Genomic DNA, 57,671 nt, shown 5'->3' with positions numbered 1-57,671 from the left:
CAGTAAACCCGCTGCCCTGTAGGTACAAAGCTCACCCTGACAAGGGCCCATTCCCAGACGGGTACGACGGCGCAGATCTTCAATGTTTTTAACATCCAGATGCTTAACGGCATACTCCACTTCACCCGCCGTAACCATTTCACATTCACAGATAATCGACTGACTTTTGGCATCATCTTTCAGAAAGGACAAAGCGCGTTCACCGTGGCGGTATACCGCTGACTCGTAAACAGGCTTGGCGATACTGGCATTTTTCTTAGGCTGTTTCGGCTCCTGATTAGAACCGGGCAGAGGACGGCTGGCAGTGATGCAAGGCTCTGTATTGCCGAGCTTTTTCGCCACCATATCCGTTGCCTGCTCGGCCATCAGACGGTAGGTCATCAGCTTTCCGCCGGTAATGGTAGTCAGGCCGTTTAAACCATCTTTTTCAGCGTGATCGAGTAATACGATACCGCGGCTTATATTTCGTCCCGAACTATTACCATCAACAGCAATCAACGGACGCACACCGGCATAGGCTCTTAGCACACGGGTATTTGCCATAACCGGCGCCAGCTTAGTGCCCTCTTCCAGCAGGGTATCAATCTCATCAGGGCGGATTTTCAGATCATCAATCTGGTTATAATCGATCTGTTCAGACGTAGTGCCGATTAGGGAAATGGTATCGCCGGGAACCAGAATGTCGGCATCGGACGGTTTGCGGCAGCGGTTAATCACCAAATTATTGATGCGGTAGTCCAGAATCAGCAGTGAGCCCTTAGCTGGGAACATCTTGATACTCAGGTCAGCATACTCACAGATATTTTGCCCCCAGATTCCGGCGGCGTTGATCACTTCTCTGGCATAGATTTCAAAGCTTTGGCCGGTTTGTCCATTAACACAACGCACACCCAAAACTGTATCTCCGCTGCGGATAAGGGAGATCACTCTAGTATGAGTAAACAGACGGGCACCGTGCTCTTTTGCATCCAGAACATTGGAAGCACACAGGCGGAAGGGATCAAGAGTACCATCCGGTACCTTGACTGCCCCTAACATGGCAGGGTTGGCGTTTGGTTCGATACGAAGCGCTTCTTTAGTGGTCAGTTGCTCGGTTTCGATTCCGGCTTCACTACAAGACGTAATAAACTGTTGCTGAAAATTGATATCGTCCTCAGGAAGAGTAATAAATAAGCCGCTGGTATCTTCTACACAGTTCCGGGCAATCTGCTTTAATATCCGGTTCTCTTTAATACACTCTTTAGCTGAGTGTGAATCTGTTACGGCATAGCGGGCACCTGAGTGCAGCAGGCCGTGGTTGCGTCCTGTTGTGCCGGAAGCAATATCCCCCTGCTCCAACAGAATGCAGTTAATCCCTCTTAATGCGCAGTCGCGCATAATGCCGGTGCCAGTCGCACCGCCACCTATGATGACAACATCTGTCTCGAATCGGGTATGTGAATTCATAACGCGCTCAAAATGGTTAAGAAAAGCTCTAAACGAACATTTTTACTTTCGTTTTATATTCTAGTAAAAGATGAACGAACATTGCAACTTTTCTCACTGTCATATTTATGTAACGATTTTAATAACATTTAACACATGAAAATTAGTCATTAACACTATTTAGACAGAGAAACACTAGTCATTTAATATTTTTTAGCGTGAAATAAATAAAGTGAATCTGGCTCGCAAATTTTTTTTATCAATTCGTCATAATTTGCGCGTTCGAACATATAACGTTCGTTTCATCCAATAACTCTAATATATAGGTCAAATTAAAATGTTTGGTATTTTTAAGCCTAAAGCTCATATTGAGCGCCTGCCTGAAGGTCAGGTTGACGCTACCTACACGCGCCTTAGATGGCAGCTGTTTATGGGGATTTTCTTTGGTTACGCTGGGTATTATCTTGTACGTAAAAACTTTAGCCTGGCAATGCCGTTCCTTATTGAACAAGGATTCACCCGCGGCCAGTTAGGTGTTGCTCTTTCTGCAGTATCTATTGCCTACGGTCTGTCTAAGTTCCTGATGGGTAGTGTGTCTGACCGTTCAAACCCAAGATACTTCCTGAGTTTCGGTCTGTTAATGTCTGCTGCTGTTATGTTCTGCTTCGGCTTTATGCCGTGGGCAACAGGTAGCGTTACTGCTATGTTCATTCTGTTGTTCCTGAACGGTTGGTTCCAGGGTATGGGCTGGCCTGCATGTGGCAGAACCATGGTTCACTGGTGGTCACGTAAAGAGCGTGGTGGTCTGGTTTCCGTATGGAACGTGGCACACAACATCGGTGGTGGTCTGATCGGTCCTATGTTTATTCTGGGTCTGTGGCTGTTTAACGATGACTGGCATACTGCATTCTACGTACCTGCTTTCTTCGCTACTCTGGTTGCTATCTTTATCTGGATCACCCTTCGTGATACTCCTCAGTCTTGCGGTCTGCCTGCAATCGAAGAGTATAAGAACGACTATCCTGATAACTACAGCGAAGCTAACGAAAAAGAGATGACGGCTAAAGAGATCTTCTTTAAGTACGTTTTCAACAATAAGCTACTATGGTCTATTGCTATTGCTAACGCATTTGTTTATCTGATTCGTTACGGCGTACTGGACTGGGCTCCGACTTATCTTTCTGAAGCAAAAGAGTTTACGGTAGATAAATCTTCATGGGCATACTTCCTGTACGAGTGGGCTGGTATTCCGGGTACTCTGCTTTGTGGCTGGATCTCTGATAAGTGGTTTAAAGGCCGCCGTGCTCCTGCCGGTATCCTGTTTATGGTTCTTGTAACAATCGCAGTATTTGTTTACTGGTTCAACCCAGCAGGTAACCCGGGCGTAGATATGGCTGCACTGGTTGCTATCGGCTTCCTGATTTACGGCCCTGTTATGCTGATTGGTCTGTACGCTCTTGAGCTTGCACCTAAGAAAGCAGCGGGTACTGCTGCCGGTCTGACTGGTCTGTTTGGTTACCTTGGTGGTGCCGTGGCAGCAAACGCCGTTCTTGGTTACACAGTTGACCACTTTGGCTGGAATGGCGGCTTTATCCTGCTGACAGCATCATGTGGTATCTCTATCCTGTGCCTTGCTTATGCATACTTCGGTGAGAAAAAATTCCATAAAGAAAAAGAAGCGAAAGAAAGACTAGAAGCCGCTGAAGCTTCAGCTTAATTTCCCTTTACTCTACTAAGACAAAGACCGCTGATTTTCAGCGGTCTTTTTTAATCAATAGCCCTTACGAATATGCATCAAATAAAAAACTCCGCCTGATTTAACAAACGGAGTTTCTTTTAAATAACAAACCAAATTACAGCTCGATCACTTCTACCTGTGTTTCGCTCTCTTGCAGAATAGAAGCTAAAGGCTCCGGAGGCATCTGATCGGTAATAATCAGATTGATTTCGCTGACATTACCCAGTTTAACCATGGCATTACGGCCAAACTTAGAGTGGTCTACGCCGAGAATAGTCTGACGGCTGTTTTCGATAATGGCTTTCTTTACCCTGACTTCGTGGTAATCAAAATCCAGTAACGAACCATCAAAATCGATACCACTAATACCAAGTACACCAAAATCAAGACGGAACTGAGAGATAAAGTCCAGAGTCGCCTCTCCTGTCACCCCGCCATCTATGTTACGCACTTCACCACCAGCCAGAATCACCTTAAAGTCACTTCTCTCCATCAGGATGGTGGCAACATTTATATTGTTAGTAACAACGCGAAGGTCGCTATGGCTGACAGTAAGTGCCCTTGCCACGGCTTCAGGTGTGGTGCCGATATCAATAAACAGGGTTGAACCATTGGGGATATGACGGGTTAGTGTTGTGGCAATCTGCTCTTTCTGCCGCGGATGCATCACCTTACGGTTGCTGTAGCTGGAGTTCTCAGAGCTTGAAGAGTTAGTTGCACCACCATGGGTACGGCGAAGTTTGTTCTCTTCTGCCAGTTCGTTTAGATCTCTGCGAATGGTCTGCGGGCTGACATTAAATATCTCAACCAGTTCGTCCGTGTTTACTTCACCATTTAGTTCAACGAGCCGAACTATCTCGTTGTGCCGCTGCTCTGCTTTCACTCTTATTCCTTCACTATGAAATATTCCGGACTTTATTTTCATGCCCCGGTAAAGCAATACTCAGGAATAATAACCTTCCTGAGTATATAAGGTGCTGAAATATTACACCTGTGATTATGGCAATGCCAATTTAATCCATAGAAATGTGCAGGCAATTAATGATTGTTTACCCTTGTTGAATAACCCGGAACCCGGAACCAGCGGCGGCAGCTTTCTAGGAAGTGTCCGTAAAGCATACCTAGTACACTAAACATCACTACACTACTTGTTACTGCGGCGACTATCTGGTCATGGCTTGCGCCAACGGTATACAGTATGGCGATATACACCGGGATCTGAAATGAAACAAACGAAAGCAAATCAGACAGCTGTTTCATCAGAGAGCTGCGCGATAACTTCATACCTTGTCTGATAATCCAGTCCCTGAAAACGCCATACGGCAGAGCAATTGCGATATTTACCGGAATCGCCAACGTTCGCGACGCCAGTGACTGCTCAAAACTCAGTCCTGAAATCATAATCTCTATAAACATTCCGGTGACAAAACAAAATACCACCATAGCGAACATATCTGCAGCTACCAGTCTGACATTAAAGGGGTTGCGCGGCTTCATTAGCAATTTCCAGCATATTTATCTATTAAAAACAATAAATCACAAACGATATAACTGGCAAAACCTTGACGAGCCAGTTTACCGCGCTATTAAAACAGCTTTTTACCAGTTTTAAATACCGTTTTTAAATAAATGTTTTGAACTTTTCACTATTTATTAATCAGTAACCAGTTGCATCCGCTATTTTGCTTGGCTTTGACAAAAATAATTCACTAGGCTCAGGGTTAAATTATCCCGGCAAATTCGCACTGAGAAATCACCTTCCCCTTTTGGCTATGCTAGAATCGGATTAATATTCATCAAGAGATCAAGACATTGAATCTACAACAACTACTTGAGCAGCCTGAACTGGAAGGCAAACTACTTAATGAAGCGCAAACCTATGGTTTTGTTACCGCAATGGCTGCAGCCCCGAATGTACTGGATCCAACGGAATGGATTCCGTTTTTATGGGGCGGAGAAGAAGTGGCCCCGTTTACTGACGGTGCGCAATTAGAAGAGTACGCCGATATTATTATCGCCATCTGGAACCATGCCCGCCCAGCCCTGCTGGAAGGAACATGGCAATGGCCGGAAGGTTGCACCCTGGATGAAGAAGAGATTGTCTCAGAGAAGACCAAGCAGTTTACCGAAGGCGCACTACAGGGCTGGCAGCTTGCAAGGGACGACTGGGAAACACTGATGCCGGAAGAGAGCGAAGATAATGCCCTGCTGGGCGGTGTGCTGCTGTCACTTAGCATGCTATTTGATCCGGAAACTTCACTGGCAACACTGAAAGAGCACGGTGTAGATGGTCTGGATCAGTTTGAGGAGATCTTTAACGCCATTCCGACTATGTTGTGTGGTCTTACTCAGCGTGGCGCTATGCTGGCAGAAGAGCAGTAATAACAAATAGCGAAATGTAAAAAGCCCCGCAAGTTTAAACTCCGGGGCTTTTTGTTGTTCGGACAGTAAGCGTATTACGCGTTACCTTTGGTACTTAACTGAAGTTGCTCGGCAAAGTCCAGCATTCTGTTAAGGGGGATAAGAGACTTAACACGTACCTCTTCATCAACGAAGATCTCATGCTCTGCAGCGCCTTCTGTCAGTGCATTCTCAATAGCAGCTAAGCCATTCATTGCCATCCACGGGCAGTGAGCACAGCTACGGCAGGTTGCTCCCGCTCCCGCTGTTGGCGCTTCCATCAGCTCCTTTTCCGGAACCAGTTGCTGCATCTTAAAGAAGATACCTTTATCTGTCGCCACAATCAGTTTTTTATGTGGCAGCTCTTTAGCCGCTTTAATTAACTGACTGGTTGACCCTACTGCATCAGCAAGCTCTACCACAGAGGCCGGTGATTCAGGGTGTACCAGAATGGCAGCATCAGGATATTGCGTTTTTAAATCCTTTAGTGCTTTGGCGGAGAACTCATCATGCACTACACACTCGCCCTGCCAGAGAAGCATCTCTGCACCGGTTTTATTGGCAATATAAGAGCCAAGGTGACGATCAGGACCCCAGATAATTTTCTTATCTTCCGCATCCAGATGATCGACAATCTCAAGGGCAATACTGGATGTAACAACCCAGTCAGCACGCGCTTTAACCGCTGCTGAGGTATTGGCGTACACCACAACCGTATGATCAGGATGGGCATCGCAGAACTCGGTAAATTTATCGGAAGGACAGCCTAGATCCAGAGAACACTCAGCTTCAAGGTTCGGCATCAGAATGGTCTTTTCCGGAGTCAGAATTTTAGCTGACTCACCCATAAAGCGAACCCCGGCAATAATCAGGGTACTGGCCGGATGGCGGTTACCAAACTTGGCCATTTCCAGTGAATCACCAACAAAACCACCGGTATTCTCTGCCAGAGCCTGAATTTCAGGATCCGTATAATAGTGAGCGATCAATACAGCATCTCGCTCTTTTAACAGTCGGGTGATGGTTTCAATATGGGCCGCTTTTTGCTCTTCTGTCAGCGGAACCGGCTTTGGCGGGAACGGATAAACGGGTGTTTCTATTAAGTCGAGTATGTGGCTCATTGCTCTTGCTCTATGCAACTTCCTATAATCCGAGCATTGTATACCCAACAAAGCATAAGGTGAAGTTACTTACTATGGAATCAGCACATCTCCATATAGTAAATTCGTCTATAGCATTCTCTAAACATGTTGCCAGAATAACCTGAAATAAGAGTAAAGAGTGGCAATAGGTTTGTTCAGAACTAAAAAGGGTTCGCCTGTAATAGCGAACCCTCCGTAAATATCACACAAAGCTTACTTCAACTTCTTCTGTGCTGCTTTAGCCGAAGCACTGTTCGGATGCTCTTTAATCACCTGCTGATAATAGCTGTTCGCTTTAGCCGTCTGCTTATTGCGCGTCGCTATATCACCCAGCTTAACCAGTGAGTCAGCTCGTTTGTTGGAATCTTTAAACGAAACCACAGCAGAAAAGCTCTTCTCAGCTTCTGCATCCTGCTTTCTGGCAAAATAGAGTTGGCCAAGCCAGTAGTGGGAGTTAGGCGTAAAGTTTGACTGAGGGAAATCAGACTGGAACTTAATAAAGGCATTGATAGCACCAGCGTAGTCTTTCTTCTTCAGGATCAGATCAACCGCATTTTTGTATGCCGCCTCTTCATCTAAATCAGAACTGTAAGTACCGCTGTTACCTTCACTACCTGTATCAGATGTGTCAGTTTCAGCGGTTGCCGATGTCTTCACTTCGTTACGAAGCTTATCCATCTCAATAAACAATTCGCGCTGACGATCAAGCATCTGCTTCATGTCGTAGCTGTTTCTTTCCACCAAACCTCTGAGTTCATCCAGTTCGGCTGTCATCTCATCGATTTGCTGCTGCATTTGTAACTGTACAGTTGCGCGATTACGCAATAGGCGTTCCAGACGCTGAACATCAGTTTCGGGAGTAGAGACTTGATTGGATGTTTGGGAGGTAGCGGAGGTGTCACTGCTTAAATCTGCCACTGGAGCTGGTGCGGCGAATGTAATATTCGCCGCACTTGCCAGTAACACAAGCGAAGCAGCTCGCTTCAGGTTACTGCTCATGAGGTCTTTCCTCAATCTTAATTAGTATACGATAACCGCGCGACGGTTTTTCGCATAGGCTGCTTCAGTTTGACCAAGAACCAGTGGTTTCTCTTCGCCATAGCTGATGATAGCGATTTGGTCAGCCTGTACACCCAGAGCTTGCAGGTACTTAGATACTGCTTCAGCACGACGCTCGCCCAGTGCGATGTTGTACTCAGGAGTACCACGCTCATCAGCATGACCTTCTACAGTCACTTTGATTGATGGGTCTTTGCTCAGGAATGCAGCGTGAGCAGCCAGCATCTCTTCGTAGCTGCCAGCCACTGTTGCATTGTCAAATGCGAAGAATACAGTCTGGTTTTCGCGAAGTGCTTGCTCTTTAAGCTCTTGCTCAGACAGTTTTGCATCCTGACCTACAGGAGTTACTACCGTAGTGCCGTCAGTCGCTGTCTGTTGGTTGTTAGTCTGCTGTGATGAAGCGTCAGTTGCTTCATTGCTAGAGCTACATGCTGTAACTGCTAGAATTGGTAGCGCAATAAGTAGCCCTTTCAGAACCTTGTTTAGTTGCATCTTTTTTATTCCTTAATAATTCAAAACTTAGTTGCTTAAAAACGGTGACCATGCGGGAGCTCTTACACGCCCATTTGTTGCCGGTAATCTAGCTTTAAAACGACCATCTATCGATACAAGAGAAAGTACGTTTTTCTTTCTGTAGATCGAACTGTATATGACCATTCCACCATTCGGGGCAATACTTGGGGATTCATCCAGAAGTGTTCTGGTTAACACCTGAACGGCTCCCGTCTCCAGATCTTGTTTTGCCAGATTAAAGCCGGAATTGGAACGATTTACCATAATCATAAAGCGTCCGTCCGGTGTAATTTGACCACCCAAATTCTGGCTACCCTGCCAAGTTAAACGGTTAGTCGAACCGTCTAACAAATTTACTCGATAAATCTGAGGTTTACCACCCCGATCTGAAGTAAATATGAGAGATTGTCCGTCTGGATACCAAAATGGTTCCGTATTATTTGATCTTCCGCTCGTTATTTGTTTCAGTTTTCGCGATTGCAAGTCTAGCGTGTAGACCTGAAGGCTACCGGTTTTTGATAAAACAATAGCCAGTGTTTTGCCATCTGGTGAGAATCTTGGCGCACCATTATGACGAGGGAATGAAGTTAATTTTTCACGTTTGCCGGTATAGATATCCATGATAAATATCTCAGCACGGGCATTTTGGAAACTTACATAGGCCAGCTGACGTCCGTCAGGAGACCATGCCGGAGACATAAGTGGTTGCTTAGAACGCAAAACCAGACGCTCATCGTAGCCGTCGTAATCCGCCACTCTCAGCTGATATTTATATTTGTCGTCATCGTTAACCACGACATAGGCGATTCGGGTCAGGAATGCGCCTCTTTCACCCGTCAGTTGCTCAAATACAAAGTTAGAAATCTTGTGGGCGTATTTACGTAGCTGATTTGCGCTAAGTGGAATGGACTTTTTATGGAACAGAATATGGTCTTTGGAAAGTACCAGATTGCCGTTTGCATCCAACGCTTTGCTCTGTCCGTCCGTTAGCTGTCCGCGCACGACATCCACAAGCTGGTAGTCGATGACAAACTTACCCTCAGCATTCTGAGTAATGGTTCCGGTAAGAAGTGCATCAACGCCCAACCCTGTCCAAGCAGAGAAATCTATCTCACTATCCGTATAAGGAGTTTGTGGCATTTTGTTTACTGCCACCGGGCTGAACTTACCGCTACGCTGCAGATCTGAAGAAACAATAGCAGAGATATTTTGTGGCAGCTTTTTCTCTCCCTGCCATTTAAACGGTACTATGGCGATGGGACGGGCTGAGTTTATTCCTTCGGTAATGACCAGTTCCAACGCGGCGTTAGCGTAGCCTGTTACCAGAATAAGTAATCCTGTAATAAGTTTTTTAATCACTGTAATTCCTTTTCCTATTACTCGGGCGCAAATGTTAAGTTGATATCTCTTAGCTTAGCTACCACATCTTTATCGTCAGGCAGCGGGAAGCTGCGAACCTGAGCGACAGCTCGTTTTGTTGCAGCACAAACACGCTTATCTCCGGAGAGTACCTTAACATCACTAAGTATGGCGTCTTTTCCTGTCGGAAGTAATCTTAAGTTAACCCGGCACGATTTGCCAAGGTAGGATTCATCCTGCAATAAGTTGTTCTGAATCAGTTGAGTATAGATGGCGCCGTAACGGTCTACCTCTGAAGCGACAAAACGCTCTTTGGCAGACAGGTTCTGCGAAGCTTCTTGCTCAAGGCCGGCAAAGATATCGCCCAGAGCGGCTTCCTGCTCTTTGCGCTCACGCTCTAACTGCTTCAGGCGTTCTTTCTCCTTACGGGCTTTTTCAGCCGCAGCTGCACGCTCTTTCTCTTTAGCGATGCGTTCTGCTTCGGCTTTCTTAGCTTTTTCTCTTTCCAGGCGCGCTTTTTCTTCTGCCTGCTTAGCCGCTTTCTCTTTGGCTATGCGCTCTTGTTCTGCTTTCTCAATCGCTTTCTGCTTAGCAATACGCGCTTTCTCAGCCTTTTCCAGCTGTTTCTGTTTTTCTATTCTCTGCTGCTCAGCTTTTTTGGCCGCTTCCTGCTGCTTCTTGCGCTCCGCTTCTGCTTTTGCCAGACGCTCTTTCTCTTTACGGACTTTTTCTATTTCCGCCTTGCGCTGTTTTTCTGCCTCACGGGCCGCTTTATCGGCTTTGGCTTTATCTTCCTGAAGCTTACGGATTCTGGCCTCTTCCTCTTTGCGGTTTTTCTCCAGTTGCTCTGTCTGCTTACGCAGCTTTTCCAGACGCTCTCTTTCCGCCTTAGCGGCAGATTCACGCTGACTTCTGATTTCGTTTGCCTGACGTCTGACAACGTTCGGATCAATCACCACAGCCTGAACCAGATTGCCGACCGGCTCTGGTTTAGACATATTAAAATCGGTTCCCCATAGCAGTGCTGCCACTAACAAAAGGTGCAGTACCACTGAGATAGCTATCGCTGATGTAAACTTGTTATTATTTTTCATCTACGGCTAAAACTATTCCTTTATTTCCGTCAGCAGGCCGACTTTCTCTATACCTGCGCGGTTAAGTTCATCAAGCACCAGTACAATCTCTGAGTATGGTGTGGCAGCATCACCACCTACGGCAACCGGTGATGTCGGCGATATGGAAAGCTCCGCTTTTACCCTTATCAGCACATCCTGAAGGGAGAGACCGCGTTTTACCTCTTCGTTATTTACACTCAGGCCAAGATTACCCTCTTGATCAATCTCGACAATAATAAAGCTGGCGTTATCTTCACCGGCCAGTTCCGAAGCTGGTTTTGCCGAAGAGGTTGCCGGCAGTTCCACATCAACCCCCTGAGTAACAAAGGGTGATGTCACCATAAAGATAATCAGCAGCACAAGCATAACGTCGATATAAGGAACGACGTTAATCTCTGCAGTCAGCTTACGCTTTTTCGGTTGATAACCCGCCATGACTATTCCTTATCGCTCATCGCCTGACGGTGGAGAATACTGTGGAACTCTTCAGAGAAGGTGGCATATGAGTGCTCAAGCTTACTAACACGGTTACTTAAGCGGTTATAAGCCATTACTGCCGGAATAGCTGCAAACAGACCCATTGCCGTAGCAACCAGCGCCTCGGCGATACCGGGGGCAACCATTGACAGGGTTGCCTGCTTTACTTCACCCAGAGCGATAAAGGCGTGCATAATTCCCCAGACCGTACCAAACAGGCCGATATAAGGGCTGATGGAACCTACGGTTGCCAGAAACGGCAGGCTGGTTTCAAGCTCATCCACTTCACGGGAAACACTTACCCGCATGGCACGTCCGGTTCCGTCCATCACTGAATCGCGGGATGAACCAGCTGTTCTTCTCAGACGGGCAAACTCGGTAAAACCTGAATAAAAAATCTCTTCCGTTCCGGAAAGGTTATCTTTACGCGCTTTTACTTGCTGATATAGCTGAGAAAGATCCTGAGTAGACCAGAATTTGTCTTCAAACTCACTGGCATCTTTAATTGCTGAAGAGAGCACTTTGCTGCGTTGAATGATCATTGCCCATGATGCAACGGACATACCCAGTAACACCAACATAACCAACTTAACCAGTAAACCGGCCTGCAAAAATAGATCTAGAATAGAAATTTCGGCATTCACTCTGACTTTAACTCCGCAATAATTGAACCCGGGATCGCTTTAGGTTTCATTTTTAAACTGTTTACGCATGCTACCTTAACAGTCGCTCTGCACAAGACGTCACCCTGATGATTAACCATTTCCTGACAAAAGCTAATCGACGCTTTTTTTAATTCTGCAATGGTTGTAACTACCGTCAGATGTTCATCCAGCTTTGCACCCAGCAAAAAATCGATGTCCATATGGCGAACAACAAAACCGGTTTGTTGTTCAAGTAGTACCTGTTGAGAGACACCAACAGAGCGTAAGAGTTCAGTCCGCGCTCTTTCAAAATACTTCAGATAGTTTGAATGATAGACAACTCCGCCTGCATCCGTGTCTTCGTAGTAGACGGTGACAGGCCAACGAAACTGAGGGGCTATTGCTTGCTCCACAACCATTACCAATATTGAAAATTAAAATAATGGCTAACTATACCCTATCAAAAGGAAATAGTACGATGCGGACAAACTTTTTTTGTTGCAGATGATAAAAAATTGAAGCGCTCACTAAGGATGCGCTTCAATTTGATGCTTTTTTAAGCGAAGAGATAAAGTGCGGTCAGATACAGAAGTATCGTCAGCGACAGGTAGGGGCTGAAAAACAGCCGCCAGTATGGGCTTCTCTGTACAAAACCAATACCGAATATCACCCCTGAGCATATTGCCCAGATAAGCAGTGGTGCTATTACCACATTAAAACCGCCAATTGCCTCGGCATATTGGTTTGGTTCCCACAAAATCAATCCGGCATGGCCGATGGCCAGCAGAAAAGATAAAGCCCGGAACAGGGCTTTATCTATCGGGCGATGCCAGTTATCAACCTGACCCGCCAGTTTACTCACTATCTTTATCCATCATTTCTGAATGTTCCAGCCAGAGCGCGTTGATAATGCCGAATGCGCACGCCAGTAATACACCTAAAATCCAAGCGAAATACCACATAATCTATGCTCCTTAGTACAGTGAGTTTTTGTTTTCTTCGATAAACTGGTTATCCAGACGACCGAACATTTTATAGTAAGCCCATGCGGTATAGCTCAGTATTACCGGTACCATAACGGCAGCTACTGCTGTCATGATTTGCAGGGTAAGCTCACTGGATGTAGAATCCCACATGGTTAAGCTATGGCTTGGTTCCATGCTTGAAGGCATCACAAACGGGAACATAGTAAATCCGGCAGTCAGGATAACACCCGCCACAGTCAGACTTGACGCAAGGAATGCCAGACCAGATTTTTCAGCACGTGTCGCCACAATGACAACCAGCGGCATCACTGCACCCAGTACAGGTGCCAGCCACATTAGCGGATAGTTGTAAAAGTTAGCCATCCACGCACCCGCTTCACGTACCACTTCTTTATTTAGTGGGTTCGATGCCGCCATGGTGTCGATTTCACTCTTGATCACATAGCCTTCGATGCCCTGAATCCAGATGCCGGCGATAACGAACAGTACCGTTACTGCAAGAGCAACAATTTTAGTCAGGTTGCGGGCGCGGTTATACACCTCATCTGTGGTTTTCATTTGTAGCCAGGTTGTGCCCATCATCAGGAACATACCAAGGCTAATCAGACCACAAACCAGCGCAAACGGATTAAGCAGTGCAAAGAATGAACCGTGGTAGCTAGGCATAATCAGGTCACTCAGTACAAATGGTACACCCTGCAGCAGGTTACCAAAGGCAACACCGAAGATTACCGGCGGAACAAAACCGGAGATACTGATAGCGATATCCCAGTAGTTGCGCCATTTTTTGTCTTCCAGCTTTGAACGGTAGTCCAGACCAATAGGACGAAGCCAAAGAGCAGCCAGAGTCACCACCATCGCCAGATAGAAACCTGAGAAAGAGGTTGCGTAAACCAGCGGCCATGCAGCAAACAGAGCACCACCGGCGGTAATAAGCCACACCTGGTTACCGTCCCAGTGCGGGGCAATAGAGTTGATCATCACGCGACGTTCGTTGTCTGTTTTACCCAGAACCGGAACCAGTGCGCCTACACCCATATCAAAACCATCAGCAATAGCGAATCCGATAAGAAGAACGCCTACCAGTACCCACCAGATAAAACGCAAGATTTCGTAATCAAACATAGTTATTCTCTCCTCTTACGCTTCTACTTGGCGATTCATAACGTCTTGCGCAGAATCAGCGTTTTGTTCGAAATGATAACGACCTGTCTTCAGGCTGCTTGGTCCCTTACGGGCAAACTTCACCATCAGATACACTTCTGCAATCAGGAACACGGTATACAGTGCCAGAATTGCAAACAGTGACAGCCAGAGATCCGACTCAGAAAGCGCAGAAACCGCAACATCAACCGGCAGAATTTCACCTACCGCCCAAGGCTGACGACCATACTCGGCCACGAACCAACCCATCTCAATAGCGATCCACGGTAGCGGAATAGAGAATAGCGCCGCTTTAAGTACCCAAGGTTTGCGCTCAATTTTCTGACGGCAGGTTTGCAGGAAGGCAGCACCAAATACAAACAGCATAATAAAGCCACACGCTACCATGATGCGGAATGACCAGAACAGCGGCCATACGGTCGGGATGGAATCATCAACAGCAGACTGGATCTGCTCTTCCGTTGCATCGACCACATTTTCCGTATAGCGCTTAAGCAGCAGACCGTAACCCAGATCGTCCTTCACATCGTCGAAGGCTTGCAGGTTCTGCTCTGACTTATCGCCGCCACGCAGTTTTTGCAGCAGGTCATAAGCCAGCATACCGTTGCGGATACGCTCTTCGTGCTCAAGTTTAAGATCGGTAATACCTGTTACTTCCGTATCGAAAGAACGGGTAGCGATAATACCCATTACATAAGGGATCTTAATCGCGAAGTCGGTATGCTCTTTCTCTTGATTAGGGAAACCAAACAGAGTAAATGCCGCCGGAGCTTCTTCCGTCTCCCACTCGGCTTCAATGGCAGCCAGTTTCACTTTCTGCACATCGCCCAGCTCATAACCAGACTCATCACCAAGCACAATAACCGAAAGGATAGATGCCATACCGAACGATGCAGCCACTGCAAATGAGCGGCGGGCAAAGGCGATATCACGGCCTTTCAGCAGATAGTAAGAACTGATACCCAGAATAAACATGGCGCCACAGGTGTAGCCCGAAGCTACGGTATGGACAAATTTCACCTGAGCTACAGGGTTAAGAACCAGCTCAGCAAAGCTTACCATCTCCATACGCATGGATTCGAAGTTAAACTCTGCACCAACGGGATTTTGCATCCAGCCGTTAGCGACCAGAATCCAAAGTGCAGAGAAGTTCGAACCCAGAGCCACCAACCAGGTTACCGCAAGGTGTTGGCGTTTTGACAGACGATCCCATCCAAAGAAGAAAAGACCTACAAAAGTGGATTCAAGGAAGAATGCGACCAAGGCTTCAATGGCAAGAGGGGCACCAAAGATATCGCCTACGTAGTGAGAATAGTATGACCAGTTAGTACCAAACTGAAACTCCATAGTAAGGCCGGTAGCCACACCCAGAGCAAAGTTGATACCGAACAGCTTACCCCAGAACTTTGTCATGTCCTTGTAGATCTGCTTATCGGTCATTACGTAAAGAGACTCCATAATGGCGAGTAAAAACGCCATACCCAGAGTCAGAGGAACAAATAAAAAGTGATACATCGCTGTAAGCGCAAATTGCAACCGCGATAAATCGACTATGTCAATCATAGTTACTCCTTTTGTGTCGGGCTGAAGGACACTAATGCTTATTGCACCAATTCCTGACACTTATCCATCAACAAGTTAACAATGTAACTAAAAGGTTATCATGTTAATGAGATGTGCCTTTTTGGTTAGTTTTTTGTTAAGTTTAATCTAATATAGCTGGAACTAATATTACTGCTAAATCACCTTTGATTCAAAAGATTTTTTGCGTTGATTGAAATCAAGTTTTCTGCCGGAAAAGTCAGTTGACGGGTTTGCGATTGATTAATATCAAGCCTTAACGGCGTTTTTATAATCAGCGGGAATTAAAAGAGGGTCTTTATAGAATTAAATTGCAAAAGTAGTTGCACAAAAAATAATTAATATATTCATTATATTGAGATCTAGATCGACTCGGCGGGTACAAAAAGGCCGGTGATAACACACCGGCCAGACAAGAATAACGACCTTTATGGCTGAACTAAGCCAAAATGGAGATAAGCGCGGCTGGTGGCAATCCGCCCTCTCGGTGTCCTTTGCAGATAGCCCTGCTGTATCAGATAAGGTTCAAGCACATCTTCAATGGTGTCTTTCTCTTCCCCAATTGCAGCAGCAAGGTTATCCAGCCCGACAGGGCCGCCTGAGAATTTTTCCATAATGGCCAGCAATAGTTTTCTGTCCATATAGTCGAAGCCCTGACTATCTACATCCAGCATATCAAGGGCTTTGTCCGCCACTTCTGCAGAGATATGGCCATCGCCTTTAACTTCGGCATAGTCCCTCACTCTACGCAGCAGGCGGTTAGCGATACGTGGTGTACCACGGGCACGCCTTGCCACTTCCAGCGCCCCACCGGGATCCATAGACAGATTAAGACAGCTGGCACTGCGCTGAACAATATGCTGCAGATCTTCAACTTTATAGTACTCCAGACGTTGAACGATTCCGAAACGATCCCGCAGCGGCGAAGTCAGTGAACCGGCACGGGTAGTGGCGCCGATAAGAGTAAACGGAGGCAGGTCAATCTTAATGGAGCGGGCCGCCGGGCCTTCACCAATCATAATATCCAGCTGATAATCTTCCATAGCCGGATAGAGCACCTCTTCGACCATAGGGCTCAGACGATGGATCTCATCAATAAACAGAACATCATTCTCTTCAAGATTGGTCAGCAGAGCCGCCAGATCACCCGCTTTTTCCAGCACAGGGCCGGACGTGGTACGGATGTTCACTTCCATCTCATTGGCAACAATGTTGGCAAGGGTGGTTTTACCCAGACCCGGAGGACCAAAAATCAACAAGTGATCTAAGGCTTCATCACGTAGCTGAGCGGCCTTTATAAAGATTTCCATCTGATCGCGGACATGATCCTGCCCCTGATAATCCGCCAGCTTTTTCGGCCTTATGGCACGGTCTATCACATCTTCATCTTTAAATACCGGATTATCCGGTGCGATCAAACGGTCAGCTTCTATCATTACTTAGTTCCGGTTAAACCATGGATTTGAGTGCTTCTCTGATCAAGCCTTCGCTCGACATATCAGGCTTAGCGACCTGAGAGACCACTTTCGACGCCTGCTGTGGCTTGTAGCCAAGGGCAATTAGTGCGCTCACGGCTTCGTCTTCAGCATTTTGCACCGGTTCTGCAGCCGGAGCTGAATCCAGAGGAGCCGCATCCGTTGCCGGGGTAAACAGATCACCGGCACCCCAGCCTTTCAGGCGGTCTTTCATTTCAACAACCAGACGTTCGGCGGTCTTCTTACCAACACCCGGCAGTTTAACCAGTGTTGAGATATCTTCCCGCTCTACACAGGATACAAACTGGGCAGCTGTCATGCCTGACAAGATTGCCAGACCAAGTTTAGGCCCTACCCCGTTAGCTTTTATCACTTCGCGGAATAGCGCACGCTCTTTTATGGTGTTAAAGCCATACAGTAGCTGAGCGTCTTCCCGCACAACAAAATGGGTATACACTATCGCTTCCTGACCAATCTCAGGCAGCTCATAAAAACAGCTCATCGGCATCTGAACTTCATAGCCGATACCACTAACTTCTATAAGCAGCTCCGGTGGCTGCTTATCAACGAGAATTCCGCGAAGGCGTCCAATCACTGGTTGTTCCTTTTGAAAACTAAACTGTGCAGAATCATATTCCATTACTGGACAAACATCCAGTAACAATTAGATATGCCGGGACACCAGTTTCAGCGATAGCGCCCTTTTTTGGCACTGGTCGCTTTGCCTGCCAGGGCAATCATGGTTTTATTGGTATTGGCGTGACATATGGCCACACCGAGGGCATCAGCGGCATCTGCCTGTGGTTTGCTGGGCAGTTTGAGCATACTCATCACCATATGCTGAACCTGCGCCTTATCTGCCCCCCCCGTTCCTACTACGGCCTGCTTGATGAGTCTGGCCGCATACTCATAAACGGGCAAGTCTGCATTTACCGCTGCAACAATGGCACTGCCCCTTGCCTGCCCCAGTTTTAATGCTGAGTCGGCATTCTTCGACATAAATACCTGCTCGATGGCAAATTCATCGGGTTGAAATTGGGTAATGATTTCACTTACTCCGGCGTATATCTGCTTTAATCGTCCCGGAAGGTCGTCCTGAGAGGTACGGATACATCCACTCCCCAGATAATGCAGATGTCTGCCTTCCTGCCTGATAACACCATAACCTGTAATGCGGGAGCCTGGATCAATACCAAGAATTATCATTTATAAACCTGTGTGTTTTGTCGAATTTATTAAATAGGGAAGAAGGTAAATGATGCCACACTGTGGGCTACTTTATTTATGGTACGGTTGGTTCCGTCTGAAATCAGCAAGGCCATCATATCCTGCAAAAGTATCATCTGACCCAACACACGTTCATAACTGTAGTTGGCAACACCATTTGCACCGATACCATTGCTGAGTAGCAGAAGTTCACCATTGTCATACTTTCGGTTGTTTAGTTGCCAGGAGATGGTCTCAAGGTTACGGGCACTGTCATACAGTTTCTGATGATCAATCTCGTCAAAAATATAGAAATCGACTTTGTGATTGTATGAGGCACTTAACATACCGCTAATGCCTGTCATAAGGGCAAACACCCTGTCGCCTTTAAACTCTTTAGAGAAAGCCAGCGGAAGCACATCAACGCCATCCATATTACCCAGCTCAAGGTAACCATTTTCAGGCCGTTCAACGGTCAGTATCTGCGCTACGCGCGCATCAATGGTCATACCGGAGTTTTTCTTCAGCTCTCTCGGGTTTCGTTTATACAGCTTAATCGTCAGAGTTTTAAGCAGTTCTCTTAGCTGCTTAATATGTACATCGGTAACAAGGTCGATATCCGATTTTGCCAGGTTTTTAATTTCAAACGAATTCTCTTTACCTGCACATGCGGTCAGAACAAACATCAACAGTGTTATAGCAACATAACGCATCAAATCTTCCCTGCTAACAAATAGTTATCTTTTCGGACAGTGAAATATCAACCGATTAATCTGGTTGGCATTATTCTACCCAAGGGCAATTGATTCACCAAAAAAAAGCCAGGTCTTACCTGGCTTTTTTTGAATAAGAACGTAATAACGAAATTATTTTTCTTCGGCTAACTTAACCGCGATGGCCAGCTCTTCCAGTGCAGCCGGATTCGCAAGGCTTGGTGCGTCAGTCAGCAGACAAGATGCCGCCGTTGTTTTAGGGAAGGCGATTACGTCACGGATATTTTCCGTTCCGCACAACAGCATAACCAGACGGTCAAGGCCAAATGCCAGACCGGCGTGTGGCGGTGTACCAAATTTAAGTGCATCCAGCAGGAAGCCAAATTTCAGACGCTGTTCTGACTCATCGATACCCAGAATATCGAACACCGCTGACTGCATTTCTGCGTTGTGGATACGTACAGAACCGCCACCCACTTCATAGCCGTTAATCACCATGTCATAAGCGTTAGAGTTTGCTGCTGCAGGATTGACCTTAAGCTCTTCAGCAGTAACACCCAGAGGAGAAGTGAACGGGTGATGCATAGCATGCAGGTTACCTTCGTCGTCCTCTTCAAACATCGGGAAATCAACAACCCATAGTGGTTTCCATGCCGCGGTATCAGTGATCTCTAGATCGATACCTACTTTCAGACGAAGGGCACCCATCGCTTCTGCCACTGTGTTAGCTTTATCTGCACCGAACAGAATGATATCACCGGACTCAGCACCCGTACGCTCAAGAATTGCAGAGATAACTTCTTCTGACAGGAACTTAGCTACCGGAGACTGAATACCTTCCATTCCGGCGTCTTTATCGTTTACTTTCATCCATGCCAGACCTTTAGCACCGTAAATACCCACGTATTTACCATACTCATCGATCTGTTTACGAGTCAGCTTAGCGCCACCCGGCACACGAAGAACCGCTACACGACCTTTTTCATCATTAGCCGGGCCGGAGAATACTTTAAACTCAACATCTTTAACCAGATCAGCAACATCCACCAGCTCCATCGGGTTACGCAGGTCGGGCTTATCTGAACCGAAACGACGGATAGCTTCAGCGAAAGGCATGACAGGGAAAGCTCCAAGATCAACGCTTAACAGCTCCTGCCACATTTCGCGAACCATCTTCTCAGTCACTTCACGAACCTGATCGGCGCTCATAAATGACGTTTCGATATCGATCTGAGTAAATTCAGGCTGACGGTCAGCACGTAAGTCTTCGTCACGGAAACATTTTACGATCTGATAGTAGCGATCAAAACCAGACATCATCAGCAGCTGTTTAAACAACTGAGGAGATTGCGGAAGCGCGTAGAAGCTGCCTTTATGAACACGGCTCGGTACCAGATAGTCACGGGCACCTTCCGGAGTGGCTTTTGTCAGTACCGGTGTTTCGATATCAAGGAAGTCGTTGCTATCAAGGAAGCGACGCACAAAACTTGATGCCTTAGCACGCAGTTTAATGTGATTGCTCATTTCAGGACGACGCAGATCCAGATAGCGGTACTTAAGACGCTGCTCTTCTGAGTTATTCTGGTTAAAGTCCAGTGGCAGGACATCAGAACGGTTGATGATCTCAAGGCCTGTTGCCAGCACTTCTACTTCACCCGTTGCCATATCTTTGTTGATCTGGCTGTCAGGGCGCGCACGCACTTCACCGGTAAATTTAATGCAGAACTCATTTCTGAGCTGGTTAGCAATTTCAAATACGTCCTTCATATCAGGGTCTACAACTACCTGAACGATACCTTCACGATCTCGCATATCAACAAAGATAAGGCCGCCTAAATCGCGACGACGGTTAACCCAACCGCAAAGTTCTACAGTTTGTCCCACAAGGGACTTGTTCAGGTGACCACAATACTGGGTACGCATAATGAAATTCCCAATCTCTTAATTATTAGCTAAACGGAGGCAGCGGGCGCTGCCGATTCGAACCCACATTTATACTCGGAATAGCGGCTAAAATCGACCTTTAACCGCACTTTTTCTGGCAATTTTTAATCCGTTATTTCAATTTGGCTACAAAAGCAGCGTTTTTCACCCTTTTATAACTCGGTAACCATTATTAGATACCGCTCCCTCCGGCAAATATCGAACACAAACACGCATAAACCCATCCATGGGGCTCCGCCGCGCCTTCCCTGGCGCGGAGGGTTTGTTTATCGATATCTGCCTTATGGCAGAACGCACAACATGAAATTAATAACTGGTTTTATATCTTGTATCCACTTAGTCCTATCAGAGAAAGACAAGATGACATTAAGCGCTTTTTTCCTTAAAATACGCCACCGTTTTTATCCCGAGCTAAGGCAAAATATCAATGAGCAACCAAGACACCATATTTTCTTCTCCTATCGATAACATAGGAAATTTTGCCTTTGACGAAAAAGTGGTTGAAGTGTTTCCGGATATGATTCAACGCTCTGTACCGGGATACAGCAATATTATCTCTGCCATCGGTATGTTGGCACAGCGATTTGCCAAACCAAACAGCAACATCTATGACCTTGGCTGTTCTCTTGGTGCCGCGACCTTGTCCATGCGCCGCAACATTCAGCAGGAAGGCTGCCGGATTATCTCCATTGATAACTCCAGCGCCATGGTTGAGCGTTGCAAGTTACACGTTAATGCCTACCGCTCAGATACACCCGTAGAAGTGATTGAAGACGATATCCGCAATGTCGATATCGAAAACGCCAGTATGGTGGTGCTTAACTTTACTCTGCAGTTTTTGTCACCGGAAGACAGACAAAGCCTGCTGGAAAAAATCTATCATGGCTTACGTCCCGGCGGGATTTTGATCCTGTCAGAAAAGTATGTGTTTGAAGATGAAAAATCCAATGAGCTGTTGATTGATCTTCACCACGATTTTAAACGCGCTAACGGATACAGTGAGCTGGAGATCAGCCAGAAACGCAGCGCCATTGAAAATGTACTGATTCCTGATAGTGTGCCAATGCATAAAGAACGGCTGAAGAATATTGGTTTTTCCAGTGTTGAACTCTGGTTCCAGTGCTTTAATTTCGGCTCCATGTTTGCCATTAAATAACACACGCTACCGACTCAAATTAATTAGATTCTGACTCTATGTTTAACTTTGCTAACTTCTACCAACTGATTGCTCAGGACACGGATTTGCAGCCGTGGCTGAACACACTGCCACAGCAACTGACTGACTGGCAAAATGCCGAACACGGCGATTTTGAACGCTGGCTGAGAGCGTTAAAAAAGATACCGGCCGATAAACCTGACTCTATTGAACTAAAACAGTCTGTTACGCTTGGCAATACAGAGCCACTGGCAACTGGTGAAAAAAAGAAGCTGGAAAACCTGCTTAAGACATTCCACCCGTGGCGCAAAGGGCCCTATCATCTGCACGATATTCATATCGATACAGAGTGGCGTTCTGACTGGAAGTGGGATCGTGTTCTGCCGCATATATCACCACTAAAGAACCGTACCGTTCTCGATGTGGGTTGTGGCAACGGCTACCATATGTGGCGCATGTTGGGTGAAGGTGCCCGACTGTGTGTCGGTATCGATCCTTCTCATCTGTTTCTGATTCAGTTTGAAGCGATCCGTAAGTTAATGGGAGACGACCAGCGCGCTCATCTTCTTCCTCTGGGCATAGAGCAGCTACCAGAACTGAAAGCCTTTAATACTGTGTTCAGTATGGGTGTTCTCTACCACCGCCGCTCTCCACTGGATCATCTTCTTCAGTTGAAAAACCAGCTACTGCCGGGTGGCGAACTGGTGCTGGAAACTCTGGTGATTGAAGGAGATGAGAATACCGTTTTGGTACCGGTAGACAGATACGCTCAGATGCGCAACGTCTATTTCTTCCCTTCTGCGAAAGCCCTTAAGGTGTGGCTGGAAAAATGTGGCTTCGTAGACGTGAAGATTGTCGATGAGAATATTACTACCACTGGCGAGCAACGAACTACAGAGTGGATGACCCATAACTCACTGCCGGATTACCTTGACCCGCAGGATCCAAGCAAAACTGTCGAAGGCTACCCTGCTCCGAGAAGAGCTATTCTGGTGGCGAAGAACCCATAACGGTTTTACTATTTCGCATAAAGCAAGGGCAGCTTATTAATAAGCTGCCCTTTTCTATACTAGCTTTATACCGAAGAAAAGTTTATTTCCCCAGAGCCTCTTTATAGTGCTGACGGCAAACAGACACATAGCAGTCATTACCGCCGATAGCCACCTGATCACCTTCAGAAATCGGATTGCCTTCTGCATCAGTACGGATCACCATATTGGCTTTTCTGCCACAATGGCAAATGGTTTTAAGCTCAATCAGCTTATCCGCCCATGAAAGCAGGTATTTACTGCCTTCAAATAGTTCGCCCAGGAAGTCGGTACGTAATCCGTAACAAAGCACCGGAATATTCAGCTTATCTACCACTTCTGATAGCTGATACACCTGCTTCTTGGTCAGAAACTGGCTTTCATCCACCAGAATACAGTGCAGTTTCTCTTCAGCGTTCAGCTTGTCGATCTCCTGATAGAGATCGGTTTCTGCACCATAAAGGTGGGCATCAGATTGCAAGCCTATTCTGGAGCTTACCTTACCAACACCATAACGGTCATCAAATGCCGCAGTAAAGATGGCCGGATTCATGCCCCTTTCGCGATAGTTAAACGAAGACTGTAAAAGCGTTGTTGATTTACCCGCATTCATTGCCGAGTAATAAAAATACATCTGTGCCATTATTAACCACGTCTCCAGGTTGTGCCTTGCGGACCATCTTCCAGAACAATACCCATCTCAGTCAGCTTATCACGGGCCATATCAGCGTTAGCCCAATCTTTCGCCGCACGGGAGTCATTACGCAGCTTAATAAGCGCTTCAATCTCAGCCACCTCATCATTGTCCTGAGCGCCACCCTGCAGGAATGCTTCCGGATCCTGATGAAGAATACCGATCACATCTGCCAGTTCGCGCATCAGTGCGCCAAGCTGAGAAGCCAGTTGGATATCTTCATTCTTAAGGCGGTTTACCTCACGTGCCATATCAAACAGTACAGAGTATGCTTCCGGTGTATTGAAGTCATCGTTCATCGCTTCGCTGAAGCGTCTTACGTACTGCTCATCACCAGCGGCTTCCGCATCTGAATCCAGACCACGCAGAGACGTATACAGACGCTCAAGTGAAGCGCGCGCCTGATTCAGGTTATCTTCGCTGTAGTTTAGCTGGCTACGGTAGTGACCAGACATCAGGAAGTAACGTACGGTTTCAGCGTCGTAATGCTCAAGTACATCACGAATAGTAAAGAAGTTGCCCAGTGACTTGGACATTTTTTCTTTATCGACCATCACCATACCGCTGTGCATCCAGGTATTTACATACTGGGTGTCATGGGCGCAGCATGACTGGGCGATTTCATTTTCATGGTGAGGGAACTGAAGATCTGAACCGCCACCATGAATATCAAAGTGGTTGCCAAGAATCGCGGAGTTCATTGCCGAACACTCAATATGCCAGCCCGGTCTGCCCGGTCCCCATGGAGATTCCCATGTTGGTTCGCCCGGCTTAGACATTTTCCACAGTACAAAATCCAGCGGGCTGCGTTTTGCGCTCTCGATATCAACACGGGCACCAGCCTGCAGTTGATCCAAATCCTGACCAGACAGTTTTCCGTACTCATCAAACTTGCTTACTTCGAACATTACATCGCCGTTTTCAGCAACGTATGCAAAGCCTCTTTCGATCAGCTTCTCTACCAGTTCAATAATTTCCGGGATAAAGTGTGTTGCTCTCGGCTCCAGATCAGGGCGTTTCATATTCAGCGCATCAAAGTCCTGATACATATCGCCAATCAGGCGCTCTGTCAGTTCATCGCAGCTTTCGCCATTTTCAGCAGCACGCTTAATAATTTTATCGTCGATATCAGTGATGTTTCTGACGAATTTAAGATCGTAACCCAGAAAACGAAGGTAACGGGAGACAACATCAAAAGAAACAAAAGTACGACCATGACCAATGTGACAGAGATCATAGATGGTTACCCCACAAACATACATACGAACCTTGCCGGCTGTAATTGGTTTGAATTCCTCTTTTTGTCGGGTAAGTGTGTTATAAATTTTTAACATGATCTCATCTAATCTAAATGGCCTAAAACAGAGCGTGAGTATAACAACTCACAAAGAATTAGGTAATACTTGAGTTATCAATCCATTGAATAAAATAGTGAACCCGTAAGGTCGGCTGGCTACGAACTTTGCAACAGGCGGTATTCTGCACAGTTCACAGTTGAATGTCTGGCAACATCCGCTAGAATTCGGAGTTCAGATCAAAACATACAATAAAGGTAATTATCATGATCATCCTTCATACTAACTTTGGCGATATCAAAATCACGCTAAATGAAGAAAAAGCGCCGGAAACAAGTGCTAACTTCCTGCAATACTGCCGTGACGGTTTCTACGACAACACTCTGTTTCACCGCGTAATTGACGGATTCATGATTCAGGGCGGCGGCATGACTTCAGGCCTGAAAGAGAAAGCCGGCCGCGCAGCAATTAAAAACGAAGCTAACAACGGCCTGAGCAACAAAACAGGTACTCTTGCCATGGCACGTACTATGGAACCGCACTCTGCAAGTTCTCAGTTCTTTATTAACGTTAATGACAACACCTTCCTGGACTTTAAATCAGAGAGCCTTGATGGCTGGGGCTACTGTGTATTCGGCGAAGTTGTTGAAGGTATGGACGTAGTAAATAAGATCAAAGGTGTGAGCACTGGTTCTATGGGTATGCATCAGGATGTCCCTCTGGAAGAAGTATTTATCACAAGCACCACTATCGAAGAGTAACTTCTAAAGGGAGCTGCGGCTCCCTTTTATTATTATGACGACATTATTTATTTCAGATCTTCACCTTACCCCTTCCCGTCCGGATATTACTGACTGTTTTTTCTCGTTTCTTCACAATGAAGCCATAAACGCAGATGCATTGTACATTCTTGGTGATCTATTCGAATTCTGGGTGGGCGATGACGATAACAATGCCTTTAATCAGCAGATTAAGGCAGCCCTTAAACAGTTAACCGGGAGCGGAGTTCCCTGCTTTTTCGTTCAGGGAAACCGGGACTTTCTGGTGGGACGACGCTTTGAAAAAGAGACGGGAGTAAAGCTGTTACCCGATGTGTGCAAAATAGATCTGTATGGCAGGCAGGCGATTATTTTGCATGGAGATACTCTTTGTACCGACGATCATAAATATCAGGCCTACCGCAAAAAAGTTCACTTGCCATGGTTGCAATTTTTATATAACCGTCTACCACTGTCGATAAAGTTGAAAATTGTTTCACGGGTTCAGAATGATATCGCTGAAGAGAAAAAAAGCAAAAATCTGGACATTATGGATGTAAACCAGTCTGAAGTTGTCGACGAGATGAACAGATATTCTGTAGACCTGATGATTCATGGCCATACCCACCGGCCGGATATACACCATTTCGAGTCAGGTACCGGCGATAAAACCCGTATTGTGCTGGGAGACTGGTATCAGCAAGGTTCTGTACTGGTGTTTTCACAAAGCTCATTTCAGTTAGAAACCAGAGACTTTAATCGATAATTATATTAATTATTGTTTAAACTCTCTTTATTACATCTGCTTCCGTGATTTTTCTCCAAAAAGAACGTATTATCATTTTAGTAATAAACCACATACTGATAGTGGCTTTATCTAATACTTAGAGTGGCTTTATCTAATAAAAATGAAATATTCTTACGTTGCACGTCAACCGATACTGGACAGAGATAAAAACACTGTCGCTTACGAACTACTTTTCCGGGATGGTCCTAAAAACACCTTCCCTGAAGTAGAAGCTGAGCTTGCCACAAGCCGCCTGCTGTCTGATCAGTTTTTAAGCTCTGAATACCACTCTATCGGTAACAAACTGGGATTTGTAAACTTCCCTTATCAGAGCCTGATCAATCAGGTTCCTTCTCTGTTTCCTAAAGATAAAATTGTAATTGAGATACTGGAAGATTGTCCGCCGGACGACGCTCTGCTGGATGCCATAAAGCAGCTTTATGCCAAAGGCTACACCATTGCGTTAGACGATTTTATTCCCAGTCCGGAATGGAAACGCTTTTTACCCTTTATCCATCTGATTAAGTTCGATATACGGCTGGTTTCTATCGAGAAAGCGGCTAGTTTTATCTCTCGTCTGAAAGAGAGCAAAATTAAGTTTCTGGCAGAAAAAGTCGAAACGTATCAAGAGTATCAGCAGGCCATCGAGGCCGGTTTCACCTATTTTCAGGGCTATTTCTTTAGCAAACCGGAAGTGATACAACGCAAAGCAATTGAACCATCATTTCTGACGGTTGTGCAGCTCTGTAAGGCGATTGCCCATGATGATATTGACTACAACGAAGTAGAGAAGATCATCTCGACCGATGTTTCCATCTCCTACAAGCTACTACGCTATGTAAACTCTTCTGCCTATATCAGCTCTGAAATTAAGTCTTTTCATCAGGCTCTGGCCTATATGGGCGAAAAGAAGCTGCGTAAGTTTGTCTCTCTGGTAGCGGTCGCCTCTACTCAGGAGTCAAAACCTGAGTCTCTCTATGCTCTCTCTATCCAGCGGGCAAGATTTGGTGAATTACTTGCTACGGGCACAGATAGCTCTGCCGATAAAAGTCAGGCCTTTCTTACCGGTATGTTTTCACTGCTGGACTCCCTACTGGATCAGTCCCTTGAGATGATTGTTGATTCGCTTCCTGTCGATACGCAGATAAAGAGTGCTTTGCTGGAAAGAAGCGGAAAACTGGGGCAAATCCTCTCCCTCTCCATTGCTTATGAGAATGCACAATGGGGTGAAGTAAGCCAGTTACGCAGAGAGTTAGGTATCTCAAGCCAGAACCTTGCAAAAAGTTATAATGATGCCATTCTCTGGACTGAAGAGCTTTTCTCTTCACCTGCAGAATAAACCTGTTAATTAAATACCCGGATCCCTGTTATGTCATTATGTCCTTGTGGCAGTCTTGTTGATTATTCTGACTGTTGTCAGCCCGTTCACAACCATCACAGTAAAGCCACCCTACCAGAGCAATTGATGAGGGCACGATTTGCTGCTCATAAATTAAAACTGGTCGACTTCGTCGTTAATACTTACCATCCGAGCTGTCAGGCCGAAAACGAACGTGACGGAATTGCGGAATCTGTTGCCCTCGACTGGACAAAGCTTGAGGTGATCGATGCCCCAGAGACTGAGACAGATGAAGGTTTTGTTGAGTTTAAAGCATACTTGAGGGAAGGAACTGTTGAGCAGTGTATGCATGAGCGCTCACGCTTTGTAAGGGAAAACGCCCTATGGTATTACATAGATGGTGTATTTCCTGAGCCGGTTGAAACTAAGAAAGTAGGCAGAAATGATCCCTGCCCGTGTGGCAGCGGTAAGAAATTTAAAAAGTGTTGCGGATAACCGCTTGCCAAATACAGGCTCAGATACAGAAAAGACTACCTCAGGGTAGTCTTTTCGTTTATTGAGAGTTCTGATTAAGGCTGGTTACTTATGACGTTCTTTTAGCTTATTCACCACATCACTCATAGATAAGCCCTGATCCTGCAGCAACACCATAAGGTGATAAATAAGATCCGCTGACTCACACACTAGCTCCGCCTTGTCGCCCGACGTCGCCGCAAGTGCGACTTCAACGCCCTCTTCTCCCACTTTCTGCGAAATACGCTTGGTGCCGCGGGCATAAAGGCTGGCTGTGTAAGAAGACTCTGGATCAGCATCTTTTCTTGCAGCAAGCAGAGACTCAAGCTGATGAAGCCACACCATCTGGGACTCTTCCTGCTTATCACCATCAAAACAGGTGGTTGTTCCGGTATGGCAAGTCGGCCCGACAGGGTTTACCCGAATCAGAAGGGTGTCATTGTCGCAATCAAGGGAAATGTTCTTCAGTTGCAAAACATTGCCTGAAGTCTCTCCCTTGGTCCATAAACGCTGCTTGGTTCTGGAATAGAAGGTCACCATACCTGTCTGCTCAGTCTTCTCCAGCGCTTCAGGGTTCATATAGCCCATCATAAGCACCTGACTGGAAACATAGTCCTGAACTATCGCCGGAACCAGTCCGTCGACTTTCTGCCAGTCAATACGCTCAGCAAGGTCACCCTGATTTACTGCATCACTCATAATCGAATCTCCACACCCTGCTGTTTTAAGTACACTTTAAGTTCACCAATATTGATCACCTGCTTATGGAATACTGAAGCAGCAAGGGCACCATCAACATTGGCTTTTTGATAAGCTTCTGCGAAGTGCTCCATTGCACCGGCACCACCGGAAGCGATCAACGGCACTTTACACACTTCACGAACCATATTGAGTTGCTCGATATCATATCCGTTACGCACTCCATCCTGATTCATCATATTAAGAACAATCTCTCCGGCGCCACGCTTCTGCACTTCTTCCACCCAGTCTCTGGTCTCCCACTGAGTGGCCTTAGTACGGGCTTCATCACCGGTAAACTGATAAACCTGATATTTGCCGGTCTCTTTATCAAAATACGAGTCGATACCAACCACAATACACTGAACACCAAACTTATCCGCCAGTTCTGATATCAATTCCGGATTTGCCAGTGCCGGAGAGTTAATTGACACCTTATCAGCACCAAACTGCAGAATACGCGCTGCGTCTTCTGCTGACTTAATACCACCTGCAACACAGAACGGGATATCAATCACCTCAGCTACTCTGGCTACCCAGCTTTTATCAACAACACGCCCGTCAGAGGAGGCGGTGATATCATAGAAAACCAGTTCATCAGCGCCTTCTTCAGCATAACGTTGTGCCAAAGGAACGATGTCTCCGATTATTTCGTGGTTCCTGAACTGAACCCCTTTTACTACCTGTCCGTCACGAACGTCTAAACAGGGTACTATTCGCTTTGCCAACATTGGAATGCCTCCTCTGCGGTAAACTTACCATCTAATAGCGCACGTCCGACAATCACACCGGCAACACCGCTTCCTTTCAGTGCTTCTATATCAGCAAGGGAGCCGATACCACCTGATGACTGGAACTGCACCTGAGGGTATTGCTTGCATAAGTCTATATACAGCTCGACATTTGAGCCTGCTAAGGTACCGTCACGGGAGATATCAGTGCAAAGTACATGCTTAAGGCCAACCGTCAGATAGTCATCTATAAGTGCCTCAATGGTCACTCCGGAATCTTCCTGCCAGCCGGAAATCGCTACCTTTCTAACCCCTTGCTCATCAATATTGATGTCCAGAGCCAGAACGATTTTTTCCGCGCCGTACTTTTCCATCCAGCCTTTAACCAGCTCAGGCTGCTTAACGGCGGTAGAACCGACCACTACACGCTGGGCACCAGCATCCAGTAAATCTTTTACGTCTTGCTCATTACGAACACCACCACCAATCTGAATGCTTGCAGGCGTACTGGCCAGCAGCTTTGCAATCAAATCCAGCTGGCGGGCACTGGTATCTTTTGCTCCGGTTAGATCAACTAAGTGAAGCCAGTCTGCTCCGGCTTTATGATAAAGGTTAAACTGCTCTGCAGGATCTACCTTGTACTCAGTTACTTGTCCGTAATCCCCCTGAAAGAGGCGGACAACCTGACCTTCAATTAAATCGAGTGCGGGAATAATCACATTAAAATCCTTTTATAGTTGCAGAAAGTTCTGAATCAGACGCGAACCAGCTTTAGATGAACGCTCCGGGTGGAACTGGACACCATAGTAGTTTCCACTCTGAATAGCGGCAGAAAAAGGCTGGCCATATTCACAACGTGCGATGGTGTAATCACCGACCGGCATGGCAAAACTATGCACAAAATAGAAGTACTCGTCTTCTTCAATGCCTTTAAACAACGGATTACCCTTTTCTGCCTTTACGGTGTTCCAGCCCATATGAGGAAGGGGAAGATCACCCGTCTCCATCTGCCTGACTTCGCCGTCACACAGCTCCAGACAAGCCACCGGCTCCGAAGACTTCGCTCCCTGTTCCAGTGATAGCTTACCCAGAAGCTGCATACCAAGGCAGATGCCCAACAGAGGCTTCTCTACCTTTTGCACCAGTTCAATCAAATCACGCTCTTTAAGGTTGTTCATCGCCTCGCTGGCAGTACCTACCCCGGGCAGAAACAGCTTGTCTGCGGCCAGAACCACTTCCGGCTCCTTAGAGATAGTCACCTCATAACCAAGCCTCTCTATAGCAAATTTAACTGAAGAGACGTTGGCACAACCGGTATCAATAATGACAACTTTCGCACTCATTAGAGAACCCCCTTGCTACTAGGCAATTCAGTACCTTCGACTTTTATCGCCTGACGCAGTGTACGGCCAAAGGCTTTAAACAGACTTTCAATAATGTGGTGATCATTTTCACCGGACGAAGAGAGGTGCAGCGTGCAAGCCAGTGTATCTGTCAGTGAGCGGAAGAAGTGCTCTACCATCTCTGTTGACAGGTCACCCACCAACTCTCTACCAAATTTAGCGTCAAACTTAAGATAAGGGCGGCCGGATAAATCCAGTGCACACTGAGCAAGGCACTCATCCATCGGCAGGCTAAAGCCAAAGCGGCCGATTCCGCGTTTATCACCCAGAGCTTCTTTCAGCGCCTGACCAAGTGCCAGAGCGGTATCTTCTACCGAGTGGTGATCATCAATATGTAAGTCACCGTCTACCTTCACTTTAAGCTGAAAAGCACCGTGAGTGGCTATCTGATCCAGCATATGGTCAAAAAAGCCAAGGCCGGTTGAGATTTCATTTCCGCCCTGAACATCAAGATTGACGGCAACACTGATATCCGTCTCTTTAGTGGTTCTGACGACCTGAGACTTACGCTCTTTTACCGTAAGTTCAGTGACAATTTTCTGCCAGCCCATGCTCTGCGGGTTGTACTGAATACCGCGAATCGCCATATTTTCTGCCAGTTGCAGATCCGTCTCTCTGTCACCAATAACTGCAGAAGTTTTAAAATCGACTTTTCCGCTTTGCAGGTACTCTTTTACCATTCCAAGCTTAGGTTTACGGCAACTGCAGTTATCTTCTTCAAAGTGCGGGCAGAGTAGTACATCGTCAAACTTGACACCCTGAGATTCAAATATCTGCATCATCATATTATGGGGCGCATCGAAATCCTGTTGCGGATAACTGTCTGTTCCCAGACCATCCTGATTACTGACCATAACAAGACGATAACCAGCATCCTGAAGTGTCAGCAGGCTTGGAATGACAAATGGTTCCAGCTCAAGCTTGTCCAGCCGGTCAACCTGAAAATCCACGGGAGGCTCTACAATCAGCGTTCCGTCCCGGTCAATAAATAGTATTTTTTGTTGATTGCTCACTGTAATTTCCTTATTGGGCTAATGTGCCGTCCAGTTGCTTCTGAATAAAACTGACCGTTTTTTCACATTCTGCGCGGCTTCCGACACTGATCCGCACACAGTTTTCAATCGGTGAGTTTCTTAAAATAATGCCGTTGTCCCACGCCGCCTTAAATAGCTGGTCTCCTTCAGGGAACTTGATCAGCAGGTAGTTACCCCAACCCGGATAGACAACAACATCCTTTAGCTGAGACAGGGACTGCTCAAGATACTGTTTATTGGCGTTTAGTTCGGTAACCTGCTCGCCTATTCTTTTAAGACCATCTTCAGACAGTGCCTGAACCGCAATATCTGCCACTGGGACAGGGACCGGATAAGGCGCAATAACTTTTAACAGCACCTGAATAATCTCTTCACTGGCAAGGGTAAAACCACACCTTAGTCCGGCTAGAGAGAAGGCTTTAGATAAGGTTCTTAGTATGGCGAGGTTGTTGTACTCTGCCAGCAGATCTTTTGTGGAAGCTTCCGGACAGAAGTCGATATAGGCTTCGTCCATCACCACTATGGCTTTGTCCTTTGTCATCTCAAGCAGTGAAATGATATCGGCTCGCTCAATAAGATTACCGGTTGGGTTATTCGGGCTACAGACAAAGACCAGTTTTACTTTATCCAGGCTCTGCTCAATACCATCCAGATCCAGTTGCCACTGATCTGTCAAGGGAACGGTCTTACGTTCAACGCCGATCGTCTCGGCACTGATGGCATACATACCATAAGTCGGGGGACAATAAAGAATGGCATCCTCACCGGGCTCACAATAGGCACGGATCAGCAGTTCAATCCCTTCATCGGCACCACGGGACGTGAGTACTTGCTCCCGCGCTACACCTGCATAGTCTGCATAAGCCTGAATAAGCGTATCTGGCTGGCACTCGCTATAGCGGTTTAGTGACTCAAATGAGCTTTGGTACTGATTATTAAACGGAGACTCATTGGCGTTTAACCAGACATCTCCGCTACCACCGATACGTCTTGCCGACAGATAAGGTGTCAGCTCCTGAACCTGTTTACGGGCTAATTTTTCCATCTAGTTCGACGCTCCCTGCTCAAGGGCTTCAACACGAATGGTCACTGCCCGTTTGTGGGCATCCAGCCCTTCTGCTTCTGCCATTGTCACAACCGTTGGTGCCAGCGCCTGTAAGCCGTCAGCGGAAAGTTCCTGCACCGTCATTCGCTTACAGAAATCTGCCAGACCTAAACTGGAGTAGGTACGGGTATAACCATAAGTCGGCAGAACATGGTTAGTTCCGGAGGCATAATCTCCCACCGATTCCGGCGACCAGTCACCTAGAAAAATAGAACCGGCATTGTCCAGCAGAGGCAGAAGTTCGCGAGGATTACGCGTCTGAACAATAAGGTGCTCAGGCCCGTAAAAATTAGATATTGATACGCACTGAGTTAGTGAATCAGCAATCACGATAATGCTGGAACCCAGAGCCTGCTCAGCAATCTCGCTTCTGGATAGCTGCTTAAGCTGCTTCTGTACCGCGTCAGCCACTTTGTCAGCCACTACCGCAGACGGAGTCAGCAAAACCACCTGAGAATCTGGTCCGTGCTCTGCCTGACTTAAAAGATCGGCGGCAATAAATTCTGCATTAGCGTATTCATCCGCAATAACCAGCACTTCAGAAGGCCCGGCAGGCATATCAATAGCTGCACCACGGAAGTCATTGCTTACTTGACGTTTCGCTTCCGTCACATAGGCATTACCCGGGCCAAAGATTTTTTCTACTTTAGCAACCGTCTCTGTACCGTAAGCCATAGCAGCAACGGCCTGTCCGCCACCGACATTATAGACTTCATCTATATTGCAAAGCTTAGCGACATAGAGAATCTCATCGGCTATTGGTGGCGGGGAACAGAGAACCACCTTGCGGCATCCCGCTATCTGAGCCGGTACACCCAACATAAGTACTGTTGAAGGTAACGGAGCACTTCCGCCCGGGATATACAGACCAACCTTATTAATCGGGCGGGTTACCTGCTCGCATACTACACCCGGCTGTGTCTCAACCCGCAAAGGCTGCGGCTTCTGTGCTTTATGGAAAACAGAAATATTCTTATGTGCCTGCTCCAGTGCCTGCTTCATCTTTTCTGACAGACGGGCAGAAGCGGCTTCTATCTCCTGCTCTGAAACCCGGATAGAGTCCGGAGTCACGCCGTCAAACTTCTCGGTAAGTTCAATAAGAGCCTTATCCCCTTCTGCTCTCACCTTCTCTATAACTGAACTCACCGCAGCAGTAATATTCGCGCCTTCAGTGATGGCAGGGCGCTCCAGTACAGACTCTTGCTGAGATTCGCTCAGTGATTGCCAAACGACCGTTTTCATCTTGTTACTCCATCATCTTTTCGATAGGAAGAACCAGAATAGAGCTGGCGCCCAACTCTTTAAGCTGCTCCATAGTTTCCCAGAACAAGTTTTCGGTACTCACAAGGTGAACGGCTACGCGGTTTTTCTCTGCAGATAATGGCAGTACAGTAGGATCTTCAGCACCCGGTAGCAGTTGCTTCACCTGATCCAATTTATCAGAAGGTGCATGCAGCATAATGTACTTGGACTCTTTCGCCTGAATAACGCCCTGCATACGGGTAAGTATCTTATTAATCAGCGCCTGCTTGTCACTGTCAAACTCTCCGGCACGCTGAATCAAGGTCGCTTTCGAACGGAAAATAACTTCTGCTTCTTTCAGGCCGTTGGCTTCCAGTGTAGCGCCGGTAGAAACTAAGTCAGCAATGGCATCTGCCAGGCCTGCGCGGGGAGCAACTTCAACGGAACCTGTCAGCATACAAGTGCTGAAATCAACGCCCTGTTCGTCCATATAGGCTTTAAGAAGGTGTGGGTAGGTTGTGGCAATACGCTTACCGGCTAAGTCCTGAGGGCCGTTATAAACTTCATCTTTATCGATGGCAATAGAGAGGCGGCAACCACCGAAGTCCAGACGACGCAGTGCAACAAAATCACTTGGTTCGTTTAGTGCGACTCTGTCCAGACGAACCTCTTCGAGCTCGTTTTCACCGATAAAGCCCAAATCGACCACTCCGTCCATAACTAACCCCGGAATATCATCGTCACGGACCAGCAGAAGATCCAGCGGCATGTTCTCTACGTGAACAACCAGACGCTCTCCCATCAGGTTAAACTTGGCACCACATTTTTTGAGAAGATCCTGGCATTCCTTGCTCAGGCGTCCTTTTTTCTGAATGGCAATTCTTAGGCGTTGTGTTTGCATTATTATTTTCCCTGTCTGTTAATTTGGTTAATTTCAATTCTTTACTACACAGATTTTTTGTCCTGAAAACTAAAAAACCCCCGGAAATCTACTTCCCGAGGGTCCAAATCTTGTGCACTTGATTTCACCTCCGGGATTTACTGTCTCCCGGATATGCGTACATCTCCCGAAAGACTACTCAGGATGATGGTGATGACGAATGTTTGACATTAAATTACGCATAGATTCTTTAATTCCGTTTGGTTGCTATTCACACTAACTAAGCTTAATCATTTTTTCAACAGAAAATTTAACTTTTTTCTGATTAAAAAAGGGAAGCCGAAGCTTCCCTTATAAAATAGCTAAGTTAACGGCTAAATTAAGCCATCTGAGCCCGCTCTCTGGCAGACTTAGATACTGCAGACATTACAAAGCACGCCATTACAAATGCGACGGCAGAAGCAACAAATGCAATAGTGATGGATGCTGTCATTCCCAGAACAACATAACCTGTACAAGAGATCAGAGCCACAATCAGTGCATACGGAAGCTGTGTCGCCACGTGCTCAATATGGTTACATTTTGCACCTGTTGATGACAGTATGGTGGTATCAGAGATCGGAGAACAGTGGTCACCAAAAACAGAACCAGCTAATACCGCACCTAACATAGGTAGCATCAGAGCAATATCTGTCGCTCCGGCCATATCTCCGGCAATTGGCAACATAATTCCGAAGGTACCCCACGAAGTACCGGTAGAAAATGCCATAAGACCAGAAAGCAAAAATAAAATAACAGGTAACCAGTGTGGGTCGATATTACCCTGAACCAGAGAGGATAAATAAGATCCGGTTTTCATATCACCAATTACTGAACCAATTGACCATGCGAATACTAATATCAGGATTGCACCCCACATTGATTTAGCACCAATCCAAAGTGTTTTGCCAATATCGCTTGCAGGTAGTTTTTGCTTGAATACAGTAATTAGTGCTACTGCAACACCGACAATACCACCATATACTAGCGACTTACCTACATCGGTATTTTCAAATGCACCAAGAAGATTAAATTCGATATTATCAGAAGCAAGAGCCTGACCACCGGTATATAGCATCGATGCAACAGTGGCGATGATTAGGAAAACAATCGGCAGAATTAGATCCGATACCTTACCTGTTTCACTTTCGACAATATCCAGCTCTTCATTCAGATCTCGGGCATTTTTATCACCTTCTTCAAGGTTATTTTCATTTCCATTCAGAGCATCTGATTCATGTTTGCGCATAGAACCGATATCAATCTGGAACCATGCCACTGCAAATACCATTAATAGGGCAAATACGGCGTAGAAGTTCATCGGAACTAATCTCAGGTATGCACCTAATGCGGTATATTCAGTTACTCCGTGAGTCACTAATATTCCGCTAATGATTGTCATTATATAAGCCCCCCAACTTGATGCCGGCATTAATACGCACATAGGTGCGGCCGTTGAGTCAAGAATATAGGCAAGTTTTGCGCGGGATACGTTGTACCGATCTGTCACAGGGCGGGAAATGGCACCGACAGCAAGGCTGTTAAAATAATCATCGACAAAGATGAATACGCCTAAAAATGCGGCAAGTAATTTAGAACCTCTTCTGTTTTTAACTTTTACCTGAGCCCACATTGCAAACGCACGGGTACCGCCGGATAAAGTTAGCAAAGCTGTCATCATTCCAAGTAATAACAGGAAAGCGACAATACTCATATTCCAGCTATTTATTCCGCCATCTTCAACAAACACACCTTTTACTGTGTTTGTGATATAGCCGAGTGCGCTTACAGCAGAGTAATCAGCAAGCAAAAATGCCCCTACAACAATACCTATACCAAGGGATAACAGTACGCGACGGGTTAAAATTGCGAGCCCCAGCGCCATTACTGGTGGCAACAGGGATAAAGGGGATGATGCAAAGTCTATTAAATCCATGATCTTCTTAAACCAATTGGTTAGAGATCTACTGCAGACGTGTTACAAATAACCGAATGTAACATTCTATAAATGAAGTGAAAAAGAAGCGAAATCTTCTTTCAACCTACAGTAGCGCTCCATAGTTAACAACAAATATACTATGGCAGTGTTGTACCTATTCGACACAACCCCAGCGAATAGCTTTGATATGCATATTCACTTCGGCAACAACTCCTTTCGTCTCTGTTCATTGGTATCACCCCAACAGAAAGTACTGATAGTAATTGCGCCTCTACTTCAATTACTCTATGAAATAACTAGAAAAAATCTATTACACATACAGTAACTGACTAACGGTATGCATAATTCTACGGATTTAAGCATATTTTGCAACATAAAAATCCAACCACAACCTGAAATGGCGCAGATCTGTACAATATATGAGCTAGATGCGAGATATGAGGCTTAAGAATATATCAGAGCAAAAAGGTTATATGAGCAAGCAAACCCATTAATTAAATAATCTGAAATAATAAATACACATTTCTTATATCAAAATCGACGTATATGGCTACGTTTTTATATTAATAGAGGTATTTTCATATATAATTTTAGATTTTTTATTTGTATAATCCAATTTCACTGTTATTATTATAATCGTTTAATAAATCATATGGGATAAATCATGTCAGAACTTACTAAAACTCTGCTTAATATTCGTAGTCTGCGTGCATTTGCTCGCGAATTAACTTTCGAACAATTAGAAGAAGCCTTAGAAAAACTAACTATTGTTGTAGAAGAGCGCCGCGAAGCTGCTGAAGAAGAAAAAGCAGCAAACGAAGCACGCGAAGCTAAACTTGCAGAATATGCGCAAATGATTGCAAAAGACGGAATTGATGTTGAAGATCTTATTTCAGCTCTTTCTGGTGAAGCAAAAACTAAAACACGCAAGAAGCGCGACCCACGCCCTGCTAAATACAAATATGTAGATACAAACGGCGAAGAAAAGACCTGGACAGGTCAGGGCAGAACACCTTCTGCAATTCAATCTCAGCTTGACGCTGGTAAATCTTTAGATGATTTCCTAATCTAAGATTTCATTTGAATATAAAAAAGAGCTCTTAATGAGCTCTTTTTTATTGGCATCTATTGCTAAATTACCTTTCCCAATATGCCTCTTCCAGGCTGTCTTCTTTCTCTGGTAGTCCTCTGGATAAACGAGGTGAATGTTGTACCAGAACTTCATAACTTGAACGGTTTGCATACTTACAAACTTGAGAGAATGAAGAGTAAGTTAAATAAGCGTGCTGGTGTTTACTTGAATTAGGCACATTTTCTTTGTGGTACTTATTCGCGGCCATATCATGTAATAAAGCTGATAACGCAGCATCTCCTGCCCCATTGGTATTTTTTATTTTTTCCGGTCCACCCATATATGGCGCAATATGCGAATATATTTTAATCGGTGTTTCACAGGAAGACCTGGTTGCAGGGCGGCTAAACTCATATTGATTAAATTCTGCAATAGCACCCGGTAGCAAAGGCAATGATGTTGTACGCTTAGCTGAGTCTTCAGTATAACCCGCCATAAACAGCCCTACAGGGCCTGCTGTACACAGAACCATATCTACCCAATCCAACGCCTTATCCGAAGCTAACAACGGGTCATTTTCCCCTGTCAAGGCTTCTGCTTCTTCTTCATTCATAGCAACGACAGAAACATTTTCAGCTAAGAAGTCTTGCCAGAATTTAGGGTCGTCCTGAATTACGTACTTGGTACCAAGAGTCAGTACTACAGGCACATCGTATTTCTTAGCGTATTCGATGGCCTTCATAGTAGCTTCAGGCATTGGATCGCCCTCTTTACAGCGAACCAGATACGCCGTTAACACAAGCGCTGAAGCGGTTTTAAAAATAGACTCTGGAATACTATCAGGAGAAAGCTGGTTCATCTGCCCTTCACTAATAGCGAAGGTACGCTCACCATCTTCAGTAATCAGTGCAAAACAGCGGCCAATGGCACCTTCTACGCCCTGAAGGTAGTTCAGATCCATACGGCTGGAGGTTTTACAGATATAACGATAACCGTAGCTACCAATCTCGATACTCTTGCTCATTACACCCAGCAGAGTCGACTTATCATCGGCCAGTACAGAGTAGTTATGCAGAGTATTACCAATGGTTCCGCCAGCAAACTCATTGCTGATTAAATCTTCTTGCTTAAGCTGCTGGTAAAGCGCTTCTGCTGTTTGATCATCAATAACCAGAGAGTGTCCCTTACTCAGGCCATACTTTTCAATAAAATCATCAGATACTCTCGCTTCAATATCCACCAGAGTTTGATCAACCCCGATAATATGAGTACTTGCCATTTTTTTACTTGATTGTGTCTGGCTGACCAATGGGTCACGAGCATGAACAGGAAAATAGTGCTTGGATTTGCGCTGGCCGGGGAATTTCATAAGCTGATTCTGCTGGTTAATATAGTAAAGCGCCAATTCTAGCCCTCTATGTCACCGACAGCAATAAATAGAAAACAAGGCAAACGGTTGCGTGGTATTTCTTTGCAACAAGTGAAAACAAAAAAACCGGAGGCTCTATAGTTAGCTCCGGCTCTTACAAGATAAAGCAGATGATTACTCTTGGTCGATCATCCACTTTTTAAATGCTTTTCGTTCTGCTCTGGTCGCTTTTGAGTACCAGTACTGCAGTTGTGCTACCGGCTTGCTAGCATCGGCTTCTTTTAGCTCAGTGATTTTCTCCGGAGTAAATTGCTCATAACCAGCTTCGTTAGAGAAATAAATACCGTGCTCTTTATTGTAAGCTTCTACTAAGGCAGGCACATTAGCGTATGGTAAGAAGCTTGAAGTGGTAGGAATCACAAACTGCTCCATTTTTACTTCTTGTCCTGATGCATTAACTAGCTTAAAAATTGGCTGCTTAGCATCAAAGGCTTTTTTAAGTACTTTGTAACGGTTACTAACAACTTCAAGTTGAACATCTTCTTTTGTATCAAAGGTCAACAAGTAAGGTTTAGAAGCAATATACTCATCTTTCCCTGCAACTCTGAAAGTTGCTTCATACATTGCGGTTATCTGGTTTCTACCCTCTAACAATTGTTGTGTCCTAGCTAACTGGCTTTCTGTCTTCTCACCATTTATCACTTCAACACTCATACCGCTACGCAGCTGTAGGACATTTGCCAATGATGTTAAAGGCAAAAACAGTGCAATAAGTACCAATACTTTCTTCATAAAAACTTCCTTTAGAGAGGGTAAATAGAATTAAAAAAACCAGCATAGTTAGACTATGCTGGTTTTCGCTAATTTCAAAGATTTATCTAAGATAAAATCAATTAGAACTTAACTTTAAGGTTAAGAGTCATGCGATCTTCTTCAGCCTTAGCAGAACCTTCTTTAGCTTCAGTCATCAGGTACTCACCTGTCATAGAAACTTTAGGAGCTAGAGTATAAGTAGCACCGAAGAAAGTAGCTGTTTCTTTTAGTTCAGACTTAGATTTAACGCCTGTAGTAGCATATTTCTTATCAGCATCAAATGCCTGATGAGAAACGTATAGCTGTAGATCTTCCATTGCATCGAACTTAGCGAATACACCGTAAGCGTCACCGTCAGCGATTTGTGAAGCAAGTACAGTACTTGTTGCTTCATAGTTAGCAAACATACCACCAAACTCTACAGGACCAAAGCTTGCAGAAGCAGATAGGCCAGCAACTTTAGTATCTACAGCTTTGTCACCAGCATTTTGGCCTAGCTCACGCTCACCAGCAGAGTATGCAGCAGCTACAGTGAACATATCATGAGAGTATTCTGCAGATAGTGATGTTGTGCCTTTTGTTTTATCAGAATCAGTACCAGAACCGTTTGTCTCATCATCAGTAGTGAAGAAATAAGCTGCAGAAACAGCTACTGGACCGAAATCATTAGAGTAACGGATGCCTTGACCTTTGCTTTCTTCAGCATTGTCGCCAGAAAGAGCAACGTTTTCTGCTTCTGAACCGATATCAACGTTTTCTAGAACGCCGAAAGGATTGCCAGTTTCACCAATCTTAACTGTACCGAAGTCGCCTTGTAGACCAACCCATACATCATCGCCATTAGCGTCGTTGCCGCTTGAGAAATCGTATTCAAAACCAGCAAGAGCTTTAACGTCTGCATTGATTTCATGAGCAATATCAAACTGAAGAGTACCTTTAGAAACTAGCTCAGATGATTTAGTTTTAGCTGCGCCTGCTTTTATTTCTTTGTTCCAGTAAGTAGCTTTTACTTCACCAGATACTGAGATTGAAGAACCTTCGTTCTCGTAGATAGTTGCTGCGTTAACAGAACCAGCTGCAACTAGTACTGATAGAGCGATTAGAGTCTTTTTCATAATAATCCACTGCCTTTTCTTAAGAAAATTTCGGGAAATCCTTTTGGTTCCCTTTTTTTTGTTTTATTGGTGATGACCCTTAGCTAAAGCGCAAAGCATCATCGCCACTAAATTTCGGGGATTAGATTGCAAAAGATCGTCGCTCATGTCAATCACCTAAAAAAATAAAAATAAAAATAGATAAACCCTTAAATATCAATTAGTTATACAATTACAGCACTATTAATAGGTTACTCAAATAACCAATTTAGAGTAATTAATCATCACTTAACCACCACTCATTTCAGAATTAAACACCAACAAATAAAGAAATTAAAACACTTAACAGAATATGCCACCACAATCAAATGCTCACAAAGAACATTAAACCAATCAATCAACCAATTGGTTGCTCTATGTTGTAGTTCATTTTTTTTTTGTGACTCTCCTCAAGAAATGTTTAAAAAGGGCGCTGAACTGTGAGCTATATCGCTGTCAACTATAGGGAAATAGCCAGAAAAAACAGCTTTATAGGGTTTTATAAGTTTTCATAAACTGTTCATAAAAGCGTTATATTTGCATTAGCTTTTTCTGATAAGTGCTGAATTAGAGTGTTAATAGCAAGATGTGCTACCATTCGCGCCTGATCAAAAACGGCCCTGTTATGCTTAATCCAAATATTCAGAAATCGATCAAAAAGAGTTACCAAAATCTTCACCATCAACTGGATAACTTTATTCCCCGCAGAGCACAAAACTACCTTGTAGCGGAAATGGCTAAGACTCTTTGTGGTGAGTACCATAAACAGAACCGGATTATGGTGGCCGAAGCCGGTACAGGTATTGGTAAATCCCTAGCCTATCTAATGGCAGTAATACCCTCCGCTGTGCTGAACAACAGAAAGGTAGTAATTTCCACTGCTACTGTAGCCTTGCAGGAACAGCTACTGAATAAAGATCTTCCTTTATATAGACGCATTACCGATCTCGACTTCTCTTTTATTCTGGCTAAAGGAAGACAACGTTACTGCTGTAGTGAAAAGCTGGCCTCTGCCTGCGGTGCAGATGGCGGGCAACTGGCTATGTTTGAAAGTAAGCCAAAGCAGAAAGATATAGAGCTACTTGAAACCATGTACCGCTCCCTTGCTCAGGGGAAATGGGACGGCGACAGAGACTCATGGCCCAAGGCAATAAAAGATGAACTCTGGAGCGCTATCGTCAGCGATAAGCACAGCTGTAATAACAGTTTGCCAAACCACAGAGGCTGCCCTTTTCAGAAAGCCCGTTCAGAACTGGATAAAAATGATGTCATTATTGCCAACCACAGCTTGGTGATGGCTGATATTGATCTGGGTGGTGGCGTTATTCTCTCAGAACCTGACAATACTATGTACGTGTTTGATGAAGCACACCACTTACCTAAGGTTGCCAGAGATCATGCTTCCGCTGCAGCCAGCCTGAAAGGCGCAGCTAGTTGGCTGGAAAAGTTAAATCAGTCCAGCGCTAAATTTTGCAGTCTGGCAGATGAAAAACGGGTTAACCGGTTCAGAAATGAACTTCAGGATGCTATCCAGCAACTTATTCCGTCTCTGACTCAATTAAGTAAACAGTTTGATAGCAGCCGTTTTGAAGAGAACAGTTATCGCTTTGAAAACGGCGAACTTCCCGAATGGCTGGAAAATCAATCCAAAGAATTAAAGCAGATATCCGGTAAGGGCTTTCAGGCGTTATCAAAAATTGCAGATCTGATAGCAGAACAGGTTAAAGACGGAGAGCTTTCAGCCAAGCTGGCAGAGCCTGCTCTGGCGGAAATGGGTTTCTATAACCAGAGGCTGGAAAACTTAGCTAAAGTGTGGCAGCTAATGGCCACTACAAAAGAGAAAGGAGCCCCGCTGGTTAAGTGGCTGGATATTAACCCTGACCGTGATGGCGACTTTATCGTTAACGTTTCTCCTCTGGAAGTTGGCTGGCAGTTAGATCAGCAGTTATGGAGCCGCTGCGTCGGAGCCGTACTGACTTCAGCAACATTAAGGGCATTAAACTCATTTAGCTATTTCTGCTTTCAGGCAGGTATTAGTGAGAAAGCAGAAGATGGTGTCCAGTTCCTCGCCCTTGCCTCTCCTTTTAATTATCAGGACAATGGAGAACTTATAGTACCTAAAATGCAGTATGAACCTTCTGCTTCTGAGTTTACCGACTACCTAAGCCAACAACTGCCTGAGATGATTCAGGCTGACAAGGCCAATCTGGTACTTTTCTCCTCTTACTGGCAGATGAATCAGGTTGCAGATCAACTTTCTAGCCTGTTTACTAAAAAAGGCTGGGCATTACAGGTACAAGGGGATGGTTCGAGAAACGATATTCTGCAAAAACATAGAAAATTGATTAAAAAAGGCAGCACCAGTATTTTGTTTGGTACCGGTAGTTTTTCTGAAGGTTTGGATCTGCCCGGTGATCTGCTCAGTAATCTGATTATTACTAAAATTCCTTTTGCCGTTCCTACTTCACCCGTCGAGCAGGCTCATGCTGAATATATTGAGTCAAAAGGCGGCAACCCGTTTATGCAGATATCGGTACCAGAAGCGAGTAAGAAGTTGATTCAATCTGTAGGAAGACTGCTGCGCACAGAGCAAGATTCTGGTAGAGTCACCATTCTGGATCGACGAGTGGTAAGTAAAAGATATGGCAAACTTTTACTCGACTCTCTCCCCCCCTTTAAACGAGTAATTGAGAAATAGCAGACTCGCTCATTTCGTCTGCTTTATTTAACGGAATTTATATGGAAATGCTGGAACCAGCTATGCTGGTTGTCTTGGCCCTGGTTGCCTTTGCTGCTGGTTTTATTGATGCTGTTGCCGGAGGTGGTGGCATGCTAACTATTCCTGCCCTTCTCTCTATAGGGCTGCCGCCGCATATTGCTTTAGGAACCAATAAGCTGGCAGCCAGTTTTGCCTCCTCTACTGCTGCGGTGACCTTCTACCGAAAGAAATTATTTAGCCCTAAACTATGGATACACGCTTTTTTGGCCACTCTAGTTGGCGCGACTGGAGGAACCATGGTTGTTGATGCTATTAGTACTGAATGGTTGGAAAAAGCCATTCCCCTGATTGTACTGGCTACGGCAATTTACACCATCTGGCAGAAATCTCCTCCCGCCACGGGTAATGCCCTGCCGGAGAAAAGCAACAAGTTTACCCAGATACAGTGGGCACAAGGTGTATCGCTGGGTTTCTATGATGGGGTGGCCGGGCCGGGTACTGGCGCTTTCTGGATGGTAAGCAGTATGGCTATTTATCGTCTTAATATTTTGCTCGCCTCTGGCCTTGCCAAAGCGATGAATTTTACTAGTAACTTCACCTCCTTTGTTACTTTTGCACTGCTTGGCCATGTGAACTGGATTCTCGGCTTAACCATGGGTGTCTGCCTGATGCTAGGCGCCTACGTTGGTGCACACTCTGCCATCCGTTTCGGGGCTAAATTTATCCGGCCGGTGTTTGTTACCGTGGTGAGCATTATGGCAATTAAACTTGCTTATGAGGCATGGTTTTTGTGATTAATGTCAGGCAGGTTTCCATGATTCTTACGCAACTGCTAAAGAAAGCCGAGGCCTTTGACAAGCAGTTTGGTAAATCAGAGTCAGCCAGATTTGATCGCACGCTATTTAAATGCAGCAGTAAACGCCTTACACCCTGCGTAAGGGAGAGCCAGTCCCTTTTTCAGGAAATCGACTCTTTACTAAAACAACAATCAACCACTACGGCTAAAATTGAATTTCTGAGTGAGCGTCTGGTTAATCAGTTAGAAGCGATTCAACGCGAACTGGCCACGCACCAGATAAGAGAGTTTGAACTATCTTCAAACAACATAGAGTCTATCGATTTACAGCAACTGTACAGAGATTTAGAACAACATATCGAATGGGAAAGACGGCTTAAACAGATAGTTGCCTCTAAAGAGCAAGCCTTTCAGGGCTCACCTGAACAATTTAAGCATCAAGCCAGAAAATCATTGGTTGTTACTGAGCAGCGCCTTTCCCGCTGTCAGAAAGCCAAATTGGCCATTGAAGCACAGATTACACAAAAAGAAGGTTATACCAATGACTAAACAGACCTCGTCATCAAGCTCTTCATTAGAGAACGCACCAGAACAAGTGCAACTTGCTGTTGACCTAATCTATCTGCTGGAATCCAATGAAATTCAGCCTCAGGTAGCTATTGAGGCGATAGAGATAGTCAGGCAAGACTTATTGAGAAAACTGAAACAAGAAAGCTAGAACGTAAGTAAATCTCTCCTTTCTTAACGCCTTTTGCCAATAAGCTGTTTGCGGTGTTTTGGGTATTCAGTTCCCGGCGATAGCCAGATCGCCAACAAGGCATTATTCAAAGACTGATCTGTGATTTCACCTAATTTTTCCGGATTATGGCTAACAGAAAAGTAATGAAACTCTCCGGTTGTTCCGTTCGTTATATACACCAGCTTTTCCCCTGTTTTTACATCTGGAAGAATGTTCTCCAGTCTGCTAAGCCAGTGTTGTGGAAACTGATAGCCGAGTTTTAACCACTGCTGCTTTGTAGCATCAATAATATCCTCGCTGGAAATATCTCTCTGATAAACGATTGACAGTGCAAGAGGCTGAGGAGTTAGTTGCTCCGTATCAAGATAGATTCCGCTGGGAGTCTTTAATTCTGACTGAAAAATCTTAAGAAATAGCCAGCTCAGGCTCGACTGTCCTACGGTAGGCCAACTCTGCCAGCGTGCGTTATCCTGCCAGTTGGTACCGCTGGCCCACGCAAAAGAACTTAATTGTAATAGTAGAGCCATCGACAATATCCGTTTCATAACTCCCCCTGACAGTGCTGGAATTTTAACCACAGCAGAGTTACAGCAAGTTTTATACCCGGATTATCACTGCTTTATAATTACTAACTTTTTCAATTAACTAGACTTAAATACCAATATAACAACAAGCGAAAACGCTCCTTAAGCGGCAATAATTTGCAGTAGTGCGGACAGAAAAAAGCCGGAATAATCCGGCTTAGTTAAATCAGGTCTGGTCCCGAAAATAGCTTAGCTATTTCTTAACGCATCGATACGTTTATCAAGCGGAGGATGGCTCATAAGCAATTGCATCATGGTAGATTTACCGTTGATACCGAAGGCCATCATAGAACCTTCCAGCTGAGGTTCATGACTCACTTTAAGACGTTCAAGAGCTGCAATCATTTTATGCTTACCTACCAGACTTGCCGCACCGGCATCAGCGTAATACTCACGACGACGGCTGTACCACATGGTGATAAAACTGGCTAAGAAGCCAAGCACCAACTCTAAGAAGATGGATACAGCGAAGTAAACCATAAAGTTGCTGCCGCCCCCCTCTTCTTCATCATTTGAAGAGACGATCTGAGCAACAAAACGCGACAGGAAGATAACAAAGGTGTTCACTACCCCCTGCATTAGCGTCATGGTTACCATATCACCATTTGAGATATGGCTGACTTCGTGGGCAAGAACCGCTTCTGCTTCATCTCTGGTCATATTATTCAGCAGGCCGGTGGATACTGCCACCAGTGAATCATTACGCTTAGCGCCTGTTGCAAAAGCGTTGATATCCGCTGCATCATAAATAGCTACCGTAGGCATACCGATACCAGCTTGTTGTGCTTGTCTGGAAACGGTTTCCAGCAGCCAGTGCTCAGTCTCATTTCTCGGGCTCTCAATTACCTGTCCGCCTACAGAGCGCAGTGCCATCTTTTTCGATAACAGCAATGAGATAAAAGAGCCGCCAAAACCAAATAGTGCCGCCATTACCAGCAGGGCATTCAGACTACCCGGCTGCATACCTGTTGTGGCATAAACAATGTTGAGGACAATACTTAATACAAATACCACCGCCAGGTTGGTGGCCAAAAACAGCATTACGCGTTTCATGTTACTCTCCAGTTGAGACTTACTCGTTCATTATAGTTTTATATCGTAACAGCGTTTGCCGTACGAGGTGTTATAACCAATACATATAGTCTATTATTTTGATTACAAGGTTAAGGCGGAAAATGTTCGTTTATTCTTGGTTATCAGTGAGGAAATTTCGAATATAGACCAAGGTCGTATTGATACAAGCGACAATAAACTTTACATTCCGCCTTAGTAATAAGTCATGATGATTTAAAATCACCAATTAAAGGAATAAAACATGGTTGAAAGCAACAACTATCAAATGGCAATCGATCTGTTGTGCTGTCATCTGGGAATCTCTGAGGAAGAAGCCAAAGAGCAGTTGGGGATAAGTGAAAATCAAAAGATTCAGCAGCAAATAGCCAACGCCCAGCAGTCAATGATTAGCTATACATCAGACAAATAAACCAGACATAAAAAAGAGGGTTGCATATGCAACCCTCTTTTACTTTCAGATTTATTAGCCATTTAATATCGGCGTAATATCCATAAACTTACCAATATCACGCTTCTTAACACTAGGGACATAAGGTATCTCGCCCAGTTTTGGTGCCGGTATTTTCTCTTCCAGCATCTTAATAATATCGGCGTAGTTCTCTGTACCCGGATTGATGCGGTTCGCAGCCCAGCCGATGATTTCCAGACCATCATTCTGAATCGCTTCAACAGATAACATGGCATGACTTAAACAGCCAAGCTTGATACCTACAACCAGTACCACCGGCATTTTCTCTTGTTTTACCCAGGTTGAGAGGCAGTCACTATCAGAGACAGGAACACGCCAGCCACCAGCACCTTCAACCAAAACAACATCAGCACTTTGTTTGTGCTGTGTCAGCTTATCACTCAGTACAGAGTATTTAATCTCAATATTTTCCTGCTTAGCAGCAATATGAGGAGAGGTAGGGCTGTAGAGTGCGTACGGGTTTACCTCTTCATATGCAACATCATTTGTCGCCGCCTCTTGTAAGTGCAAAGCGTCTGAATTACGCAGCCCCTGCTCAGTTTCCTTACAGCCGGCAGCAACAGGCTTATAACCAACAGTAGATAAACCGTGTGCAGCAAGTGCCTGTAGAATAGCTTTCGAAACAACGGTTTTGCCTACTTCTGTATCTGTACCGGCAACAAAAAAAGTATCAATCATAGATTAATTTTCCCAAGACATACCTGATAACTTGCAGGCAGTAAATTGTCACTGTTCTTAAACCTCTGGTACTCAGTTTCTACCCGTTCAAGGATACTTTTCTTGGTTAACCCCTGCGAACGCTCGCCTACATGAGTGGCTCCAATGCCTTTTAAATCCCTCATCAACTGAAAAGCGGAGGAGTACCAGAGTCGGATTGAGCGTAAGTCTAGTTGATGGTCATAAGATTCTGATTGCGCTAACGCAACTTTTATCTGGTTAATTGTTAAAAAATTGTTTACGTGTTGATATGAATCAATTTTCGCCCACGCCTGCTTCAGTTCGTGCAGTGAACCATCAGCCAGTGTCGAAAAATAGACCGCTCCGCCCTGCTTTGTCACCCTCTGCAACTCTTTTAGTGGAACGGACAGATCCCGGCACCATTGCAGGGCGAGGCTGGAGAAAACCATATCGAAGCTATTGTCGTCGAAAGGCAGAGCTTCGGCATCGGCAATCTGATAGACAGAAACCTTCTCTGAGCAGCGCTCTTTAGCTTGCTGCAACATTTTTTCTGACAAATCAGCAGAGGTCACTATAGCGCCTTTATTAGCCAATAGTTCAGAGAAATATCCGGTGCCGCAGCCAATATCCAGAACCTTCAGGCCATCAAGCTGTTCCGGCATCAGTTCGATAAGCTGATGACCTACATCTCTCTGAAACTGAGCATGAGCATCGTATTTGTGTGCTGCTCTGCTAAAGGCATCTGCAATGGCTAGTTTTCTGCTTGCTTCCGGACTACAACTTATTGTCTGCATTTTAATTATTTACTTATCCTGAAATCTGATAATACTTTCTGCCAGCTCAGTCACTTGCTGAGGCGCATGGTTACTGGTCAATGTGATTCTTATCCGGCAACTAGCGGCAGGTACAGTAGGCGGCCTTATTGGTGTAACCCAGAAGCCCTGCTCTCTCAGCTGTTCAGCAAGCCCCATGGCCTTCTCAACCGTTCCGCAAATAAAAGGCTTAATCGGAGTATCGGTGTTTATATAACCTTCACAGTCAGCCAGAGCGTTATGATAGATATCTTGCAGCTCAGTCAGCTTGTCTCTTCTCCACTGCTGAGTTTGCAGCATAGCAGCCGCCTTAGATAAAGCGTGAGCCTGCGCAGGCGGCATAGCGGTAGAGTAGACATGGTGACGTGCAAACTGGGTCAGATAGTCGCCAGTATTTTGATCACAAAGGACAGCAGCACCCGACAGGCCAAATGCCTTACCGAAAGTCACGATCAAAAGCTCAGGTTTGTGCGAGGTTAAACAGATACTTCCTTCTCCACGCTGACCCAGAACGCCTATACCGTGGGCATCATCCAGCATCATCCAACTGGCACTGTTTCTGCACAGACGTGAGATCTCAGCAACAGGCGCCTGATCACCATCCATACTAAACACCCCTTCGGTCACAACCAGAGCCGGGCTTTCCGTCAATAGCGATTCAAGATGCTTACTATCGTTATGCCGGAACCGTTTCATCTTAGCAGGCGAGAGCATGCCTGCTTCCATCAGAGAAGCGTGATTCAATTTATCCTGCAGTAACAGATCCTGTTTTTCCAAAACAGTAAATAGCACTGCCTGATTAGCGCTAAAACCGGAACCGAATAGTACCGCTCTCTCATAACCAAGCCAGCTACACAGATCACGTTCCAGTTGCCTATGAGCAGTAGAAAATCCGGTTACCATTGGCGATGCCGCAGCACCACTTCCGTATAGCTCAATGCCCTTTATCCATGCTTCTGCCAGCTCCTTAGAAGCGGCTAAGCCCAGATAATCATTACTGGAGAAATTAATGAAATTTTTGTCACCAACGGAGAATTCCGGCTTATTGGCTCCTGCCATAGGCTGAAGCCGTCGCTCCAGCCCCGCCAGCTTTCTTTTTTCAATGGCATCAGCGATACGCTGATTAAACACTGGCTTCATAGAAGAGGTCATCTTTGCCCGGACGCGCTGCTACTCTTTCCACTACTTGATCAAGCAGTTCATTCTCCTGAATCTGATCCGGCTTCTGACTAACCTGCTCGCTGTTAATACCCAGCTTTTTAAATAGCTGCATATCAGAGTCTTCATCAGGGTTTGGTGTGGTCAGCAGTTTACAGCCATAAAAAATAGAGTTGGCACCAGCCATAAAGCAGAGTGTCTGCATCTGTTCATTCATATTTTCACGACCGGCAGACAGACGTACTGCAGATTCCGGCATCATAATTCTTGCCACCGCAATAAGTTTAACAAAGTCAAACGGGTCAACATCATCCACCTGTTCCAGTGGCGTGCCTTTCACTTTTACCAGCATATTAATTGGCACACTTTCAGGGTGTACAGGAAGATTGGCAAGCTCGACAAACAAACCGGCTCTGTCATTAACGCTCTCGCCCATACCAATAATACCGCCGGAGCAGATCTTCATACCGGCATCACGAACATGAGATAAGGTATCCAGTCTGTCTTGATAAGTTCTGGTAGTAATTATGTTGCCGTAAAATTCCGGAGAGGTATCCAGATTGTGGTTGTAGTAATCAAGACCCGCTTGTGCAAGTTCACCAGCCTGATCAGGAGTGAGCATACCCAGCGTCATGCAGGTTTCCAGCCCCATTCCTTTTACACCTTTAATCATATCCAGCAGATAAGGCATATCCCGTTCTTTAGGGTTTTTCCATGCTGCACCCATGCAGAATCTGGTAGAGCCGGAATTTTTGGCTTTCTCCGCCGCATCAAGCACCCGCTCTACTTCCATCAGTCTTTCGCGATCTACGTCGGTTCTGTAATGGGCGCTCTGAGGACAGTACTTACAATCTTCCGGACAGGCACCTGTCTTAATTGATAGCAGAGTACTGACCTGCACATAGTTGTGTTGCTGGAACTGACGATGTACTTGCTGAGCCTCAAACATCAGATCCATAAAGGGTTTATCCAGTAATTGCTGAACTTCAGCGACTGTCCAGTTATGACGAACTTCCACGTGTCTACCTTTTTTGGATTTATAATTCTTGGCTAGTCTACCCTGAACGGATAGACTGTCAACTAAACTAAATAATTTAAAGTTTACAATTGATTACATTTTAATCACAAGGTTCTCATGGATTTAGAATTTGATCGTCAGCATATCTGGCACCCTTATACCTCTACAATAAACCCTCTTACCTGCTATCCGGTTAGTCACGCCAGCGGTAGCAGCATTTATCTGCAAAGCGGAGAGGAGTTAATCGACGGCATGTCTTCATGGTGGTCAGCCATCCATGGTTACAATCACCCCCTGTTGAATGAGGCGGCAAAGGCGCAGTTAGATAAGATGTCCCATGTAATGTTTGGCGGATTAACTCACGAGCCGGCAATAGAGCTGTGTAAAAAACTGCTGCACCTTGCTCCTGATAACCTTGAACATGTTTTTCTGGCGGATTCAGGTTCAGTGGCCGTTGAAGTGAGCCTTAAAATGGCGCTTCAGTACTGGCATGCCAAAGGGGAAAAACGCTCTAAATTCCTCACCCTCAGACACGGCTATCACGGCGATACATTTGCAGCCATGTCGGTTACAGACCCTGACAACTCAATGCACAGCTTATATAAAGGCTTTCTTCCTGAGCATATCTTCGCCGATTCACCTTCAACCGGTTTTCATCAGCAGTGGGATGAATCAGATATTGAAGACTTCAGGCAACAGCTTTTAAACAACCATCAAGATATCGCGGCGGTGATACTTGAACCTATTGTTCAGGGCGCGGGTGGTATGCGCATCTATCATCCTGAGTTTCTGAAACAAGTCAGGGCGCTGTGTGATAAATATAATACCTTATTGATTCTGGATGAGATTGCTACCGGCTTTGGCAGAACGGGCAAGATGTTTGCCTGTCAGCATGCCGGTGTTCAGCCGGATATCTTATGCGTAGGTAAAGCCTTGACTGGTGGTTATATGACTCTTTCAGCCACCCTTGCCACTAAACAGGTTGCCGATACCGTCTGCTCCGGTGAAGCAGGCTGCTTTATGCATGGCCCGACATTTATGGGCAACCCTCTCGCCTGTGCAGTGGCGACAGCCAGCCTGACTATTATTGAACAGGGGGAGTGGAAAAAGCAGACAACACAAATCGAAAGCCTGTTTGCCCGTGAACTGCCCTCTCTCACAAAGTTTAGTCAGGTTAAAGATGTCCGCTGGCTTGGCGCTATCGGAGTCGTAGAAACACACAACCCGGTAAATATGGAGTATATTCAGGCTCAGTTTATCCGTCAGGGCGTATGGATAAGACCGTTTGGTAGGCTGATTTATATTATGCCGCCGTATATAAGTTCAGAAGCTAATATCAAACAGTTAATCGAAGCGATAAGATCAACGCTGGCCGATAGCCGTTGTTTTCAGCCTTAAACAGTAAAAGGGAGCTTCAGGTGCATTTTTCAGAAAAAATATGTCCCATATGCCAACGGAAGAATCAATGTGAAGCCTCTTCCGGCTGTTGGTGTTCCAGACAAAAAGTACCTGAGCAGCTAATTAACCTGTTAGCAAAAGAGCAGCGCGGTAAATCCTGTATCTGCCAACAGTGTGTTAATGCTTATCATAATGATCCCAAAGGCTTTATTGACAGACATGCAAATAAAGCCATCTGATTTTCAATCTGATTTAGCAAAGTATCAGCCATAAGCTATAATTATTATTACCACTGATATGAACTGACACAGAGAGTTTCATCCGAATGATGGCTAGTCAGAGCCTGTATTGAGGTTTTTGGCCTGTGGTTGGTTTATCGGCGGGAAGGTTCCAATGGCGTCATAGTTATGTAGCAATAACATGAAGTCCGGGAAGGGCAGTAACAAAATGGCTTTTCCTGTCTATACATTGAATGAACATACTTCAGTGAGATTTAGGTTGGAAACCCACGATAGCCCCGTTCGGGGCTATCGTACTTTTGGGCTTATATTCTTTTTTATCCGTTTAAACCGGACAGTTAAACTGAGCAAAAAAATAGCCGCTTATTCAGCGGCTATTTTAAGTCTTACTACAAGAGCTTACCCGATATGGGTTAGTCCGTTCATATACTTCTGCAGTACCTGAGGGATCTCAATACGGCCATCAGCCTGCTGGTTATTCTCAAGAATAGCAACCATTGTACGGCCAACTGCCAGACCTGAACCATTAAGTGTATGAACCAGCTCAGGTTTTTTCTCACCCTTACGACGGAAACGAGCCTGCATACGGCGCGCCTGGAAATCCCACATATTTGAGCAAGAAGAGATTTCACGATAAGTCTCTTGCGCAGGAACCCAGACTTCAAGGTCATAAGTTTTGCGTGCGCCAAAGCCCATATCACCAGTACACAGAACCACTTTACGGTAAGGAAGTTCCAGAAGCTGAAGTACTTTTTCAGCATGGCCGGTCAGCTCTTCAAGAGCGTCCATTGAATCTTCAGGTTTAGTGATCTGAACCAGCTCAACTTTATCAAACTGGTGCATACGGATAAGACCACGGGTATCACGACCGTATGAACCTGCTTCAGAACGGAAACATGGTGTGTGAGCGGTCATCTTCAGAGGCAGATCGGCTTCGTCACTGATAGTGTTGCGAACCATGTTAGTGACCGGAACCTCAGCCGTAGGGATCAGACACATGCCCTGACCTTCTTCAGTAGCAGGCTTAGTGTGGAACAGATCTTCACCGAACTTAGGAAGCTGACCCGTGCCGTACAGGCTGTCATGGTTTACCAGATACGGAACATACATCTCTGTGTAGCCATGCTCTTCTGTATGCAGATCCAGCATAAACTGTGCAATGGCACGGTGCAGTCTGGCAAACTGGCCTTTCATCACGATAAAGCGTGAACCTGAAATCTTAACGGCGCTGGCAAAGTCCAGTCCGTCACCCATTTCACCCAGATCAACATGATCCTTCAATTCAAAGTCATACTGCTTAGGTTCGCCCCAGCGGGAAACTTCAACGTTCTCGTCTTCATCTTTACCAGTCGGTACAGAGTCATCAGGCAGGTTAGGAACTGATAGAGTAATCTCTTCCAGTTGCTGTTGCAGCTCAGCCAGTGCTTTCTTCGCTTCATCCAGCTCACCACCAAGGCTGCCAACTTCAGCCAGAATTCGCTCTGCTTCTTCATGGTCACCCTTGGCTTTTGCCTGACCGATGGACTTCGAACGGGAATTACGTAGCGCCTGTAGCTCTTCTGTTTTTACCTGAAGGGACTTACGTTGCTCTTCAAGTTCACGAATTTTTTCTACGTCCAGGACGAATCCCCGACGGGCTAGTTTTTCAGCTGTTTCATCCAGCTCAGTTCGAAGTAATTTAGAATCCAGCATTGCTAATCCTATGCTTTTTAAGTTGTGAGAATACGTATTAACATCATTTAATACGTTATAGAGAATTTAACCGAGTAAAGATATCCAAAAAGCACTACTTTTCATAGCGTTTTTGTGTGCTTTTTGCATCTAATGTGGCCAGATAATCCAACTTTTCGCTGATCTTAGTCTCCAGGCCGCGATTTGTCGGATAATAGTAGCGGGTATCGGCCATTTCAGGCGGTAAGTAACGCTCACCGGCGGCATAAGCGCCCGGCTCATCGTGGGCATAGCGGTACTCTTCACCGTAGCCCATCTCCTTCATCAATTTAGTCGGTGCATTACGCAGATGATGAGGGACTTCATACTCGGGCTGATTATAAGCATCAGAGAGTGCTTGTTTCCAGGCCGTATAAACGGCATTACTTTTCGGTGCACAAGCCAGATAAACCACTGCCTGAGCGATAGCCCGCTCACCTTCAGCAGGCCCGATACGGGTAAAACAGTCCCATGCGGAAATCGCCACCTGCATTGCCCTCGGGTCAGCATTACCAATATCTTCAGAGGCAATGGCCAGCAGGCGGCGTGCAATATACAGGGGATCACAACCAGCAGCAATCATACGGGCAGACCAGTAGAGCGCGGCATCCGGATTCGAGCCACGGATCGATTTATGCACAGCGGAGATTAAGTCGTACCAGATATCACCTTTATTGTCGAAGCGGGATACTTTCTCTCCGGCCACTTCAGCCAGCAGAGGCAGAGTAATCTGTTTAGTACCTGATTCTGACTCATCTGCCATGTCGTACAGTAGTTCAAGGTAGTTAAGAGACATTCTGGCATCACCGTTTACCAGTTCAGCCAGCCTCTCAAGCACATTGTCAGAAAAGTCAGCTTTTAGTTCACCTAAGCCTCTTTTCTCATCATTAACGGCTTGATCCAGAACCTGCAGAATATCGTTTTTATCAAGAGAGGTCAGCTTATACACCCTTGCCCGGGAAAGCAGTGCGTTGTTCAGTTCGAAGGACGGATTTTCTGTTGTAGCACCAATAAAGGTGACCGTACCGTCTTCAATATGCGGCAGAAATGCATCCTGCTGACTCTTATTAAAACGGTGTACCTCATCGACAAACAGTATGGTTCTGCGGCCGGTCAGCTTGTTTTCCCGTGCTTTTTCGATGGCAGCGCGGATATCTTTTACACCCGAAGTGACGGCAGAGACCCTTTCCACCTCGGCATTAACATAGTTGGCTGCGACTTCTGCCAGAGTTGTTTTACCTGTACCGGGAGGCCCCCAGAGGATCATGGAATGGATTTGCCCGGCTTCCAGCGCCTTTCGCAGGGGTTTACCTTCGCCCAGTATATGCCTCTGACCTATGTACTGTTCAACAGTCATAGGCCTCATACGGGCCGCTAACGGGCGAAAATCTTCATCCCCGGCAAAATCTAAACTGTAATTGCTCAAACTGACGCCTTAACCTGATATTTAATTTCTCTGATCGTCTACTTCTACTCCCTGTGGAATAGCAAAAGTAAATCTCTCACTGGCCGGGCCTTCAGTCTGATAATTACTGAACTGAAACTGCCCCTGCTGACCATCCTGCTCTACCACAGTAAAACCGTGAATAACGCCTTTGGCATCGATATCTATCTTAAACTGACCCTGATTTGAGTCGATGGCTGTAGGTGTAAGGGTAAACTCATCACCCGTCTGAGCGATCAAGTAGTTATCCCAGTCACTGGCGCGGTTACGGGTTAACAGTACAAAAGGCGTTTGAGCTGTTGCCTGCTCCTGCCGGTAAATGCTCACCTGCTCAATAAACGGGCTATAGTACCAGAGAGTCTCACCGTCGGAAACTAAAACCGTTTCATCGGGCATGGTTGTGGTCCAGCGGAAAAGGCTTGGTCTGGCAATTTCAACACTGCCCTCTCCCTGCATGATTACTTCATTTTCCGGACTGACTACCTTCTGGGTAAATTCAGCGCTGAACCCTTTGGTCAGAGCCAGACGTTCATTGAGCACATCTTTCGGTGCTGCAAACAGAGTACTGCTCATCAGAGCAAGTAGAAAAATACTTTTATTCATTAATAAACTCAATTGTTGAATCGGGCATTGTTGAAACCGGGCATTGTTGAAACCGGGCATTGATGCATCTGATCAAACTGGACTTGTCTGATGCAAAGTATCTAACTAATTCAGACGGTAGATAAGTTAAAAGGTTCCGGCAGACAGACGTTAGCCATTTACCGGAACCTGCAATTACTCTTTTATCGGTGGTGGTGCCAGCACTTCACGGTTACCGTTAT

General features: G+C 45.5%; 60 protein-coding genes, 1 riboswitch and 1 other annotated feature (2 of these 62 cut by a window edge). Of the genes, 16 read left to right on the top strand and 44 right to left on the bottom strand.

Annotated elements, in window-relative coordinates; translation table 11 throughout:
- Positions 1 to 1,446: the 5' portion of an anaerobic glycerol-3-phosphate dehydrogenase subunit A gene (glpA, locus tag PK654_RS05515; RefSeq protein ID WP_271698207.1), read on the bottom strand. It extends 198 nt beyond the left edge of the window; only the first 1,446 of its 1,644 coding nucleotides appear in the window; it begins with the start codon at positions 1,444 to 1,446; its stop codon lies beyond the left edge, outside the window.
- A gap of 316 nt (positions 1,447 to 1,762) precedes the next feature.
- On the opposite strand from glpA, the gene glpT reads away from it, so the two are divergent.
- Positions 1,763 to 3,142: a glycerol-3-phosphate transporter gene (gene glpT / locus PK654_RS05510; protein WP_271698206.1), complete on the top strand. Its 1,380-nt coding sequence runs from the start codon at positions 1,763 to 1,765 to the stop codon at positions 3,140 to 3,142.
- A gap of 136 nt (positions 3,143 to 3,278) precedes the next feature.
- On the opposite strand, the gene PK654_RS05505 is transcribed toward glpT, so the two are convergent.
- Entirely contained in the window at positions 3,279 to 4,046 is a 768-nt protein-coding gene (locus PK654_RS05505; RefSeq protein WP_271698205.1) for a DeoR/GlpR family transcriptional regulator, read from the bottom strand.
- 155 nt (positions 4,047 to 4,201) lie between these two features.
- Positions 4,202 to 4,660, bottom strand: a complete 459-nt coding sequence (locus PK654_RS05500) for an L-alanine exporter AlaE (RefSeq protein WP_271698204.1) — start codon at positions 4,658 to 4,660, stop codon at positions 4,202 to 4,204.
- A 315-nt stretch (positions 4,661 to 4,975) separates the two neighbouring features.
- Between PK654_RS05500 and PK654_RS05495 the strand changes: the two genes are divergently transcribed.
- Complete coding sequence (locus PK654_RS05495; protein ID WP_271698203.1) at positions 4,976 to 5,545, top strand: UPF0149 family protein; 570 nt, start codon at positions 4,976 to 4,978, stop codon at positions 5,543 to 5,545.
- A gap of 74 nt (positions 5,546 to 5,619) precedes the next feature.
- Here the strand turns inward: PK654_RS05495 and nadA are convergent, their stop codons facing one another.
- The 17 genes from nadA to aspS form a co-directional block, all read right to left on the bottom strand.
- Positions 5,620 to 6,684, bottom strand: coding sequence for a quinolinate synthase NadA (gene nadA / locus PK654_RS05490; RefSeq protein WP_271698202.1), 1,065 nt, complete (start codon positions 6,682 to 6,684; stop codon positions 5,620 to 5,622).
- 234 nt (positions 6,685 to 6,918) lie between these two features.
- Positions 6,919 to 7,704, bottom strand: coding sequence for a tol-pal system protein YbgF (gene ybgF / locus PK654_RS05485; RefSeq protein WP_271698201.1), 786 nt, complete (start codon positions 7,702 to 7,704; stop codon positions 6,919 to 6,921).
- A gap of 21 nt (positions 7,705 to 7,725) precedes the next feature.
- Positions 7,726 to 8,256, bottom strand: coding sequence for a peptidoglycan-associated lipoprotein Pal (gene pal, locus PK654_RS05480; RefSeq protein ID WP_271698200.1), 531 nt, complete (start codon positions 8,254 to 8,256; stop codon positions 7,726 to 7,728).
- Positions 8,257 to 8,283: 27 nt separating this feature from the next.
- Entirely contained in the window at positions 8,284 to 9,636 is a 1,353-nt protein-coding gene (tolB, locus tag PK654_RS05475; RefSeq protein ID WP_271698199.1) for a Tol-Pal system beta propeller repeat protein TolB, read from the bottom strand.
- 17 nt (positions 9,637 to 9,653) lie between these two features.
- The gene (gene tolA, locus PK654_RS05470; RefSeq protein ID WP_271698197.1) at positions 9,654 to 10,730 is read right to left on the bottom strand and encodes a cell envelope integrity protein TolA; all 1,077 of its coding nucleotides are present in this window, start codon (positions 10,728 to 10,730) and stop codon (positions 9,654 to 9,656) included.
- Between the two features lie 12 nt (positions 10,731 to 10,742).
- Complete coding sequence (gene tolR / locus PK654_RS05465) at positions 10,743 to 11,186, bottom strand: protein TolR (protein ID WP_271698195.1); 444 nt, start codon at positions 11,184 to 11,186, stop codon at positions 10,743 to 10,745.
- A 2-nt stretch (positions 11,187 to 11,188) separates the two neighbouring features.
- Positions 11,189 to 11,872 carry a protein TolQ gene (tolQ, locus tag PK654_RS05460; RefSeq protein WP_271698193.1) on the bottom strand — a complete coding sequence of 228 codons (684 nt, stop codon included), beginning with the start codon at positions 11,870 to 11,872 and terminating at the stop codon, positions 11,189 to 11,191.
- Entirely contained in the window at positions 11,869 to 12,285 is a 417-nt protein-coding gene (ybgC, locus tag PK654_RS05455; protein ID WP_271698191.1) for a tol-pal system-associated acyl-CoA thioesterase, read from the bottom strand. Before ybgC ends, tolQ begins: the two co-directional genes overlap by 4 nt.
- Positions 12,286 to 12,428: 143 nt before the next feature.
- Complete coding sequence (ybgE, locus tag PK654_RS05450) at positions 12,429 to 12,734, bottom strand: cyd operon protein YbgE (protein ID WP_271698189.1); 306 nt, start codon at positions 12,732 to 12,734, stop codon at positions 12,429 to 12,431.
- A complete protein-coding gene (cydX, locus tag PK654_RS05445; RefSeq protein ID WP_000270284.1) occupies positions 12,727 to 12,834 on the bottom strand; it encodes a cytochrome bd-I oxidase subunit CydX in 108 nt (35 codons plus the stop codon). Before cydX ends, ybgE begins: the two co-directional genes overlap by 8 nt.
- Before the next feature lie 12 nt (positions 12,835 to 12,846).
- On the bottom strand, positions 12,847 to 13,983 hold the full coding sequence (gene cydB, locus PK654_RS05440; protein WP_271698183.1) for a cytochrome d ubiquinol oxidase subunit II: 1,137 nt from the start codon (positions 13,981 to 13,983) through the stop codon (positions 12,847 to 12,849).
- Between the two features lie 15 nt (positions 13,984 to 13,998).
- Positions 13,999 to 15,585, bottom strand: coding sequence for a cytochrome ubiquinol oxidase subunit I (cydA, locus tag PK654_RS05435; RefSeq protein WP_271698182.1), 1,587 nt, complete (start codon positions 15,583 to 15,585; stop codon positions 13,999 to 14,001).
- Between the two features lie 446 nt (positions 15,586 to 16,031).
- Positions 16,032 to 17,039 carry a Holliday junction branch migration DNA helicase RuvB gene (ruvB, locus tag PK654_RS05430; protein WP_271698181.1) on the bottom strand — a complete coding sequence of 336 codons (1,008 nt, stop codon included), beginning with the start codon at positions 17,037 to 17,039 and terminating at the stop codon, positions 16,032 to 16,034.
- A gap of 13 nt (positions 17,040 to 17,052) precedes the next feature.
- Complete coding sequence (ruvA, locus tag PK654_RS05425) at positions 17,053 to 17,673, bottom strand: Holliday junction branch migration protein RuvA (protein ID WP_271698180.1); 621 nt, start codon at positions 17,671 to 17,673, stop codon at positions 17,053 to 17,055.
- 92 nt (positions 17,674 to 17,765) lie between these two features.
- Positions 17,766 to 18,284, bottom strand: coding sequence for a crossover junction endodeoxyribonuclease RuvC (gene ruvC / locus PK654_RS05420; protein WP_271698179.1), 519 nt, complete (start codon positions 18,282 to 18,284; stop codon positions 17,766 to 17,768).
- A 29-nt stretch (positions 18,285 to 18,313) separates the two neighbouring features.
- Positions 18,314 to 18,997, bottom strand: coding sequence for a hypothetical protein (locus PK654_RS05415; RefSeq protein WP_271698178.1), 684 nt, complete (start codon positions 18,995 to 18,997; stop codon positions 18,314 to 18,316).
- A gap of 153 nt (positions 18,998 to 19,150) precedes the next feature.
- Positions 19,151 to 20,920 (bottom strand): aspartate--tRNA ligase, encoded by a 1,770-nt coding sequence (gene aspS / locus PK654_RS05410; RefSeq protein ID WP_271698176.1) that lies wholly within the window; start codon positions 20,918 to 20,920, stop codon positions 19,151 to 19,153.
- Positions 20,921 to 21,368: 448 nt separating this feature from the next.
- Here aspS and cmoA point away from each other — a divergent pair, with 448 nt between their 5' ends.
- Both cmoA and cmoB read left to right on the top strand, forming a co-directional pair.
- Complete coding sequence (gene cmoA, locus PK654_RS05405) at positions 21,369 to 22,097, top strand: carboxy-S-adenosyl-L-methionine synthase CmoA (RefSeq protein WP_271698175.1); 729 nt, start codon at positions 21,369 to 21,371, stop codon at positions 22,095 to 22,097.
- A gap of 38 nt (positions 22,098 to 22,135) precedes the next feature.
- Positions 22,136 to 23,107: a tRNA 5-methoxyuridine(34)/uridine 5-oxyacetic acid(34) synthase CmoB gene (cmoB, locus tag PK654_RS05400; RefSeq protein WP_271698174.1), complete on the top strand. Its 972-nt coding sequence runs from the start codon at positions 22,136 to 22,138 to the stop codon at positions 23,105 to 23,107.
- A gap of 82 nt (positions 23,108 to 23,189) precedes the next feature.
- Here cmoB and PK654_RS05395 read toward each other — a convergent pair whose 3' ends face one another.
- Together PK654_RS05395 and cysS are read right to left on the bottom strand one after the other, a co-directional pair.
- Complete coding sequence (locus tag PK654_RS05395) at positions 23,190 to 23,768, bottom strand: thymidine kinase (RefSeq protein WP_271698173.1); 579 nt, start codon at positions 23,766 to 23,768, stop codon at positions 23,190 to 23,192.
- A gap of 2 nt (positions 23,769 to 23,770) precedes the next feature.
- Positions 23,771 to 25,153 (bottom strand): cysteine--tRNA ligase, encoded by a 1,383-nt coding sequence (gene cysS, locus PK654_RS05390; RefSeq protein ID WP_271698172.1) that lies wholly within the window; start codon positions 25,151 to 25,153, stop codon positions 23,771 to 23,773.
- Positions 25,154 to 25,380: 227 nt separating this feature from the next.
- Between cysS and PK654_RS05385 the strand changes: the two genes are divergently transcribed.
- The 4 genes from PK654_RS05385 (at position 25,381) to PK654_RS05370 (ending at position 28,493) form a co-directional block, all read left to right on the top strand.
- Complete coding sequence (locus PK654_RS05385) at positions 25,381 to 25,875, top strand: peptidylprolyl isomerase (RefSeq protein WP_271698171.1); 495 nt, start codon at positions 25,381 to 25,383, stop codon at positions 25,873 to 25,875.
- A 34-nt stretch (positions 25,876 to 25,909) separates the two neighbouring features.
- Positions 25,910 to 26,638: a UDP-2,3-diacylglucosamine diphosphatase gene (gene lpxH, locus PK654_RS05380; protein ID WP_271698170.1), complete on the top strand. Its 729-nt coding sequence runs from the start codon at positions 25,910 to 25,912 to the stop codon at positions 26,636 to 26,638.
- Between the two features lie 142 nt (positions 26,639 to 26,780).
- On the top strand, positions 26,781 to 27,998 hold the full coding sequence (locus PK654_RS05375) for an EAL and HDOD domain-containing protein (protein WP_271698169.1): 1,218 nt from the start codon (positions 26,781 to 26,783) through the stop codon (positions 27,996 to 27,998).
- 30 nt (positions 27,999 to 28,028) lie between these two features.
- The gene (locus PK654_RS05370; protein WP_271698168.1) at positions 28,029 to 28,493 is read left to right on the top strand and encodes a YchJ family protein; all 465 of its coding nucleotides are present in this window, start codon (positions 28,029 to 28,031) and stop codon (positions 28,491 to 28,493) included.
- A gap of 84 nt (positions 28,494 to 28,577) precedes the next feature.
- Here PK654_RS05370 and hisIE read toward each other — a convergent pair whose 3' ends face one another.
- The 9 genes from hisIE to PK654_RS05325 all read right to left on the bottom strand — a co-directional run bounded on the left by hisIE (position 28,578) and on the right by PK654_RS05325 (position 37,619).
- Positions 28,578 to 29,210 (bottom strand): bifunctional phosphoribosyl-AMP cyclohydrolase/phosphoribosyl-ATP diphosphatase HisIE, encoded by a 633-nt coding sequence (hisIE, locus tag PK654_RS05365; RefSeq protein WP_271698167.1) that lies wholly within the window; start codon positions 29,208 to 29,210, stop codon positions 28,578 to 28,580.
- Positions 29,207 to 29,980 carry an imidazole glycerol phosphate synthase subunit HisF gene (gene hisF / locus PK654_RS05360; protein WP_271698166.1) on the bottom strand — a complete coding sequence of 258 codons (774 nt, stop codon included), beginning with the start codon at positions 29,978 to 29,980 and terminating at the stop codon, positions 29,207 to 29,209. Before hisF ends, hisIE begins: the two co-directional genes overlap by 4 nt.
- Positions 29,962 to 30,699: a 1-(5-phosphoribosyl)-5-[(5-phosphoribosylamino)methylideneamino]imidazole-4-carboxamide isomerase gene (hisA, locus tag PK654_RS05355; protein ID WP_271698165.1), complete on the bottom strand. Its 738-nt coding sequence runs from the start codon at positions 30,697 to 30,699 to the stop codon at positions 29,962 to 29,964. The genes hisF and hisA overlap by 19 nt, the downstream gene beginning before the upstream one ends.
- A gap of 12 nt (positions 30,700 to 30,711) precedes the next feature.
- Complete coding sequence (gene hisH, locus PK654_RS05350; protein WP_271698164.1) at positions 30,712 to 31,323, bottom strand: imidazole glycerol phosphate synthase subunit HisH; 612 nt, start codon at positions 31,321 to 31,323, stop codon at positions 30,712 to 30,714.
- Positions 31,323 to 32,396 (bottom strand): bifunctional histidinol-phosphatase/imidazoleglycerol-phosphate dehydratase HisB, encoded by a 1,074-nt coding sequence (gene hisB, locus PK654_RS05345; RefSeq protein WP_271698163.1) that lies wholly within the window; start codon positions 32,394 to 32,396, stop codon positions 31,323 to 31,325. Before hisB ends, hisH begins: the two co-directional genes overlap by 1 nt.
- A 10-nt stretch (positions 32,397 to 32,406) precedes the next feature.
- Complete coding sequence (gene hisC, locus PK654_RS05340) at positions 32,407 to 33,462, bottom strand: histidinol-phosphate transaminase (RefSeq protein WP_271698162.1); 1,056 nt, start codon at positions 33,460 to 33,462, stop codon at positions 32,407 to 32,409.
- Positions 33,463 to 34,764, bottom strand: coding sequence for a histidinol dehydrogenase (gene hisD / locus PK654_RS05335; protein WP_271698161.1), 1,302 nt, complete (start codon positions 34,762 to 34,764; stop codon positions 33,463 to 33,465).
- 4 nt (positions 34,765 to 34,768) lie between these two features.
- The gene (gene hisG, locus PK654_RS05330; protein WP_271698160.1) at positions 34,769 to 35,665 is read right to left on the bottom strand and encodes an ATP phosphoribosyltransferase; all 897 of its coding nucleotides are present in this window, start codon (positions 35,663 to 35,665) and stop codon (positions 34,769 to 34,771) included.
- A gap of 68 nt (positions 35,666 to 35,733) precedes the next feature.
- Positions 35,734 to 35,864 (bottom strand) — a sequence feature (His leader region).
- A 159-nt stretch (positions 35,865 to 36,023) separates the two neighbouring features.
- Positions 36,024 to 37,619, bottom strand: coding sequence for a Na+/H+ antiporter NhaC family protein (locus PK654_RS05325; protein WP_271698159.1), 1,596 nt, complete (start codon positions 37,617 to 37,619; stop codon positions 36,024 to 36,026).
- A gap of 104 nt (positions 37,620 to 37,723) precedes the next feature.
- Positions 37,724 to 37,904: riboswitch (Lysine riboswitch) on the bottom strand.
- A gap of 382 nt (positions 37,905 to 38,286) precedes the next feature.
- On the opposite strand from PK654_RS05325, the gene PK654_RS05320 reads away from it, so the two are divergent.
- A complete protein-coding gene (locus tag PK654_RS05320; protein ID WP_271698158.1) occupies positions 38,287 to 38,694 on the top strand; it encodes an H-NS family histone-like protein in 408 nt (135 codons plus the stop codon).
- A 64-nt stretch (positions 38,695 to 38,758) separates the two neighbouring features.
- On the opposite strand, the gene PK654_RS05315 is transcribed toward PK654_RS05320, so the two are convergent.
- The 3 genes from PK654_RS05315 to PK654_RS05305 form a co-directional block, all read right to left on the bottom strand.
- Positions 38,759 to 40,063, bottom strand: coding sequence for an inosine/guanosine kinase (locus tag PK654_RS05315; protein WP_271698157.1), 1,305 nt, complete (start codon positions 40,061 to 40,063; stop codon positions 38,759 to 38,761).
- A 174-nt stretch (positions 40,064 to 40,237) separates the two neighbouring features.
- On the bottom strand, positions 40,238 to 40,855 hold the full coding sequence (locus tag PK654_RS05310) for a DUF2057 domain-containing protein (protein ID WP_271698156.1): 618 nt from the start codon (positions 40,853 to 40,855) through the stop codon (positions 40,238 to 40,240).
- Between the two features lie 101 nt (positions 40,856 to 40,956).
- On the bottom strand, positions 40,957 to 41,991 hold the full coding sequence (locus PK654_RS05305) for a porin (protein WP_271698155.1): 1,035 nt from the start codon (positions 41,989 to 41,991) through the stop codon (positions 40,957 to 40,959).
- A 643-nt stretch (positions 41,992 to 42,634) separates the two neighbouring features.
- On the opposite strand from PK654_RS05305, the gene dinG reads away from it, so the two are divergent.
- From dinG to rsmS, 4 genes are read left to right on the top strand one after another with little or no spacing between them, the layout of a single operon-like run.
- Positions 42,635 to 44,707 carry an ATP-dependent DNA helicase DinG gene (gene dinG, locus PK654_RS05300; protein WP_271698154.1) on the top strand — a complete coding sequence of 691 codons (2,073 nt, stop codon included), beginning with the start codon at positions 42,635 to 42,637 and terminating at the stop codon, positions 44,705 to 44,707.
- A 41-nt stretch (positions 44,708 to 44,748) separates the two neighbouring features.
- Positions 44,749 to 45,522, top strand: coding sequence for a TSUP family transporter (locus PK654_RS05295; RefSeq protein ID WP_271698153.1), 774 nt, complete (start codon positions 44,749 to 44,751; stop codon positions 45,520 to 45,522).
- A gap of 20 nt (positions 45,523 to 45,542) precedes the next feature.
- The gene (locus tag PK654_RS05290) at positions 45,543 to 46,073 is read left to right on the top strand and encodes a primosomal replication protein (RefSeq protein ID WP_271698152.1); all 531 of its coding nucleotides are present in this window, start codon (positions 45,543 to 45,545) and stop codon (positions 46,071 to 46,073) included.
- A complete protein-coding gene (gene rsmS / locus PK654_RS05285) occupies positions 46,066 to 46,242 on the top strand; it encodes a pleiotropic regulatory protein RsmS (protein WP_271698151.1) in 177 nt (58 codons plus the stop codon). The genes PK654_RS05290 and rsmS overlap by 8 nt, the downstream gene beginning before the upstream one ends.
- A gap of 23 nt (positions 46,243 to 46,265) precedes the next feature.
- On the opposite strand, the gene PK654_RS05280 is transcribed toward rsmS, so the two are convergent.
- Both PK654_RS05280 and htpX read right to left on the bottom strand, forming a co-directional pair.
- On the bottom strand, positions 46,266 to 46,790 hold the full coding sequence (locus PK654_RS05280) for a hypothetical protein (protein WP_271698150.1): 525 nt from the start codon (positions 46,788 to 46,790) through the stop codon (positions 46,266 to 46,268).
- Between the two features lie 246 nt (positions 46,791 to 47,036).
- A complete protein-coding gene (htpX, locus tag PK654_RS05275; RefSeq protein WP_271698149.1) occupies positions 47,037 to 47,900 on the bottom strand; it encodes a protease HtpX in 864 nt (287 codons plus the stop codon).
- A 262-nt stretch (positions 47,901 to 48,162) separates the two neighbouring features.
- Here htpX and PK654_RS05270 point away from each other — a divergent pair, with 262 nt between their 5' ends.
- Entirely contained in the window at positions 48,163 to 48,330 is a 168-nt protein-coding gene (locus PK654_RS05270) for a hypothetical protein (protein WP_271698148.1), read from the top strand.
- A 54-nt stretch (positions 48,331 to 48,384) separates the two neighbouring features.
- Here the strand turns inward: PK654_RS05270 and bioD are convergent, their stop codons facing one another.
- The 4 genes from bioD to bioB are packed head-to-tail and all read right to left on the bottom strand — an operon-like array spanning position 48,385 to position 52,056.
- Positions 48,385 to 49,068 carry a dethiobiotin synthase gene (gene bioD, locus PK654_RS05265; protein WP_271698147.1) on the bottom strand — a complete coding sequence of 228 codons (684 nt, stop codon included), beginning with the start codon at positions 49,066 to 49,068 and terminating at the stop codon, positions 48,385 to 48,387.
- Positions 49,065 to 49,862, bottom strand: coding sequence for a malonyl-ACP O-methyltransferase BioC (gene bioC / locus PK654_RS05260; RefSeq protein ID WP_271698146.1), 798 nt, complete (start codon positions 49,860 to 49,862; stop codon positions 49,065 to 49,067). Before bioC ends, bioD begins: the two co-directional genes overlap by 4 nt.
- A 9-nt stretch (positions 49,863 to 49,871) precedes the next feature.
- On the bottom strand, positions 49,872 to 51,020 hold the full coding sequence (locus tag PK654_RS05255; RefSeq protein ID WP_271698145.1) for an 8-amino-7-oxononanoate synthase: 1,149 nt from the start codon (positions 51,018 to 51,020) through the stop codon (positions 49,872 to 49,874).
- Positions 51,004 to 52,056 carry a biotin synthase BioB gene (gene bioB, locus PK654_RS05250; protein WP_271698144.1) on the bottom strand — a complete coding sequence of 351 codons (1,053 nt, stop codon included), beginning with the start codon at positions 52,054 to 52,056 and terminating at the stop codon, positions 51,004 to 51,006. The genes PK654_RS05255 and bioB overlap by 17 nt, the downstream gene beginning before the upstream one ends.
- Before the next feature lie 117 nt (positions 52,057 to 52,173).
- Here bioB and bioA point away from each other — a divergent pair, with 117 nt between their 5' ends.
- Both bioA and PK654_RS22995 read left to right on the top strand, forming a co-directional pair.
- The gene (gene bioA / locus PK654_RS05245) at positions 52,174 to 53,454 is read left to right on the top strand and encodes an adenosylmethionine--8-amino-7-oxononanoate transaminase (protein ID WP_271698143.1); all 1,281 of its coding nucleotides are present in this window, start codon (positions 52,174 to 52,176) and stop codon (positions 53,452 to 53,454) included.
- 20 nt (positions 53,455 to 53,474) lie between these two features.
- Positions 53,475 to 53,693 carry a cysteine-rich CWC family protein gene (locus tag PK654_RS22995; RefSeq protein WP_443088725.1) on the top strand — a complete coding sequence of 73 codons (219 nt, stop codon included), beginning with the start codon at positions 53,475 to 53,477 and terminating at the stop codon, positions 53,691 to 53,693.
- A 399-nt stretch (positions 53,694 to 54,092) separates the two neighbouring features.
- Here PK654_RS22995 and serS read toward each other — a convergent pair whose 3' ends face one another.
- From serS to PK654_RS05225, 4 genes are all read right to left on the bottom strand, one after another.
- Positions 54,093 to 55,385: a serine--tRNA ligase gene (serS, locus tag PK654_RS05240; protein ID WP_271698142.1), complete on the bottom strand. Its 1,293-nt coding sequence runs from the start codon at positions 55,383 to 55,385 to the stop codon at positions 54,093 to 54,095.
- Between the two features lie 94 nt (positions 55,386 to 55,479).
- The gene (locus PK654_RS05235; RefSeq protein WP_271698141.1) at positions 55,480 to 56,829 is read right to left on the bottom strand and encodes a replication-associated recombination protein A; all 1,350 of its coding nucleotides are present in this window, start codon (positions 56,827 to 56,829) and stop codon (positions 55,480 to 55,482) included.
- 21 nt (positions 56,830 to 56,850) lie between these two features.
- On the bottom strand, positions 56,851 to 57,450 hold the full coding sequence (gene lolA / locus PK654_RS05230; protein ID WP_271698140.1) for an outer membrane lipoprotein chaperone LolA: 600 nt from the start codon (positions 57,448 to 57,450) through the stop codon (positions 56,851 to 56,853).
- Positions 57,451 to 57,624: 174 nt separating this feature from the next.
- Positions 57,625 to 57,671, bottom strand: partial view of a DNA translocase FtsK gene (locus tag PK654_RS05225; protein ID WP_271698807.1) — the 3' portion only. 2,740 nt of this gene lie beyond the right edge of the window; the window shows 47 of its 2,787 coding nt (coding positions 2,741-2,787); the start codon falls outside the window, past its right edge; the stop codon is at positions 57,625 to 57,627.

It is taken from the genome of Vibrio sp. SCSIO 43137 (assembly GCF_028201475.1).
Classification (GTDB): Bacteria; Pseudomonadota; Gammaproteobacteria; order Enterobacterales; family Vibrionaceae; genus Vibrio.
This window is presented reverse-complemented; position numbering and strand designations above follow the sequence as displayed.

Coding starts and splice junctions, on each gene's coding strand:
- glpT (WP_271698206.1), top strand. CDS start 1,763: ATGTTTGGTATTTTTAAGCCTAAAGCTCATATTGAGCGCCTGCCTGAA.
- PK654_RS05500 (WP_271698204.1), bottom strand. CDS start 4,660: ATGAAGCCGCGCAACCCCTTTAATGTCAGACTGGTAGCTGCAGATATG.
- nadA (WP_271698202.1), bottom strand. CDS start 6,684: ATGAGCCACATACTCGACTTAATAGAAACACCCGTTTATCCGTTCCCG.
- ybgF (WP_271698201.1), bottom strand. CDS start 7,704: ATGAGCAGTAACCTGAAGCGAGCTGCTTCGCTTGTGTTACTGGCAAGT.
- pal (WP_271698200.1), bottom strand. CDS start 8,256: ATGCAACTAAACAAGGTTCTGAAAGGGCTACTTATTGCGCTACCAATT.
- tolA (WP_271698197.1), bottom strand. CDS start 10,730: ATGAAAAATAATAACAAGTTTACATCAGCGATAGCTATCTCAGTGGTA.
- tolR (WP_271698195.1), bottom strand. CDS start 11,186: ATGGCGGGTTATCAACCGAAAAAGCGTAAGCTGACTGCAGAGATTAAC.
- cydX (WP_000270284.1), bottom strand. CDS start 12,834: ATGTGGTATTTCGCTTGGATTTTAGGTGTATTACTGGCGTGCGCATTC.
- cydB (WP_271698183.1), bottom strand. CDS start 13,983: ATGTTTGATTACGAAATCTTGCGTTTTATCTGGTGGGTACTGGTAGGC.
- cydA (WP_271698182.1), bottom strand. CDS start 15,585: ATGATTGACATAGTCGATTTATCGCGGTTGCAATTTGCGCTTACAGCG.
- ruvB (WP_271698181.1), bottom strand. CDS start 17,039: ATGATAGAAGCTGACCGTTTGATCGCACCGGATAATCCGGTATTTAAA.
- ruvC (WP_271698179.1), bottom strand. CDS start 18,284: ATGATAATTCTTGGTATTGATCCAGGCTCCCGCATTACAGGTTATGGT.
- PK654_RS05415 (WP_271698178.1), bottom strand. CDS start 18,997: ATGCGTTATGTTGCTATAACACTGTTGATGTTTGTTCTGACCGCATGT.
- aspS (WP_271698176.1), bottom strand. CDS start 20,920: ATGCGTACCCAGTATTGTGGTCACCTGAACAAGTCCCTTGTGGGACAA.
- cmoA (WP_271698175.1), top strand. CDS start 21,369: ATGAGCAACCAAGACACCATATTTTCTTCTCCTATCGATAACATAGGA.
- cmoB (WP_271698174.1), top strand. CDS start 22,136: ATGTTTAACTTTGCTAACTTCTACCAACTGATTGCTCAGGACACGGAT.
- PK654_RS05395 (WP_271698173.1), bottom strand. CDS start 23,768: ATGGCACAGATGTATTTTTATTACTCGGCAATGAATGCGGGTAAATCA.
- cysS (WP_271698172.1), bottom strand. CDS start 25,153: ATGTTAAAAATTTATAACACACTTACCCGACAAAAAGAGGAATTCAAA.
- PK654_RS05385 (WP_271698171.1), top strand. CDS start 25,381: ATGATCATCCTTCATACTAACTTTGGCGATATCAAAATCACGCTAAAT.
- lpxH (WP_271698170.1), top strand. CDS start 25,910: ATGACGACATTATTTATTTCAGATCTTCACCTTACCCCTTCCCGTCCG.
- PK654_RS05375 (WP_271698169.1), top strand. CDS start 26,781: ATGAAATATTCTTACGTTGCACGTCAACCGATACTGGACAGAGATAAA.
- PK654_RS05370 (WP_271698168.1), top strand. CDS start 28,029: ATGTCATTATGTCCTTGTGGCAGTCTTGTTGATTATTCTGACTGTTGT.
- hisIE (WP_271698167.1), bottom strand. CDS start 29,210: ATGAGTGATGCAGTAAATCAGGGTGACCTTGCTGAGCGTATTGACTGG.
- hisF (WP_271698166.1), bottom strand. CDS start 29,980: ATGTTGGCAAAGCGAATAGTACCCTGTTTAGACGTTCGTGACGGACAG.
- hisH (WP_271698164.1), bottom strand. CDS start 31,323: ATGAGTGCGAAAGTTGTCATTATTGATACCGGTTGTGCCAACGTCTCT.
- hisC (WP_271698162.1), bottom strand. CDS start 33,462: ATGGAAAAATTAGCCCGTAAACAGGTTCAGGAGCTGACACCTTATCTG.
- hisD (WP_271698161.1), bottom strand. CDS start 34,764: ATGAAAACGGTCGTTTGGCAATCACTGAGCGAATCTCAGCAAGAGTCT.
- hisG (WP_271698160.1), bottom strand. CDS start 35,665: ATGCAAACACAACGCCTAAGAATTGCCATTCAGAAAAAAGGACGCCTG.
- PK654_RS05325 (WP_271698159.1), bottom strand. CDS start 37,619: ATGGATTTAATAGACTTTGCATCATCCCCTTTATCCCTGTTGCCACCA.
- PK654_RS05320 (WP_271698158.1), top strand. CDS start 38,287: ATGTCAGAACTTACTAAAACTCTGCTTAATATTCGTAGTCTGCGTGCA.
- PK654_RS05315 (WP_271698157.1), bottom strand. CDS start 40,063: ATGAAATTCCCCGGCCAGCGCAAATCCAAGCACTATTTTCCTGTTCAT.
- PK654_RS05310 (WP_271698156.1), bottom strand. CDS start 40,855: ATGAAGAAAGTATTGGTACTTATTGCACTGTTTTTGCCTTTAACATCA.
- PK654_RS05305 (WP_271698155.1), bottom strand. CDS start 41,991: ATGAAAAAGACTCTAATCGCTCTATCAGTACTAGTTGCAGCTGGTTCT.
- dinG (WP_271698154.1), top strand. CDS start 42,635: ATGCTTAATCCAAATATTCAGAAATCGATCAAAAAGAGTTACCAAAAT.
- PK654_RS05295 (WP_271698153.1), top strand. CDS start 44,749: ATGGAAATGCTGGAACCAGCTATGCTGGTTGTCTTGGCCCTGGTTGCC.
- PK654_RS05290 (WP_271698152.1), top strand. CDS start 45,543: ATGATTCTTACGCAACTGCTAAAGAAAGCCGAGGCCTTTGACAAGCAG.
- rsmS (WP_271698151.1), top strand. CDS start 46,066: ATGACTAAACAGACCTCGTCATCAAGCTCTTCATTAGAGAACGCACCA.
- PK654_RS05280 (WP_271698150.1), bottom strand. CDS start 46,790: ATGGCTCTACTATTACAATTAAGTTCTTTTGCGTGGGCCAGCGGTACC.
- htpX (WP_271698149.1), bottom strand. CDS start 47,900: ATGAAACGCGTAATGCTGTTTTTGGCCACCAACCTGGCGGTGGTATTT.
- PK654_RS05270 (WP_271698148.1), top strand. CDS start 48,163: ATGGTTGAAAGCAACAACTATCAAATGGCAATCGATCTGTTGTGCTGT.
- bioD (WP_271698147.1), bottom strand. CDS start 49,068: ATGATTGATACTTTTTTTGTTGCCGGTACAGATACAGAAGTAGGCAAA.
- bioC (WP_271698146.1), bottom strand. CDS start 49,862: ATGCAGACAATAAGTTGTAGTCCGGAAGCAAGCAGAAAACTAGCCATT.
- PK654_RS05255 (WP_271698145.1), bottom strand. CDS start 51,020: ATGAAGCCAGTGTTTAATCAGCGTATCGCTGATGCCATTGAAAAAAGA.
- bioA (WP_271698143.1), top strand. CDS start 52,174: ATGGATTTAGAATTTGATCGTCAGCATATCTGGCACCCTTATACCTCT.
- serS (WP_271698142.1), bottom strand. CDS start 55,385: ATGCTGGATTCTAAATTACTTCGAACTGAGCTGGATGAAACAGCTGAA.
- lolA (WP_271698140.1), bottom strand. CDS start 57,450: ATGAATAAAAGTATTTTTCTACTTGCTCTGATGAGCAGTACTCTGTTT.